This window comes from Rhodococcoides corynebacterioides NBRC 14404 (assembly GCF_001894765.1).
In the GTDB taxonomy this organism is placed as follows: domain Bacteria; phylum Actinomycetota; class Actinomycetes; order Mycobacteriales; family Mycobacteriaceae; genus Rhodococcoides; species Rhodococcoides corynebacterioides.
In genome coordinates this window covers 115,344-173,014 of record NZ_BCWV01000004.1, presented here as the reverse complement: position 1 = coordinate 173,014, position 57,671 = coordinate 115,344, and the positions used below count along the sequence as shown (strand labels likewise).

54 protein-coding genes and 1 pseudogene (2 of these 55 cut by a window edge) are annotated in these 57,671 nt (G+C 70.4%); 48 read left to right on the top strand and 7 right to left on the bottom strand.

Annotated elements, in window-relative coordinates; translation table 11 throughout:
• Window positions 1-117 carry the beginning of an enoyl-CoA hydratase/isomerase family protein gene (locus RC2_RS10130; protein ID WP_082895765.1) on the bottom strand. Its footprint begins 711 nt before the window's first position, so only the first 117 of its 828 coding nucleotides appear in the window; it begins with the start codon at window positions 115-117; its stop codon lies beyond the left edge, outside the window.
• A gap of 113 nt (window positions 118-230) precedes the next feature.
• On the bottom strand, window positions 231-422 hold the full coding sequence (rpmB, locus tag RC2_RS10125) for a 50S ribosomal protein L28 (protein ID WP_068100597.1): 192 nt from the start codon (window positions 420-422) through the stop codon (window positions 231-233).
• Window positions 423-699: 277 nt separating this feature from the next.
• Here rpmB and recG point away from each other — a divergent pair, with 277 nt between their 5' ends.
• The 20 genes from recG to RC2_RS10025 all read left to right on the top strand — a co-directional run bounded on the left by recG (window position 700) and on the right by RC2_RS10025 (window position 27,464).
• Window positions 700-2,982 carry an ATP-dependent DNA helicase RecG gene (gene recG / locus RC2_RS10120; protein ID WP_068153080.1) on the top strand — a complete coding sequence of 761 codons (2,283 nt, stop codon included), beginning with the start codon at window positions 700-702 and terminating at the stop codon, window positions 2,980-2,982.
• Between the two features lie 36 nt (window positions 2,983-3,018).
• Window positions 3,019-6,426 carry a pyruvate carboxylase gene (locus RC2_RS10115; protein ID WP_072681368.1) on the top strand — a complete coding sequence of 1,136 codons (3,408 nt, stop codon included), beginning with the start codon at window positions 3,019-3,021 and terminating at the stop codon, window positions 6,424-6,426.
• 1 nt (window position 6,427) lies between these two features.
• Window positions 6,428-7,000, top strand: coding sequence for a 16S rRNA (guanine(966)-N(2))-methyltransferase RsmD (rsmD, locus tag RC2_RS10110; RefSeq protein ID WP_068153090.1), 573 nt, complete (start codon window positions 6,428-6,430; stop codon window positions 6,998-7,000).
• Between the two features lie 12 nt (window positions 7,001-7,012).
• Window positions 7,013-7,495, top strand: coding sequence for a pantetheine-phosphate adenylyltransferase (gene coaD, locus RC2_RS10105; RefSeq protein ID WP_068153093.1), 483 nt, complete (start codon window positions 7,013-7,015; stop codon window positions 7,493-7,495).
• A 136-nt stretch (window positions 7,496-7,631) separates the two neighbouring features.
• On the top strand, window positions 7,632-8,405 hold the full coding sequence (locus tag RC2_RS10100; RefSeq protein WP_068153096.1) for a DivIVA domain-containing protein: 774 nt from the start codon (window positions 7,632-7,634) through the stop codon (window positions 8,403-8,405).
• Between the two features lie 171 nt (window positions 8,406-8,576).
• Window positions 8,577-9,104: a YceD family protein gene (locus tag RC2_RS10095; RefSeq protein WP_068153099.1), complete on the top strand. Its 528-nt coding sequence runs from the start codon at window positions 8,577-8,579 to the stop codon at window positions 9,102-9,104.
• Between the two features lie 106 nt (window positions 9,105-9,210).
• Complete coding sequence (gene rpmF / locus RC2_RS10090) at window positions 9,211-9,393, top strand: 50S ribosomal protein L32 (RefSeq protein ID WP_068153101.1); 183 nt, start codon at window positions 9,211-9,213, stop codon at window positions 9,391-9,393.
• A 13-nt stretch (window positions 9,394-9,406) separates the two neighbouring features.
• Window positions 9,407-10,189 (top strand): ribonuclease III, encoded by a 783-nt coding sequence (gene rnc / locus RC2_RS10085; RefSeq protein ID WP_068153104.1) that lies wholly within the window; start codon window positions 9,407-9,409, stop codon window positions 10,187-10,189.
• Window positions 10,190-10,196: 7 nt separating this feature from the next.
• On the top strand, window positions 10,197-11,081 hold the full coding sequence (gene mutM / locus RC2_RS10080; RefSeq protein WP_068153107.1) for a bifunctional DNA-formamidopyrimidine glycosylase/DNA-(apurinic or apyrimidinic site) lyase: 885 nt from the start codon (window positions 10,197-10,199) through the stop codon (window positions 11,079-11,081).
• A gap of 52 nt (window positions 11,082-11,133) precedes the next feature.
• Window positions 11,134-11,859, top strand: a complete 726-nt coding sequence (locus tag RC2_RS10075; RefSeq protein WP_068153110.1) for a response regulator — start codon at window positions 11,134-11,136, stop codon at window positions 11,857-11,859.
• 49 nt (window positions 11,860-11,908) lie between these two features.
• Window positions 11,909-14,284 (top strand): lysylphosphatidylglycerol synthase transmembrane domain-containing protein, encoded by a 2,376-nt coding sequence (locus tag RC2_RS10070; protein ID WP_068153113.1) that lies wholly within the window; start codon window positions 11,909-11,911, stop codon window positions 14,282-14,284.
• Window positions 14,285-14,327: 43 nt separating this feature from the next.
• Window positions 14,328-14,738, top strand: coding sequence for an OsmC family protein (locus RC2_RS10065; RefSeq protein WP_068153115.1), 411 nt, complete (start codon window positions 14,328-14,330; stop codon window positions 14,736-14,738).
• Window positions 14,735-15,088, top strand: a complete 354-nt coding sequence (locus tag RC2_RS10060) for an acylphosphatase (RefSeq protein WP_082895767.1) — start codon at window positions 14,735-14,737, stop codon at window positions 15,086-15,088. Before RC2_RS10065 ends, RC2_RS10060 begins: the two co-directional genes overlap by 4 nt.
• Window positions 15,089-15,167: 79 nt before the next feature.
• Entirely contained in the window at window positions 15,168-18,773 is a 3,606-nt protein-coding gene (gene smc / locus RC2_RS10055) for a chromosome segregation protein SMC (protein WP_068153122.1), read from the top strand.
• A 38-nt stretch (window positions 18,774-18,811) separates the two neighbouring features.
• Entirely contained in the window at window positions 18,812-20,257 is a 1,446-nt protein-coding gene (ftsY, locus tag RC2_RS10050; protein ID WP_174552322.1) for a signal recognition particle-docking protein FtsY, read from the top strand.
• 243 nt (window positions 20,258-20,500) lie between these two features.
• Window positions 20,501-21,814 (top strand): ammonium transporter, encoded by a 1,314-nt coding sequence (locus RC2_RS10045; RefSeq protein ID WP_261767616.1) that lies wholly within the window; start codon window positions 20,501-20,503, stop codon window positions 21,812-21,814.
• 1 nt (window position 21,815) lies between these two features.
• Complete coding sequence (locus tag RC2_RS10040) at window positions 21,816-22,154, top strand: P-II family nitrogen regulator (RefSeq protein ID WP_068100623.1); 339 nt, start codon at window positions 21,816-21,818, stop codon at window positions 22,152-22,154.
• A 106-nt stretch (window positions 22,155-22,260) separates the two neighbouring features.
• Window positions 22,261-24,729, top strand: coding sequence for a [protein-PII] uridylyltransferase (locus RC2_RS10035; protein ID WP_068150348.1), 2,469 nt, complete (start codon window positions 22,261-22,263; stop codon window positions 24,727-24,729).
• Window positions 24,730-24,808: 79 nt separating this feature from the next.
• Window positions 24,809-26,362, top strand: a complete 1,554-nt coding sequence (gene ffh / locus RC2_RS10030) for a signal recognition particle protein (RefSeq protein WP_068150353.1) — start codon at window positions 24,809-24,811, stop codon at window positions 26,360-26,362.
• Window positions 26,363-26,387: 25 nt separating this feature from the next.
• Entirely contained in the window at window positions 26,388-27,464 is a 1,077-nt protein-coding gene (locus RC2_RS10025; protein ID WP_068150389.1) for an amidohydrolase family protein, read from the top strand.
• Window positions 27,465-27,495: 31 nt separating this feature from the next.
• Here the strand turns inward: RC2_RS10025 and RC2_RS10020 are convergent, their stop codons facing one another.
• Window positions 27,496-28,179 (bottom strand): response regulator, encoded by a 684-nt coding sequence (locus RC2_RS10020; RefSeq protein WP_139277338.1) that lies wholly within the window; start codon window positions 28,177-28,179, stop codon window positions 27,496-27,498.
• Between the two features lie 29 nt (window positions 28,180-28,208).
• A complete protein-coding gene (locus RC2_RS10015) occupies window positions 28,209-29,861 on the bottom strand; it encodes a sensor histidine kinase (protein WP_082895622.1) in 1,653 nt (550 codons plus the stop codon).
• A gap of 107 nt (window positions 29,862-29,968) precedes the next feature.
• On the opposite strand from RC2_RS10015, the gene RC2_RS10010 reads away from it, so the two are divergent.
• From RC2_RS10010 to trmD, 8 genes are all read left to right on the top strand, one after another.
• On the top strand, window positions 29,969-30,937 hold the full coding sequence (locus tag RC2_RS10010; protein ID WP_068150357.1) for a Bug family tripartite tricarboxylate transporter substrate binding protein: 969 nt from the start codon (window positions 29,969-29,971) through the stop codon (window positions 30,935-30,937).
• Window positions 30,934-31,470 carry a tripartite tricarboxylate transporter TctB family protein gene (locus tag RC2_RS10005; protein ID WP_245811062.1) on the top strand — a complete coding sequence of 179 codons (537 nt, stop codon included), beginning with the start codon at window positions 30,934-30,936 and terminating at the stop codon, window positions 31,468-31,470. Before RC2_RS10010 ends, RC2_RS10005 begins: the two co-directional genes overlap by 4 nt.
• Window positions 31,470-32,996 (top strand): tripartite tricarboxylate transporter permease, encoded by a 1,527-nt coding sequence (locus tag RC2_RS10000; RefSeq protein WP_068150359.1) that lies wholly within the window; start codon window positions 31,470-31,472, stop codon window positions 32,994-32,996. Before RC2_RS10005 ends, RC2_RS10000 begins: the two co-directional genes overlap by 1 nt.
• Window positions 32,993-33,382: a universal stress protein gene (locus RC2_RS09995; protein ID WP_068150361.1), complete on the top strand. Its 390-nt coding sequence runs from the start codon at window positions 32,993-32,995 to the stop codon at window positions 33,380-33,382. Before RC2_RS10000 ends, RC2_RS09995 begins: the two co-directional genes overlap by 4 nt.
• Before the next feature lie 206 nt (window positions 33,383-33,588).
• Window positions 33,589-34,047 carry a 30S ribosomal protein S16 gene (gene rpsP / locus RC2_RS09990; protein ID WP_068150364.1) on the top strand — a complete coding sequence of 153 codons (459 nt, stop codon included), beginning with the start codon at window positions 33,589-33,591 and terminating at the stop codon, window positions 34,045-34,047.
• On the top strand, window positions 34,044-34,286 hold the full coding sequence (locus RC2_RS09985) for an RNA-binding protein (protein ID WP_068100637.1): 243 nt from the start codon (window positions 34,044-34,046) through the stop codon (window positions 34,284-34,286). The genes rpsP and RC2_RS09985 overlap by 4 nt, the downstream gene beginning before the upstream one ends.
• Window positions 34,287-34,296: 10 nt before the next feature.
• Complete coding sequence (rimM, locus tag RC2_RS09980) at window positions 34,297-34,839, top strand: ribosome maturation factor RimM (RefSeq protein ID WP_068150367.1); 543 nt, start codon at window positions 34,297-34,299, stop codon at window positions 34,837-34,839.
• Between the two features lie 47 nt (window positions 34,840-34,886).
• Window positions 34,887-35,567, top strand: coding sequence for a tRNA (guanosine(37)-N1)-methyltransferase TrmD (gene trmD, locus RC2_RS09975; RefSeq protein ID WP_068150397.1), 681 nt, complete (start codon window positions 34,887-34,889; stop codon window positions 35,565-35,567).
• Here the strand turns inward: trmD and RC2_RS09970 are convergent.
• The gene (locus tag RC2_RS09970; RefSeq protein WP_245811061.1) at window positions 35,564-36,547 is read right to left on the bottom strand and encodes a serine hydrolase; all 984 of its coding nucleotides are present in this window, start codon (window positions 36,545-36,547) and stop codon (window positions 35,564-35,566) included. The two genes, trmD and RC2_RS09970, sit on opposite strands and share 4 nt — an antisense overlap.
• A gap of 82 nt (window positions 36,548-36,629) precedes the next feature.
• On the opposite strand from RC2_RS09970, the gene RC2_RS09965 reads away from it, so the two are divergent.
• The 9 genes from RC2_RS09965 to dprA all read left to right on the top strand — a co-directional run bounded on the left by RC2_RS09965 (window position 36,630) and on the right by dprA (window position 45,666).
• Entirely contained in the window at window positions 36,630-39,011 is a 2,382-nt protein-coding gene (locus tag RC2_RS09965) for a Tex family protein (RefSeq protein WP_174552311.1), read from the top strand.
• A gap of 83 nt (window positions 39,012-39,094) precedes the next feature.
• Entirely contained in the window at window positions 39,095-39,964 is an 870-nt protein-coding gene (locus RC2_RS09960; RefSeq protein ID WP_139277370.1) for a hypothetical protein, read from the top strand.
• A gap of 186 nt (window positions 39,965-40,150) precedes the next feature.
• Entirely contained in the window at window positions 40,151-40,492 is a 342-nt protein-coding gene (gene rplS, locus RC2_RS09955) for a 50S ribosomal protein L19 (RefSeq protein ID WP_068150377.1), read from the top strand.
• Between the two features lie 142 nt (window positions 40,493-40,634).
• Window positions 40,635-41,408 carry a signal peptidase I gene (gene lepB, locus RC2_RS09950; protein WP_068150380.1) on the top strand — a complete coding sequence of 258 codons (774 nt, stop codon included), beginning with the start codon at window positions 40,635-40,637 and terminating at the stop codon, window positions 41,406-41,408.
• Window positions 41,405-42,127 carry a ribonuclease HII gene (locus tag RC2_RS09945; RefSeq protein WP_072681366.1) on the top strand — a complete coding sequence of 241 codons (723 nt, stop codon included), beginning with the start codon at window positions 41,405-41,407 and terminating at the stop codon, window positions 42,125-42,127. The genes lepB and RC2_RS09945 overlap by 4 nt, the downstream gene beginning before the upstream one ends.
• A gap of 7 nt (window positions 42,128-42,134) precedes the next feature.
• Window positions 42,135-42,440, top strand: a complete 306-nt coding sequence (locus RC2_RS09940; RefSeq protein WP_027505026.1) for a DUF2469 domain-containing protein — start codon at window positions 42,135-42,137, stop codon at window positions 42,438-42,440.
• A gap of 198 nt (window positions 42,441-42,638) precedes the next feature.
• Entirely contained in the window at window positions 42,639-43,001 is a 363-nt protein-coding gene (locus RC2_RS09935; RefSeq protein WP_068150383.1) for a YraN family protein, read from the top strand.
• Window positions 43,001-44,530 (top strand): YifB family Mg chelatase-like AAA ATPase, encoded by a 1,530-nt coding sequence (locus RC2_RS09930; protein WP_072681364.1) that lies wholly within the window; start codon window positions 43,001-43,003, stop codon window positions 44,528-44,530. Before RC2_RS09935 ends, RC2_RS09930 begins: the two co-directional genes overlap by 1 nt.
• A gap of 38 nt (window positions 44,531-44,568) precedes the next feature.
• Complete coding sequence (gene dprA / locus RC2_RS09925; protein WP_072681437.1) at window positions 44,569-45,666, top strand: DNA-processing protein DprA; 1,098 nt, start codon at window positions 44,569-44,571, stop codon at window positions 45,664-45,666.
• Here the strand turns inward: dprA and RC2_RS09920 are convergent.
• Window positions 45,592-46,914 carry a DNA cytosine methyltransferase gene (locus RC2_RS09920; RefSeq protein ID WP_072681363.1) on the bottom strand — a complete coding sequence of 441 codons (1,323 nt, stop codon included), beginning with the start codon at window positions 46,912-46,914 and terminating at the stop codon, window positions 45,592-45,594. The genes dprA and RC2_RS09920 overlap by 75 nt on opposite strands.
• 251 nt (window positions 46,915-47,165) lie before the next feature.
• On the opposite strand from RC2_RS09920, the gene RC2_RS09915 reads away from it, so the two are divergent.
• The 4 genes from RC2_RS09915 to RC2_RS18435 all read left to right on the top strand — a co-directional run bounded on the left by RC2_RS09915 (window position 47,166) and on the right by RC2_RS18435 (window position 50,751).
• A complete protein-coding gene (locus RC2_RS09915) occupies window positions 47,166-47,510 on the top strand; it encodes a histone-like nucleoid-structuring protein Lsr2 (RefSeq protein ID WP_068151332.1) in 345 nt (114 codons plus the stop codon).
• Window positions 47,511-47,623: 113 nt separating this feature from the next.
• Complete coding sequence (locus RC2_RS09910) at window positions 47,624-48,394, top strand: siderophore-interacting protein (protein ID WP_068151329.1); 771 nt, start codon at window positions 47,624-47,626, stop codon at window positions 48,392-48,394.
• A gap of 7 nt (window positions 48,395-48,401) precedes the next feature.
• Window positions 48,402-49,292: a tyrosine recombinase XerC gene (locus RC2_RS09905; RefSeq protein ID WP_068151361.1), complete on the top strand. Its 891-nt coding sequence runs from the start codon at window positions 48,402-48,404 to the stop codon at window positions 49,290-49,292.
• A 451-nt stretch (window positions 49,293-49,743) separates the two neighbouring features.
• Window positions 49,744-50,751 carry a MinD/ParA family ATP-binding protein gene (locus RC2_RS18435; RefSeq protein WP_371828704.1) on the top strand — a complete coding sequence of 336 codons (1,008 nt, stop codon included), beginning with the start codon at window positions 49,744-49,746 and terminating at the stop codon, window positions 50,749-50,751.
• Window positions 50,752-50,872: 121 nt separating this feature from the next.
• On the opposite strand, the pseudogene RC2_RS09895 reads toward RC2_RS18435, so the two are convergent.
• A pseudogene (locus RC2_RS09895) lies at window positions 50,873-51,283 on the bottom strand (peptidoglycan DD-metalloendopeptidase family protein); the annotation flags it as partial.
• Window positions 51,284-51,601: 318 nt separating this feature from the next.
• On the opposite strand from RC2_RS09895, the gene rpsB reads away from it, so the two are divergent.
• The 7 genes from rpsB to RC2_RS09860 form a co-directional block, all read left to right on the top strand.
• Window positions 51,602-52,498 (top strand): 30S ribosomal protein S2, encoded by an 897-nt coding sequence (gene rpsB, locus RC2_RS09890; protein WP_068151358.1) that lies wholly within the window; start codon window positions 51,602-51,604, stop codon window positions 52,496-52,498.
• A 137-nt stretch (window positions 52,499-52,635) separates the two neighbouring features.
• Entirely contained in the window at window positions 52,636-53,460 is an 825-nt protein-coding gene (gene tsf / locus RC2_RS09885) for a translation elongation factor Ts (RefSeq protein WP_068151326.1), read from the top strand.
• Between the two features lie 168 nt (window positions 53,461-53,628).
• Complete coding sequence (pyrH, locus tag RC2_RS09880) at window positions 53,629-54,351, top strand: UMP kinase (RefSeq protein ID WP_068151321.1); 723 nt, start codon at window positions 53,629-53,631, stop codon at window positions 54,349-54,351.
• A gap of 51 nt (window positions 54,352-54,402) precedes the next feature.
• Entirely contained in the window at window positions 54,403-54,960 is a 558-nt protein-coding gene (frr, locus tag RC2_RS09875; RefSeq protein WP_068151319.1) for a ribosome recycling factor, read from the top strand.
• Window positions 54,957-55,841: a phosphatidate cytidylyltransferase gene (locus RC2_RS09870; RefSeq protein ID WP_082895679.1), complete on the top strand. Its 885-nt coding sequence runs from the start codon at window positions 54,957-54,959 to the stop codon at window positions 55,839-55,841. The genes frr and RC2_RS09870 overlap by 4 nt, the downstream gene beginning before the upstream one ends.
• Window positions 55,825-56,565 carry a class I SAM-dependent methyltransferase gene (locus RC2_RS09865; RefSeq protein WP_068151317.1) on the top strand — a complete coding sequence of 247 codons (741 nt, stop codon included), beginning with the start codon at window positions 55,825-55,827 and terminating at the stop codon, window positions 56,563-56,565. Before RC2_RS09870 ends, RC2_RS09865 begins: the two co-directional genes overlap by 17 nt.
• Window positions 56,566-56,596: 31 nt before the next feature.
• On the top strand, window positions 56,597-57,671 hold the 5' portion of the coding sequence (locus tag RC2_RS09860; protein WP_068151314.1) for an ATP-binding cassette domain-containing protein. Its footprint extends 1,304 nt past the window's final position; 1,075 of the gene's 2,379 nt are visible here — the first part of the coding sequence; its start codon is at window positions 56,597-56,599; its stop codon lies beyond the right edge, outside the window.

The window sequence follows — 57,671 nt, the reverse complement described above, 5'->3', positions numbered from 1 at the left end:
GGGTGCCGCGACTCGCACGTGCAACACCCCGTCCCGTACGACGACGGGCGGCTCGGCCGCTGCTGTGTCTCCGGTGTTCGCGGTGTTCGCGGTGTCGTCGGTGTCCTCGATGCGCATCGTTCGACCCTAACCGGACCGGTCACGCCCGAGACCGGTCGGGAACGAGAAAACGGCGCTGCCCGACACCGAGGGTGTCGGGCAGCGCCGATGATGCGGAACGTGCGGGAACGTCAGCCCCGGACCACCTTGCCGGCCTTGAGGCACGAGGTGCACACGTTGAGGCGGCGGGTGTTGCCCGGCGCGACCTGCGCACGGACGGTCTGGATGTTGGGGTTCCAGCGACGGTTGGTACGGCGGTGCGAGTGCGAAACCGACTTACCGAAGCCGGGTCCCTTGGCGCAAACGTCGCAGACGGCAGCCATAGTCGCGAACTCCTTGGTCTTCGTGGTGAGACCGACGCGGCTCGCCGCGATCGGTACTGCAGGACATCATGTGGGGGTGAAGCTTCGCGTCCGCACCAAATCCGGACATGCCGAACCGGCGAACGCAACCCTGCAAGACTAGCGTCAGCGACCCGTCAGGCCAAACCGGGACCACGGGGCGCGTGGCGAACGTCCGTGACGGTACCGGGTGAGAGGATGCCGAACACGCGATCGACGGACGGCCGTCGAGTACGAGGGTCGGTAGGGCAGGGGTGCGGTGACACATTTCGACGACAGGCTCGACACCGTGCTCGAGACGGGTGTGGCCCGCGCCCTGGAGGAGTCGTTCGAGCTGATCACCGTCGGGGACCTGCTGCGCTACGTCCCGTCGCGCTACGTCTCGCAGGGCAGCGGCCTGGGGTCCACCGACCCGTACGAGGGCGACCACGTCACCGTGGTCGGCAGGGTGAACAAGTGTGAGCTCTTCCCCCACCGGGGCAAGCGCGGCATCAGCGTGCTCGAGGTCACCCTCGACTGCGACGGGCAGCACGTCAAGGCGACCTTCTTCAACGGGAGCCGCGTGAAGCACGCCATCAAGAAGGACCAGCGGGTGATGTTCTCGGGCACGGTGAAGTACTGGCGTTCGAACTGGAGTCTCAACCACCCCCGATATCTCGTGCTCGACGACGACGAGTCCGATCTGGTCTCGCGTGGCGACGCGTCGGCGGGGCCGCGTCGGGGAGTGGGTCAGGCCATGGACGCGGCGATCCGTGCACTGCCCTTTCTCCCCGTCTATCCGGCGGCGGCGGGCATCGAGTCCTGGGACATCCTGTGGTGCACCCGCACGGTCCTCGAGGACCTCGACGCCGTCGAGGACCCGTTGCCCGACGTGGTTCGGGCGCAGGAGGGGCTGGCTCCCCTGGACCATGCGCTGCGCGCCGTCCACTTTCCGGCGTCGAGGAACGACGCGGAGGCCGCGCGTCATCGGCTCCGTTTCGACGAGGCCGCCGCCGTGCAGTTGGTCCTGGCGACTCGTCGGCAATCGGCGGCCGCGCGTCCGGCACCGGCCTGTCCGCCCCGCCGCGACGGTCTCGCGGCGGCGTTCGACGACGTTCTGCCGTTCGATCTCACCGACGGTCAGAGGATCGTCGCGGAGGAGATCGGGACCGATCTGTCGATCCCGCACCCGATGAACCGGCTGCTCCAGGGCGAAGTGGGTTCCGGCAAGACCATCGTGGCGTTGCGCGCCATGCTGCAGGTCGTCGACGCCGGGTATCAGTGTGCGCTGCTCGCACCCACCGAAGTGCTCGCGACGCAACATCATCGGTCGATCACCGCGCAGCTCGGTGCGTTGGCGACGGCGGGAGAACTCGGTGCGCCCGAGCACGCGACCCGAGTGGTGTTGCTGACCGGGTCGATGTCGACGGCCGCGCGGCGTGCGGCACTGCTCGCGGTGGTCAGCGGGGACGCGGGCATCGTGATCGGCACACACGCCCTCATCCAGGAGTCCGTGAGCTTCTTCGACCTCGGCATGGTGGTGGTCGACGAGCAACACCGGTTCGGAGTGGAGCAACGAGACATGTTGCGCGCGAAGGCTCGTGGTGACAGCAGCCCGCACCTGCTGGTGATGACGGCGACGCCGATTCCGCGGACCATCGCCATGACCACGCTGGGCGACCTGGACACCTCGACCCTGCGCGAACTTCCGCGTGGTCGATCACCGATCGCGACGTCGGTGGTCCCGGCCCGGGCTCATCCGGGGTGGGTGGCGCGAGCGTGGGCGCGCATCACCGAGGAGGTCGCCGCCGGCCGGCAGGCGTACGTGGTGTGCTCGCGTATCGGCGAGGACGAGGACACGCCGCCGTCGCGCCGCGCGAAGAAGACCTCCCGTCGGTCCGGCTCGGACAGGGGCAAGGACGAGGCCGAGGCCGAGGACGGGAACGCACCGACCACGGCCGCCGCCCTGGACGTGTTCGAGGCGCTGCGGTCGGGGCCGCTGTCGGGTGTCCGGGTGGGGCTGCTCCACGGACGACTACCCGCCGACGAGAAGGACGCCGTGATGACGGCATTCGACCGCGGCGAGATCGACGTTCTGGTGTGCACCACCGTCGTCGAGGTCGGCGTGGACGTGCCCAACGCCACGACCATGGTGGTGATGGACGCCGATCGCTTCGGGGTCAGTCAATTGCACCAGCTGCGCGGCCGCGTCGGCCGTGGAGGTCATCCCGGATTGTGCATCCTGGTCACCGACGTGAGCCCGAGTTCCCCGTCCCTGGATCGGCTGGAGGCGGTGGCCGCGACGACGGACGGGTTCGAGCTCGCGCTGCTCGACCTCCGTCAGCGCCGGGAAGGCAACGTGCTCGGCGCCGACCAATCGGGCACGCGCAGCAATCTCCGCTTGCTCTCGGTACTCGATCACCTCGACATCATCGTGGCGGCACGGGTCTTCGCTCAGCGCGTCGTGGCCGAGGATCCCGGACTCGCCCGCCATCCCGGTCTGGCGGGCATGATGCGCTCGGCGTGGGATGCGACCCGCGCCGACTATCTCGACAAGGCTTGACCCCTCGACGGCAGTACGGAAAGTAGGTTGACGCACATGTTCTCGAAGGTGTTGGTGGCCAATCGCGGGGAGATCGCGATCAGGGCGTTCCGTGCGGCGGTGGAGTTGGGTGCGGAGACGGTGGCGGTGTTCCCGTTCGAGGACCGCAACTCGGTGCATCGGACGAAGGCGGACGAGGCGTACGAGATCGGGGAGCCGGGTCACCCGGTGCGCAACTACCTGTCGGTGGAGGCGATCGTCGACGCGGCGGTGCGGGCGGGCGCCGACGCGATCTATCCGGGGTACGGGTTCTTGTCCGAGAATCCGGAACTGGCGGCGGCGTGCGATCGGGCGGGGATCACGTTCGTCGGTCCGTCGGCGGACGTGCTGGAGTTGACGGGGAACAAGGCGCGGGCGATCGCGGCGGCGAAGGCGGCGGGGTTGCCGGTGCTGGCGTCGTCGGAGCCGTCGGCTGACGTCGAGGCGTTGATGGCGGCGTCGGAGGGGATGGAGTTCCCGGTGTTCGTCAAGGCCGTCGCCGGCGGTGGCGGTCGGGGGATGCGGCGGGTGGCGGAGCGCTCGGGGTTGCGGGAGGCGATCGAGGCGGCGTCGCGGGAGGCGGAGTCGGCGTTCGGGGACGGGACGGTGTTCCTCGAGCAGGCGGTGGTCGATCCGCGGCACATCGAGGTGCAGATCCTGGCGGACACGCACGGCAACGTGATGCATCTGTTCGAGCGGGACTGCAGTGTGCAGCGGCGTCACCAGAAGGTGGTGGAGTTGGCGCCGGCGCCGAACCTCGATCCCGCGATACGGGAACGGATCTGCGCCGACGCGGTGGCTTTCGCGCGGCAGATCGGCTACTCGTGCGCGGGCACGGTGGAATTCCTGCTCGACACGCGCGGCAACCACGTCTTCATCGAGATGAATCCGCGGATCCAGGTCGAGCACACGGTGACCGAGGAGATCACCGATGTCGATCTGGTGGCGTCGCAGCTGCGGATCGCCTCGGGGGCGTCGCTCGAGGATCTGGGGTTGCGGCAGGAGGACATGCGGATTCGGGGTGCGGCGATGCAGTGCCGCATCACCACCGAGGATCCGGCGAACGAGTTCCGCCCCGACACCGGGCGCATCACCGCCTACCGAACCCCGGGTGGAGCGGGCATTCGGCTCGACGGCGGAACGACGTTGGGTGCGGAGGTGTCGGCGTACTTCGACTCGATGTTGGTGAAGCTGACCTGCCGGGGCCGGACGTTCGAGGTGGCGGCGGCGCGGGCGCGGCGGGCGTTGGCGGAGTTCCGCATCCGCGGGGTCTCGACCAACATCCCGTTCCTGCAGGGACTGCTCGACGATCCCGACTTCAAGGCCGGCAACGTCACCACCTCGTTCATCGAGCAGCGGCCGGAGTTGACGTCGGCGCGGCGCTCGGGCGACCGCGGCACCAAGATCCTGCGCTACCTGGCGGACGTGACGGTGAACAAGCCGCACGGTGAGCGGCCCACCACGGTCTACCCGCAGGACAAGTTGCCCGAGGTGGACCTGAGTGTGCCGCCGCCGGACGGGTCGCGGCAGCGTCTGCTGGCGTTGGGGCCGGAGGGGTTCGCGAAGGACCTGCGGGAGCGCACCTCGTTGGGCGTCACCGACACCACGTTCCGCGATGCGCATCAGTCGCTGCTCGCGACGCGGGTGCGCACCTCGGGGCTGGCGATGGTGGCCCCGTACGTCGCGCGGACCACCCCGGAGTTGTTGTCGGTGGAGTGCTGGGGCGGGGCGACCTTCGACGTGGCGCTGCGGTTCCTGCACGAGGACCCGTGGGAGCGGTTGGCGGCGCTGCGGGAGGCGATGCCGAACATCGCGCTGCAGATGCTGCTGCGCGGACGCAACACCGTCGGCTACACCCCGTATCCGGAGCGGGTGACGACGGCGTTCGTCGAGGAGGCGGCGGCGACGGGGGTCGACATCTTCCGCATCTTCGACGCGCTCAACAACGTCGATCAGATGCGGCCGGCGATCGACGCCGTCCGCGCCACCGGCACGACCGTCGCCGAGGTGGCGATGTCCTACACCGGGGACCTGTCGAATCCGAACGAGGACCTCTACACCCTCGACTACTACCTGCGCCTGGCGGAGAAGATCGTCGACGCCGGCGCGCACGTGCTGGCGATCAAGGACATGGCCGGGCTGCTGCGCGCCCCCGCGGCGACGACGTTGGTGACGGCGTTGCGGTCGAACTTCGATCTGCCGGTGCACGTGCACACCCACGACACCCCGGGTGGTCAGTTGGCGACCTACCTCGCGGCCTGGCAGGCGGGCGCCGACGCCGTCGACGGGGCGTCGGCGGCGATGGCCGGCACCACCAGTCAGCCCGCTCTGTCGGCGATCGTGGCGGCTGCCGCGCACACCGAGCGGGACACCGGGTTGGATCTGCAGGCGGTGTGCGACCTCGAGCCGTTCTGGGAGGCACTGCGGAAGGTGTACGCGCCGTTCGAGTCCGGCTTGCCGTCCCCGACGGGGCGCGTCTACACCCACGAGATCCCCGGTGGGCAGCTGTCGAACCTGCGTCAGCAGGCCATCGCCCTCGGATTGGGGGACCGGTTCGAGGCGGTCGAGCAGGCGTACGCCGATGCGGATCGGCTGCTGGGTCGGTTGATCAAGGTCACCCCCAGCTCGAAGGTCGTCGGAGATCTGGCGTTGCACCTGGTGGGGGCGGGCGTGTCGATGGAGGACTTCGCCGCCGACCCCGGCCGATTCGACATCCCCGACAGTGTGATCGGGTTCCTGCGCGGCGACCTCGGCACTCCCGCCGGGGGGTGGCCGGAGCCGTTCCGGTCCACCGCCTTGGCCGGGCGAGGCCCGGGGCGCGGGGAAGCGACGCTGACCACGCAGGACGAGGTGTTGCTCTCGGGCACCTCCGCGGAGCGTCGGGATCGGCTCAACCATCTGCTCTTCCCCGGTCCGGCCAAGGAGTTGGCCGAGCATCGCGAGAAGTTCGGCGACACCACCAGTCTGTCGGCGAACCAGTTCTTCTACGGACTCCGCCAGGGCGACGAGCATCGGGTGCAGCTCGAGAAGGGTGTGGAGTTGCTGATCGGGCTCGAGGCGATCAGTGAGCCGGACGAGGCGGGGATGCGGACGGTGATGTGCATCCTCAACGGGCAGTTGCGGCCGGTGTCGGTGCGGGACCGCTCCATCTCCGCGGACGCCCCGACCACGGAGAAGGCCGACCCCGGCGATCCGTCGCACCTGGCGGCGCCGTTCGCCGGCGTGGTCACCCTCGTCGCCGGCGAGGGCGACACCGTCTCCGCGGGGGACACCGTGGCGACGATCGAGGCGATGAAGATGGAAGCGGCCGTCACCGCACCCCGGTCGGGGACCATCACCCGCATCGCCCTGTCCGGGGTCGCCCGCGTCGAGGGCGGCGACCTCATCGCCGTCATCGCCGTCGGCGACACCACCGACCCCAGCTGAGGTGACCCGCATCGTCGCCGGCCACGCCCGCGGGCGCACGCTGGCGGTGCCGCCGCGCGGCACCCGGCCCACGGCGGACCGGGTGCGCGAGGCGCTCTTCAGTGCGCTCGAGGCGCGGATGGATCTCGACGGTGCCGCCGTGCTCGACCTCTACGCGGGGTCGGGTGCGGTGGGCCTCGAATCGCTCTCGCGCGGCGCCTCCCACGTGCTCCTGGTGGAGAACGACGCCCGCGCTGCCCGCGTGATCGCGCGCAACGTGACCACCGTCGGTCTGGCGGGCGCCGTCGTGCGGACGGCGACGGTGGCCGGGGCGTTGTCGGCGCCGCCCGACCGCGAGTACGACCTGGTCTTCGCCGACCCGCCCTACGCCGTCTCCGACGCGGAGGTGGGCACGGCTCTGCGACGTCTGGTGGACGGCGGTTGGCTGGCCGACGACGCCCTCGTGGTCGTCGAGCGCTCGAGCAGGTCCCCGGAGACCGCCTGGCCGACCGGGCTGTCCGCGGTGAAGTCCTGGACCTACGGCGAAGCACGTGTGGACCTGGCGTGCCGAGACGTGGAGCAGCGCACCGACTGATACCTTCCCGCTGTGACCCGCGTCGTGTGCCCCGGTTCGTTCGATCCCGTCCATCTCGGTCATCTCGACGTGATCGCCCGCGCGGCAACGCAATTCGACGAGGTCGTGGTGACCGTGGTGGTCAATCCGAACAAGAGCGGACTGTTCTCGATCGACGAGCGCGTCGAGATGATCGGCGCCTGCACCACCCACCTCGCGGGCGTGCGCGTGGACACCTGGGAGGGGCTGTTGGTCGACTACACCGCCCGGAACGGTGCCACCGCGATGATCAAGGGTCTGCGCACCGCCGCGGACTTCGACTACGAGGTGCAGATGGCGCAGATGAATCGTCGACTCACCGGGGTGGACACCGTGTTCCTGGGCACCGACCCGGCGCACAGCTGTCTGTCCAGCTCCCTCATCAAGGAGATCGCGCGCCTCGGCGGCGACGTCACGTCGATGGTCCCCTCCGTCGTGCACGAGCGACTGCTCGCCCGCCTGGCCGAACGGGCCTGACCCCCGACACACCGCCGCAGATGGCGCGTCCGCCGACGACCATCGAGCACACTGGACGAGCAGGCCGGTCGACGGTCCCGACAGGGACCGCGGCGACGACGACCGGCCACCGACGACGAAGTGAGGTCCAGGAACCGTGTACCGGGTATTCGAGGCGCTCGACGAGCTCGTGGCGATCGTCGAGGAGGCGCGGGGCGTTCCGATGACCGCCGGCTGTGTCGTGCCGCGCGGCGACGTCCTCGAACTGCTCGACGACGTGCGGGACGCGATTCCGGGGGAGCTCGACGACGCCCAGGACGTGTTGGACCACCGCGACAAACTGGTGTCGGACGCTCGGACCGGCGCGGAGAAGACGATCTCGTCGGCCAACGCCGAGGCGACGTCGACGGTCGAGAACGCACGCGAGGAGGCCGATCGGCTGCTCGCCGACGCCAAGGCGCACGCCGATCGCATGGTGGCCGAGGCCACCGCGCACGCCGAGTCCCTCGTCGCCGACGCGACCGCGCGTGCCGATGCCACCGTCGCCGACGGCGAGCGGGAGTACGAGGGTCTGGTCGAACGCGCGCGGGCCGAGGCCCAGCGGCTCACCGACAGCGGCAACGCCGCGTACGAACGGTCCGTCGCCGACGGTGTCGCGGAACAGGAACGCCTGGTGTCGCAGACCGAGGTGGTGACGGCGGCCCACGCCGAATCCGCCCGCGTCATCGACGCCGCGCACGCCGAGTCCGACCGCCTGCGCAGCGAGTGCGACCTCTACGTCGACAGCAAGCTCGCCGAGTTCGAGGAACTGCTGTCCGGCACGCTCCGCTCGGTGGGACGCGGTCGTCAGCAGCTGCGCACGGGATCGGGAGTTCCGAACTACGACGCCGACTTCTCCGCCCCGCGCGGCGAGTCCCGGTCGCGCTACTGACCGGAGCGTCGACACGACCGAAGTTGAACGGTGCGGTCCGCTCCCGTACCGTGGAGTGGTTGCCCGCACCGCCCGTGTCGGTCGCAGCCCAGGATGTCCGTCACCGAAGTAAGAGGTCGTTCGTTGTCTCCCGCCGCTCGTTCCCGCTCCACCGGCCCCGCCTCGGCGCTGGTGGTGGACACCCGCCGTCTCGGGCGGCGTGGTGGATCGATGATGCCGGTGGAGCGCACCGTGCCGGCGCCGTCGCGCATCGGCCTCGATCTGATCGCGGTGCCGGAAGGTGCGGACCTCCACCTCGACCTGCGGCTGGAGTCCGTCACCGAAGGTGTGCTGGTCAGCGGCACCGTCGACGCCGACACCGTGGGCGAGTGCTCGCGCTGCCTGGAGCCCTTCACCTCGCACGTCCAGCTGCACCTCACGGAGCTGTTCGCGTATCCGGACAGCGTGACCGACGAGACGACGGACGCCGACGACGTCTACCGCGTCGAGGACGACGCGGTCGATCTGGAGCCGTTGATCGTCGACGTGGCGGGTCTCACGTTGCCGTTGCGGCCACTGTGCAGCGAGGACTGCGAAGGACTGTGCCCGGAGTGCGGCATCCGCCTGTCGATTGCGGAACCCGGGCATGCGCATGAGACACTGGATCCTCGCTGGGCCGGTCTGGCAGCAAAGCTGCAGGATCAGAGCTCCGATACCTGAGTCCGCGGGCGTCTCGCGCGCCCGTGCGACCAGCACCGACAAGCAGTGCTCCCGACAGGGCAGCATTACCGACAAGCAGTAGCACCGAGTACGAGGAGAAGTAGAAGTGGCTGTCCCGAAGCGCAAGATGTCGCGGTCCAACACCCGTTCGCGACGCAGCCAGTGGAAGACCACTGCACCCACGCTGATCTCGTGCCCCAACCGCGGATGCGGCGAGAAGACCCTGCCCCACACGGTGTGCCCGAACTGCGGCACCTACAAGGGTCGCCAGGTCACTGCGGCTGTCTGATCGAGCATCCATCGTGACCGACCAGATCACGACGCCGTCGCCCGAGAGCGGTGAGAGCGAGCACGCATCGCTTCTCGCCGCTCTCGGCGTTTCGGTACATCCCGAGCTCCTCGAGCTGGCGTTGACCCACCGCTCGTACGCGTACGAGCACGGTGGCCTCCCCACCAACGAGCGCCTCGAGTTCCTCGGCGACTCGGTGCTGGGTCTGTCCATCACCGAGAAGCTGTACACCACCCACCCGGACAAGTCCGAGGGTGAACTCGCGAAGATCCGCGCCAGCGTGGTCAACATGCACGCCCTCGCCGAGGTCGCTCGTGGTCTCGGCGGCGGCGGACTCGGCGCGCACCTGCGGCTGGGCAAGGGCGAGGAGATGACGGGCGGTCGCGACAAGCCGTCCATCCTCGCCGACGGCATGGAGTCGCTGCTCGGTGCGATCCACGTGCAGTACGGCATCGACACCGCCCGAGAGGTGGTCCTGCGCCTGTTCGCGGATCTGCTCGAGCGGGGCCCCCGGCTGGGTGCCGGGCTCGACTGGAAGACCAGCCTGCAGGAACTCACCGCGGAGAAGGGTCTGGGCGTGCCGGTCTACGAGATCTCGGCCACCGGACCGGACCACGACAAGGAGTTCACCGCCACGGTTCTCGTCGGCGGCACTCCGTTCGGTACCGGCGTCGGTCGGACCAAGAAGGAAGCCGAACAGCGCGCGGCCGGTACCGCGTGGACCGAGTTGTCCGGCGGCGCCGGAGCCGTTCCGGCCGCCGGCGTCGGCTCGGCGCCGACCGCCCCGGGGGTCTGACCCGCCGGTGCCCGAGCTCCCCGAGGTCGAGGTCGTGCGGCGTGGTCTGAACGATCACGTCGTCGGATCCGTCCTGCACCGCGTCGAGGTGCTGCACCCGCGCGCGGCGCGCCGGCACGAGCCCGGCAGCCTGGATCTCGAGGCCCGGCTCGCCGGAACCGAGGTGCGCGCGGTCGACCGGCGTGGCAAGTACCTCTGGCTGGTGGTCGCACCTCCCGGCGGCGATCTCGCGCGCGCCGAAGCCATCGTGGTTCACCTCGGCATGAGTGGGCAGATGCTGGTGCAGCCCACCACGGCTCCGGCCGAGAAGCACCTCCGCATCCGCGTCGACCTCGGCGACGACCGCGAACTCCGTTTCGTCGACCAGCGCACGTTCGGTGGCTGGGCCGTGGCGGACCTGGTCGACTCCGGCGGCACCCTCGTGCCCGCTCCGGTCGCGCACATCGCCCGCGACCCGCTCGACCCGGTGTTCGACGTCGAGCGCGTGGTGGCGACGATGCGCGGCAAGCACACCGAGATCAAGCGAGCCCTGCTCGACCAGACCGTCGTGTCGGGCGTCGGCAACATCTACGCCGACGAGTCGTTGTGGCGCAGCAAGATTCACGGTGCCCGCCTCACCGATTCGCTCACCCGGCCGGCCCTGCGGCGGGTGCTGCACCACGCCCACGCCGTGATGGGGGAGGCCCTCGCCCAGGGCGGAACGTCGTTCGACGCGCTCTACGTCAACGTCAACGGACAGTCCGGCTACTTCGATCGGTCCCTGGCCGCCTACGGGCAGGAGGGCCTGCCGTGCCCGCGCTGCGGCGCACCGATCCGGCGGGAGAAGTTCATGAACCGGTCGTCGTTCAGCTGTCCCCGGTGTCAACCACGACCGCGGGTGCGGCGCGCGTAAGGAACGCGCAAACGAGACGGGTTCAGGCCTTCGGTTCGGCCATGATGGACTCGTGACCTCGGGACAACCCTCCGCGGCCGGTGACACGGCGCCGCGTACGCGCGTGCTCGTGGTCGACGACGAGCCGGGGCTCGTGCGGGCGTTGCGCATCAACCTCGGGGTCCGCGGATACGACGTCACGACGGCGACCACGGGGGCCGGAGCGTTGCGGGCGGCCGCGGACACCAAGCCCGACGTGGTGGTACTCGATCTCGGACTGCCGGATCTGGACGGGCTCGAGGTGCTCGCCGGCCTGCGGGGATGGACGACGGTGCCCGTCGTGGTGCTCTCGGCGCGGACCGATTCGGCGGACAAGGTCGACGCCCTCGACGCGGGCGCGGACGACTATGTGACCAAGCCGTTCGGCATGGACGAGTTCCTCGCGCGCCTGCGCGCGGCGGTCCGTCGCGGGGCCGCCGCGACGGCGTCGGATGCGGAGCCGGTGGTCGAGACCGACTCGTTCACCGTCGACCTCACGGCGAAGACGGTCACCAGGGACGGCGTGGCCGTGCACCTCACGCCGACGGAGTGGGGGATGCTCGAGATGCTCGTGCGGCACCGCGGACGCCTGGTGAGCCAGAAGGAGGTGCTGCGGCAGGTGTGGGGGCCGGCCTACGAGTCCGAAACGCACTACCTCCGCGTCTACCTCGGCCAACTCCGCCGCAAGCTCGAAGCGGACCCCTCGCATCCCCGGCACCTGCTCACCGAGGCCGGCATGGGCTATCGATTCCAGGTCTGACGCGCCTGCCTGCGGGTTCGACGCGCTCACCCGGGTTAGGTTGACCAGCGTGCAGGTCGACGGACGCCAGATCCCGGTTCGCGGGAACGTGTTGCAACCGTTGACCCGTCGTACCAGCGACATCCTGCGGGTCGTCGCGTCCGCCGTCTTCCTGGGCCTCGTGATCGTGGGGTCGGTGATCACCCGCAGTCAGTGGATGGCACTCGAGCGGTCGATCTCCGACATCGTCGGCGTCCTCACCCCGAGCCAGTCCAACGCCGTCTACCTCGTCTACAGCATCGCCATTCTCGCGCTGCCGTTCACCGTGCTCGCGGGCCTGGTCGCGGCCCGGCGGTGGCGGCTGCTCGGCGGGTACCTCGCCGCGGCGGCGATCGCGGCGCTCTCGCTCTCCATCAGCCCCAGTGGCATCTCCGCACCCGGCTGGCACATCGACGAGTCCACCCGGCTGGACACCCTGGCCTCGCAGGTTCTCGACGACCCGAGGTGGATCGCCATCGTGGCCGCCGTGCTCACCGTGTCGGGCCCCGGCCTGCCCGCCCGGTGGCGACGGACCTGGTGGTTCCTGCTTCTCGCATTCGTCCCGATCCACCTCGTGGTCAGCACCGTCGTGCCCGCCCGGTCGCTGATCGGCCTCTCGGTCGGCTGGCTCGCCGGATCGCTGGTGGTCCTGGTGGTGGGGACCCCGGCCCTCGAAGTGCCGCTCGACCGCGCGATCCGCGAACTGGACCGCCGCGGGCTGTCGGTGTCGGCTCTGACGGTGCTGCGTCCCGCCGGCCTCGGACCGCTGCTGCTGTCGGCGGACACCGGCTCCGCCGGCCCGGGTGCGGTGGTCGAACTCTTCGGCCCCAACCAACGCAGCCGGGGCGCGCTCCGGTACGCCCGACGCATCGTGACCCTGCGGCCCAACGAGAACGCTCCGTTGCACGCCTCCCAGCGCCGCGCGGTGGAACACCGGGCGCTCATGGGCATCGCCGTCGACGCGCTCGGCGTCTCCGCGATCACCCCCACCGCGGTGGCGGACCTGGGCCGCGGCTGGGTCCTCTACGCCCACAGCGTGGCCCGCGGTCGTCCGCTCGAGCCGGGCCGCGACCAGGACGTCGTCGCGTCGTGGCGGACCCTCGGCGTCCTTCGTGCCCGGCAGATCGCCCACGGCTCGCTGCGCGCGTCCGACGTCCGGATCGACGTCGACGGCACCGCGCTGCTGGACGGATTCGGGACCGCGGAGCTGGGCGCGTCCCCGGCGCGACTGCGCTCCGATGCCGCGCAGTTGCTTCTGACCTCGGCGGCCCTGGTCGGCCCGGACGCCGCCGTCGACGCCGCTCTGGACCGGTTGGGCCCGACGGACGTGGTGGCGGCGTCGCGCCGCCTGACACCGTCGGCGATACCCCGCCTCGTCCGGGACGAGGTCCCGAACGCCAAGGCCCTCATGACCGCCACCCGCGACACGGTGGCGGCGCGGACCGGCATCGGCACCATCACCGCCGAGCAGGTCACCCGGTTCTCCCGTAACCAGATCATCCAGCTGGTCCTGCTCATCGCGCTGGTCTACGTGGCGTATCCGTTCGTGGGGCAGCTGCCGACCTTCGCGACGGAACTGCGGTCGATCGACTGGGGTTGGGCCGCACTGGGACTCGTGATCTCCGGCGCGACCTACTTCGGAGCCGCGGCCGCCCTGTGGGCGTGTGCGAGCGGGCTCGTGAGCTACTGGCACACGACGGTCATGCAGGTGGCCAACACGTTCGCCGCGACCACGACTCCGGCCGGGGTCGGCGGACTCGCCCTCTCGGTGCGGTTCCTGCAGAAGGGCGGAGTGTCGGTGGCGCGGTCCACCGCGGCGGTCGCGCTGCAACAGCTGGTGCAGGTCATCGCCCACGTCACGCTGCTCGTGGCGTTCTCGGTGGCGGCGGGCCAGACAGCGGACATCGCGCGCTTCGTTCCCGGCGCGACCATCCTCTATCTCATCGCCGGCGTCGCCTTCGGCGTGCTCGGTGCCTTCCTCTTCGTCCCCACGCTGCGACGGTTCCTCCGGACGGCGGTCCGGCCGCAACTGGCCGAGGTGTGGGCGGACCTGCGGGAGCTGGCGCGCAGCCCCGGTCGATTCGCCCTCATCGTCGCCGGTTGCGCGGCCACGACCCTCGGTGCCGCCGCGGCGCTCTGGGTGAGCGTGCAGGCCTTCGGCGGCGGCACCACCTTCGTCACCGTCACGGTGGTCACGATGATCGGCGGCACCCTGGCCTCGGCCGCACCCACGCCGGGCGGTGTCGGCGCGGTGGAGGCGGCGCTGATCGGCGGCCTCGCCGCCTTCGGACTTCCCGCCGCCGTGGCGGTGCCCTCCGTGTTGCTCTACCGGGTGCTGACGTGCTGGATCCCGGTGTTTCTCGGCTGGCCCATCATGCGGTGGATGACCCGTCGCGAACTGATCTGATCGCCGTCGCGTCCCTGTCGGGACCACCCCCTACGATCGGGCCATGGCTGAACTCTGGGTCGAGCGCACCGGCACCCGTCGCTACACGGGCAAGAGCGACCGCGGGGCGGAGGTGCTGATCGGGTCGGAGGACGTCCCCGGTGTCTTCACCCCCGGCGAGTTGCTCAAGATCGCGCTTGCCGCGTGCACCGGCATGAGTTCGGATCGGCCGCTCGCGCGCCGCCTGGGGGAGAACTACGACGCGACGGTGCGTGTGTCGGGTACCGCGGACCGCGACAACGAGGTGTATCCGCGACTCGACGAGGTCCTCCAGGTCGATCTCAGCGAACTCGACGCCGAGGCGCAGGAGCGGTTGCTCACCGTGGTGACCAAGGCCGTCGACAAGGTGTGCACCGTGGGGCGCACCCTGAAGGCCGGTACCGAGGTGAACCTCGCGGTCGAGGTCGAGGGATGACCGACGCTGCGCCGACGGGCGACGAGCGACTCGACGCTGCGCCGACGGGCGACGAGCGACTCGACGCTGCGCCGACGGGCGACGAGCGACTCGACGCCTGGGTCCACGGCACGGTCCAGGGCGTCGGCTTCCGGTGGTGGACCCGTTCGCGCGCGCTCGAACTCGGCCTGGTGGGCTCGGCCACGAACACCGCCGACGGCCGGGTGCACGTGGTGGCGGAGGGGCCGAGCGATCGGCTCGACGCGTTGCTCGCCGCTCTGCGCTCCGACGCGACACCGGGCTCGGTGACCACCGTGGTGGACAGTCGCGGTCCGGCGCGCGGCGGCCTGTCGGGCTTCGTCGAACGGTAGGCTGCTCAGCCGTGCATCCGACCACCTCGACGCCGACGTGCCGTCGGCGCGTCGTGTCCGCCGCGGGTCGGGCCGTGCCGTGCACCTGAAGAGTCTGACGCTCAAGGGCTTCAAGTCCTTCGCGTCCGCGACCACCCTGCGTTTCGAGCCGGGCATCACCTGCGTCGTCGGGCCCAACGGGTCCGGCAAGTCCAACGTGGTCGATGCGCTCACCTGGGTGATGGGCGAGCAGGGTGCCAAGGCCCTGCGCGGCGGGAAGATGGAGGACGTCATCTTCGCCGGCACGTCCGGCCGAGCAGCCCTCGGCCGTGCCGAGGTGACGCTGACCATCGACAACGCCGACGGCGCGTTGCCCATCGACTACTCCGAGGTCTCCATCACGCGGCGAATGTTCCGCGACGGGGCCGGGGAGTACGAGATCAACGGATCGTCCTGCCGACTGATGGACGTCCAGGAGCTGCTCAGCGACTCCGGTATCGGCCGCGAGATGCACGTCATCGTCGGGCAGGGGCGTCTCGCCGCCATCCTCGAATCGCGGCCGGAGGACCGCCGCGCCTTCATCGAGGAGGCGGCCGGGGTGCTCAAACACCGCAAGCGCAAGGAGAAGGCCCTCCGCAAGCTGGATGCGATGCAGGCCAACCTCGCCCGGTTGACCGACCTCACCACCGAACTGCGTCGCCAGCTCAAGCCCCTCGGGCGGCAGGCGGAGGTCGCACGCCGCGCGCAGACGGTGCAGGCGGACCTGCGTGACGCACGCCTCCGTCTCGCTGCGGACGATCTGGTGACCCGGCGCCGAGAACTCGCGGAACAGACCCGCGACGAGGACCGCATCCGGACCGAGCAGGCCGCTGTCGCCGATGCGCTCGCCGAGGGCGAGGCGGTCCTGGCGCGGGCGGAATCCGACCTGGCCCAGCTCACTCCCAGCGCCGAGGCGGCGGCGGCCGGGTGGTTCGAGCTCTCCGCCCTGGCGGAACGGGTGAGCGCCACGGTGCGCATCGCCACCGAGCGGGCGCGGCATCTCGACGGCGCGGCGGACGAGCGCGGCGGACCCGATCCCGACGACCTCGACGAGCGCGCCGAGGAGATGGCGGAGGAAGAGGAGCGGCTCGCGGAGAGCGTCGAGATCGCACGCGAGGCGCTCGACGCCGCCCGCGATGCGTTGGCCGAGCGCGAGGCGGCGGCAGCCGATGCCGACCGTGCGCACGCCGCCGCGGTACGCGCCGTCGCCGATCGCCGAGAAGGGTTGGCGCGCTTGGCCGGTCGCCTGGACGGTCTGCGAGCGCGGGTCGAGTCCCACGACGCCGAGCTCACCCGACTCTCCACGGCCATCGAGGAGGCGACGACGCGTGGAGACGAGGCCCGTGCGGAGTTCGAGACGGTTCAGGACCGGGTCGGCGAACTCGACGCGGGTGAGGCCGGGCTGGACCTTCAGCACGAGCGCGCGGTGGACGCCGCGGCGCGAGCCGACGCGCGCGTCGCCGAACTGCAGGCGCAGGAGCGAGAGGCCGCGCACCGGGTCGCGTCGTTGCGCGCCCGGATCGAGGCCCTCGCGACGACGCTGGACCGCGGCGACGGGGGCGCCTGGCTGGCGGACCGAGGGTTGGCGGACGGCGGCCGGCTCGGTGACCATCTCACCGTCGCCGCCGGGTACGAGGTGGCGGTGGCCGCGGCTCTCGGCGCCGGCGCCGATGCCGTCGTCGTCTCGTCCGGAGACCGCGCGTACGAGGCGCTCCGGGTCCTGCGGGACGACGACGGCGGCCGTGCGGCCATCGTCCACCGCACCGAGTCGGTCACCGCGCGGGACGTGACGGAAAGCGAGCGGCAGGACGACGCGGCCGCACCGGGGGTGTCGGCACTGTCCGTCGTGACGGCCGGCGACGCGGTCCGCGGGGCCGTCGACTCGTTGCTGGCGGATGTGCGCATCGTCGAGACGGAGGCCGAGGCGGCCGCCGTCGTCGACACCGACCCTCGCGCTCGTGCCGTCACGCGGCGCGGCGACCTGCTCGGCCACGGATGGGTCACCGGCGGCTCCGATCGGCGACCGAGTTCCCTCGAGGTCCAGGCGACCATCGACGAGTCCACGGCCGAGCTGGCCGAGTGCGAGCGTCGGGTCGGGGAGGCGCTGGCCGCACTCTCCGGTGCACTGGCCGAACAGGCGGACCGCAGGGAGGCCGCGGAGCAGGCTCTCGCCGCACTCACCGAGTCCGACGCCGCCATGTCCGCGATCTACGAGCAGCTCGGTCGGCTCGGCCAGGTCGCGCGAGTGGCGCAGCAGGAGGCCGACCGCCTGCGCGAGCAGCGCCGCCGGGTGGAGGAGCAGCGCGACGAGGCCGCGGCCGCTCTGGCCGAGCACGAGGAGCGGGTGCGGCTCGCCGAGGACGACGCCGCCGGCGACGGGGACGACGGGGACGCCGGGGAGGAATGGGCTCTCGCCCGCGAGGAGGCCGCCGCCGCCGTCGCCGAGGTGCGAGCCGTGGAGGTCGAGGCACGACTGGCGCTGCGGACGGCCGAGGAACGGGCCGCCTCCGTGCGGGGCCGAGCAGAGGGACTGCGTCGTCAGGCGCGCATCGAGCGTGAGGCGCGCGCCCGCGCCGAGGTGGCGCGCGCCCACCGGGCCCGCTCGGCCGCCGTCGCCGCCGCGGTGGCCGAGTCCGGCGCCGCCCTGACCGAGCGGCTCGACCTCGTCGTCGCGGACGCGGCCGCCACTCGCGACGAGCTGACGCGGCGCCGCACCGACCGCGCAGCCGAGGTCGAACGGACCCGTGAGCAGGTCCGCGCGCTGGCGGCCCGGGTCGCGCAGCTGACCGATGCGGCGCATCGGGACGAGGTGGCCAAGGCGCAGGCCGTCCTGCGGATCGAACAGCTCGAACAGGGTGTCGTCGAGCAGTTCGCCATCGCGCCGGACGATCTGATCGCCGAGTACGGGCCCGACGTCGCGCTCCCGCCCACCGAGCTCGAGATGGCGGAGTACGAGCAGGCGAAGGAACGGGGAGAGCAGGTGACCCGGCCCGCGCCCCTGCCGTTCGACCGAGCCGAGCAGGAACGGCGCGTCAAGCGGGCCGAACGGGATCTGGCCACCCTCGGCAAGGTCAACCCGCTGGCGCTCGAGGAGTTCGCCGCGCTCGAGGAGCGCTACAACTTCCTCTCCACCCAGCTCGAGGACGTCAAGAGTGCGCGGAAGGACCTGCTGGGTGTGGTCGCCGACGTGGACGCGCGGATCCTGCAGGTGTTCACCGAGGCCTACGCCGACGTCGAGCGGGAGTTCGTCGGAGTGTTCGCCACGCTGTTTCCCGGCGGGGAGGGGCGGCTGGTGCTGACCGACCCGTCGGACATGCTCACCACCGGCATCGAGGTCGAGGCCCGGCCGCCCGGCAAGAAGGTCAAGCGGCTCTCCCTGCTGTCCGGTGGGGAGAAGTCGCTCACGGCGGTGGCGATGCTCGTGGCGATCTTCCGCGCCCGTCCGTCCCCGTTCTACGTCATGGACGAGGTCGAAGCGGCGCTCGACGACACCAACCTCCGGCGCCTGATCTCGCTCTTCGAGCAGCTGCGGGAGAAGTCGCAGCTCATCGTCATCACGCACCAGAAGCCGACCATGGAGGTCGCGGACGCGCTGTACGGCGTGAGTATGCGCGGTGACGGCATCACCACCGTCATCTCGCAACGCCTGCCCCGCGCCGCCGGCTGACACCCTGAGACACCTCCGGGCCCGGCCGTCCTGAGACACTGGTGGACGTGACCACCGAACTCTGGATCGTCGTAGCCGCTGTCCTGGCACTTCTCGTCGTCGTGCTCGTCGTCGGATCGGTGTTGGCTCGCCGTCGTCGGATCTCGCTCCGCGGTGACACCGAGGAGAAGCCGCGGGAAGTCGATCGGTCCGGTGGATACAAGGCAAGCACCGGCTTCGACTTCTCGCAGGGCACGGCGGCACCGCCCGAGCCGGTGCGCCGGGAACCCACCCGGCCCGATCCGGTGGGGGAGCGCACCGACACCGACGACCAGCCGCGAGTCGGCGACGACGCATCGGTTCCGCGGGACGCGCCGAAGCGCGGGATCACCGACGTCACCCTGCCGGAGCCCGCGACCGCCCCCGAGCCGGTCGCCGAGCCCGAACCCACGGTCACCCCCGAGCCCACGGTCACCCCCGAGCCCACGGTCACCCCCGAGCCCACGCTCACCCCCGAGCCCACGGTCACCCCCGAGCCCACGGTCACCCCGGAACCCGCTGCCGCGCCCGCGATCGACGACATCGATCCCACCGAGGGTCGTCTGCACCGGCTGCGCGGCCGACTCTCGCGCTCGCAGAACGCCGTCGGCCGCTCGTTGCTGGGCCTGCTCGGTGGCGGCGACCTCGACGAGGATTCCTGGGAGGAGGTCGAGGACACGCTCCTCGTGGCGGACCTCGGCAGCGCGGCGACCAGCGAGATCGTCGCCACCCTGCGGGAGCAGATGGCCGCGCGCAACGTCCGGACCGAGAGCGAGGCCCGAGCCCTGCTGCGCGAGGTGCTGATCGACCAGCTCACGCCGTCGTTCGATCGCTCGATCCGCGCGCTTCCGCACGGTGATCGCCCGTCGGTGCTCCTGGTCGTCGGTGTCAACGGAACGGGCAAGACGACCACGACGGGCAAACTCGCTCGCGTCCTGGTGGCCGACGGCCGACGTGTGATTCTCGGTGCGGCCGACACCTTCCGCGCCGCGGCCGCCGATCAGTTGCAGACGTGGGCGGAGCGCGTGGGCGCCGACGTGGTCCGGGGCAAGGAGGGGGCGGACCCCGCCGCCGTGGCGTTCGACGCGGTGAGCCGCGGGATCGCCGACGGGGTCGACTGCGTCCTCGTCGACACCGCGGGTCGCCTGCACACCAAGACCGGCCTGATGGACGAACTCGGCAAGGTCAAGCGCGTCATCGAGAAGAAGGCCCCGGTGGACGACGTGCTGCTGGTGCTCGACGCGACCATCGGGCAGAACGGCCTGGCGCAGGCCCGCGTGTTCGCGCAGGTGGTCGACATCACCGGTGTGGTCCTGACCAAGCTCGACGGAACCGCGAAGGGCGGCATCGTCTTCCAGGTGCAGCGCGAGCTGGGCGTGCCCGTGAAACTGGTCGGGCTGGGCGAGGGCGCGGACGATCTCGCGCCCTTCGATCCGGCCGCGTTCGTGGACGCGCTGCTGGGCTGATCGGGCTCGGGTCCGGCTCGGATCCGGCTCGGATCCGACCCGGGCGCCCCGCGCAACACGTTCGCAACATGATGGGTCGCGGCGTTCACACGGCCGAAACTCCGTGGTGTCGCCACGGAAACAGCCACTGAGCACTCTTCTCCTCAGGTATTCAGCCACCGTCGGCTGGGCCGAGGTACAAGGAGGAGGCTCGAGGTGGATTTCCCCGTAATCGGTGCACCCGACACCGGTGACACAGCATGGATGCTGACCAGCGCGGCGTTCGTGTTGCTCATGGTCCCCGGACTGGCGTTCTTCTACGGCGGCATGGTCCGTGCGAAGAGCGTGCTGAACATGATCATGATGAGCGTGTCCGCGATGGGTGTCGTGGGCGTGCTGTGGGTGCTGTACGGCTACTCGATGGTCTTCGGCGAGGACAAGGCCGGCATCGTCGGTGATCCCCTGCAGTTCTTCGGCCTGAAGGGTCTGATCGGCGGCACCTACCTGGCCGGCGAGGACGAGGCCGGGGCCGTCGTGGACGCGGCGATCCCGCTGGTGGGCACCATTCCCGCCACGGTGTTCGTCTCCTTCCAGGCCATGTTCGCCATCCTGACGGTGGCTCTGATCTCCGGTGCGGTGGCGGACCGTCTGCGCTTCGGACCGTGGATGCTCTTCGCCGCACTCTGGGCGACGTTCGTCTACTTCCCCGTCGCGCACTGGGTGTTCTCCTTCGACGAGGTCACCACGCAAACCGGTGGCTGGATCGCCAACAAGGTCGAGGCGATCGACTTCGCCGGTGGTACCGCCGTCCACATCAACGCCGGCGCGGCCGGTCTGGTTCTCGCGCTGATCCTCGGCAAGCGCAAGGGATGGCCGAAGACGCCGTTCCGCCCGCACAACCTCCCGTTCGTCATGCTCGGTGCCGGCCTCCTGTGGTTCGGGTGGTTCGGCTTCAACGCCGGCTCCGCCGTGGGTTCCAACGGCATCGCCGGTGCCACCTTCGTCACCACCATCGCCGCCACCGCGGCCGCGATGCTCGCCTGGCTGCTCACCGAGCGCATCCGCGACGGACACGCCACCTCCCTGGGCGGCGCGTCGGGCATCGTCGCCGGTCTGGTGGCCATCACCCCGGCCTGCAGCTCGGTCAACATCCTCGGCGCCCTGGTCATCGGCGTGGTCTCCGGTGTGCTCTGCGCCCTCGCGGTCGGCCTGAAGTTCCGCTTCGGCTACGACGACTCGCTCGACGTCGTGGGTGTCCACCTCGTCGGCGGTCTGGTGGGCACCATCCTGGTCGGCTTCGTCGCCACCGAGGAGGCCCCGGCCGGTGTCTCCGGACTGTTCTACGGCGGCGGCGCGTCGCAGCTGTGGGCGCAGCTCGTCGGTGCGGGCGCGGTCCTGCTCTACTCTCTGGTGGGAACAGCCATCGTGGCGCTCATCGTCAAGTACACCGTGGGCCTGCGCATCGACGACGAGGGCGAGTCCCTCGGCGCCGATGAATCCGAACACGCCGAGACGGGCTACGACTTCGCAGCTCTCGGCGGATCTTCCATGGGCCGCGTGCCCGCCAAGGAGGCGTGAGATGAAGTTGATCACCGCAATCGTCAAGCCGTTCACCCTCGAGGACGTCAAGACGGGTCTCGAGCAGGCCGGGATCCTCGGCATGACCGTGAGCGAGGTCCAAGGGTACGGCCGGCAGAAGGGCCACACCGAGGTCTACCGCGGTGCGGAGTACTCGGTGGACTTCGTACCGAAGGTGCGGGTGGAGGTCGTCGTCGACGACGCGGCCGTGGACAAGGTGGTCGAGGTGATCGTCGAGGCGGCACGCACCGGCAAGATCGGCGACGGCAAGGTCTGGGTCTCGCCGGTCGAGGCCGTGGTCCGGGTGCGGACGGGGGAGCGCGGCACCGACGCGCTCTGACCCCTGTTCCGCTGGACCGGCCGTGATTCCACCCGACGACGAGGTGGGGTCGCGGCCGGTCCCGTGAGAGCGTCACCGATTTCCGGCGGACCCGAGAGGACACGAGATGGCTGCGGAACGAGCGAGCGGCACCACCGCCGGTGCCACGGATCTGGTGCGGGCGCGGACCAAGCTCCTGGAGGGCCGCGGGCGCACGCGCCTGTCTGCTCCGGCACTCCGCGAAGCGCTGACCGACCTCTTCGAATTGTGGCTCACCACCACTGCTTCCGAGGTGGGGATCACCCCGGACAGCGGGTTCGCGGTTCTCGCGGTGGGCGGGCTCGCCCGGCGCGAGATGTTGCCGTTCTCCGACCTCGATCTGGTGCTCCTGCACGACGACATGGAGCCTGCTCTGGTCTCGGATGTCGCGGACAAGCTCTGGTATCCCCTGTGGGACGCCCACATCGGGCTCGATCACAGCGTGCGGACCCCCGGTCAGGCGCTGGACGTGGCGGCATCCGATCTCACCGCCGCGCTCGGTCTGCTGGACGCGCGCCACATCGTCGGTGACAAGGAGCTGTCCACCGCCGTCGTCTCGGGCATCGTGCGCCAGTGGCGCAGCGGGATACGTGATCGGTTCCCCGACCTCGAGGAGGCGACCCGAGCCCGATGGAACCGCAGCGGCGACATCGCCCATCGCGCCGAGCCCGACCTCAAGAGCGGTCGCGGTGGTCTTCGTGACGTCCAACTGCTCGATGCCCTGTCGCTCGCCCAGGTGACCGACGCGATGCCCGGTCTGGGACCCGACTCTCCGAGTGGCGGTGTGCAGGAAGCACATCGGCGGATTCTCGACGTGCGCACCGAGCTCCACCGGGTCGCCGGGCGGGGTCGCGATCATCTGCGGGCCCAGGACGCCGACGAGATCGCGGCCGCCCTGCGGCTCGGCGATCGCTTCGATCTGGCTCGGGTGCTCACCGATGCGGCACGCACCATCGGGTACTCCGTCGACGTGGGACTGCGGACCGCGGCCAATGCGCTTCCGCGGCGCGGGCTTTCGCGGCTGCGCCTGGTTCCGGTGCGGCGCCCGCTCGACGAGGGTGTCGTGGAGCACGCGGGCGAGGTGGTGCTCGCTCGCGATGCGCGACCGACCAAGGACCCGGGTCTGATCATGCGGGTCGCGGCGGCGGCGGCGGTGACGGGGCTGCCGATGTCCGCCTCGACCTTGCGTCGACTGTCCGACAGCGCACCGGAACTGCGGGAACCGTGGCCGAAGGAAGCGGTGGACGATCTGCTGGTCGTCCTGGGGTCCGGCAGTCGCGCCGTCGCCGTGATCGAGGCCCTCGACCGCACCGGACTGTGGGGCCGTCTGATGCCGGAATGGGGCGCGGTGCGCGATCTTCCGCCTCGCGACGCCGTGCACACCTGGACCGTCGACCGGCATCTGGTGGAGACCGCCGCCGTCGCCTCCGGCCTGACCACCCGCGTCGCACGACCGGATCTCCTGGTGCTCGGGGCCTTGCTGCACGACATCGGCAAGGGGCGCGGCGGCGACCACAGCGTGGTGGGTGCGGACATCGCGGCGCAGATCGGTCGGCGTCTCGGGCTGTGGCCGTCGGACCTCGCGGTGGTGGTGGCGATGGTGCGCCACCATTTGCTGCTGCCGGACACCGCGACGCGGCGCGATCTCGACGATCCCGCCACCGTGGAGCGCGTCGTCGACACGCTCGGCGGTGATGCCCGGCTGCTGGAATTGCTCCACGCTCTCGCCGAGGCCGACTCGATCGCCACCGGCCCCGGCGTCTGGGGCGAGTGGAAGGCGTCGCTCATCGGTGATCTCGTGCACCGATGCCGACTGGTCGTGGCGGGGGAGGCCCTGCCCGAGCCCGATCCGGTGGACCCGGCGTTGCTGGCGCGCGCCGACGAGGGCGTCGTGGTCGATCTGACGCCGACCGACGCACCGCACACGTTCGACGTGACCGTCGTCGCGCCGGACCGTCGCGGACTGCTCTCCAATGCGGCCGGGGTGCTCGCCCTGGCGTCGCTGCGGGTGCTGTCCGCCTCGGTGACCAGCGCGCGGGGTCATGCGGTGAATCGCTTCGTCGTCAGCCCGGCCTTCGGCAGCCCGCCGGAACCGGGGCTGCTCCGTCAGGAGCTGATCCGATCGCTCGACGGCGACCTGCCTCTCCTCGAACGGCTGGACGCCAAGGAGGCGGAGGCCCGATCGGCGTCGACACCGGGGTTGCTCCCCGACCCCGCGACCGTGCCTCGAGCAGTCGGGGGTCTGCCCCTGCATGCCCAGGCGCCGCCGCGCATTCTCTGGTTCGACGGGGAGGATCCCGCGCAGGCCGTCGTCGAGGTGCGGGCGGAGGATCGTCCGGGCCTGCTGTGTCGTCTGGCCGCGGTGTTCGAGACGCACGGGACCGATGTCCTGTGGGCCAAGGTCGCCACCCGCGGCACGTCGGTGATCGACGCCTTCGGGGTGGATCTGTCCGGGGGAGGCGAGCCCGCCTCGGTCGTGCGCGGCGAGATCGAACGGAGCCTGCTCGCGGTGGTACCCGCTCCTGCTCCGCCCGCCGAGGACGACGACCGGCCCTAGCACCTGGTCGCCACGGCCGTCGGCCACGACCGTTAGGCTGGGTGAGCACGTCGTCCGCGGAAATTCAGGAGCGTCATCGGTGTTCGAATCACTGTCCGACAGATTGACCGGAAGCCTCAAGGATCTGCGAGGCAAGGGTCGGCTGTCGGCGTCCGACATCGACGCGGTGTGCCGTGAGATCCGGTTGGCGCTCCTCGACGCCGACGTCGCCCTGCCGGTGGTCCGCGCGTTCATCGCTCGGATCAAGGAGCGCGCGAAGGGCGCGGAGGTCTCCGCCGCACTCAACCCTGCTCAGCAGGTGGTCAAGATCGTCAACGACGAGCTGGTCGGCATCCTGGGCGGCGAGACCCGGCGGTTGACGTTCGCGAAGAACCCGCCGACGGTCATCATGCTGGCCGGCCTGCAGGGTTCCGGTAAGACCACCCTGGCGGGCAAGCTCGCGCGCTGGTTGAAGACGCAGAACCACACCCCGCTCCTGGTGGCGTGCGATCTCCAGCGTCCCGGCGCCGTGTCGCAACTGCAGATCGTCGGCGAGCGGGCCGGTGCGTCGGTGTTCGCTCCGCACCCCGGAACCTCGATCGGCGGCGGCGAGAACGCACTCGGCGTGTCCGCGGCGGATCCGGTGGAGGTCGCCCGGGCCGGTGTCGCCGAGGCCCGCGCCAAGCAGCACGACGTGGTCATCATCGACACCGCCGGCCGCCTGGGTATCGACTCGGAGTTGATGGGCCAGGCGGCGGGGATCCGCGACGCGACCGAGCCGGACGAGGTGCTGTTCGTCCTCGACGCGATGATCGGTCAGGACGCCGTCAGCACCGCCGAGGCGTTCCAGGACGGAGTCGGATTCACCGGCGTCGTGCTGACCAAGCTCGACGGCGACGCCCGCGGCGGCGCGGCCCTGTCCGTCCGCGAGGTCACGGGCCGACCGATCATGTTCGCCTCCACCGGCGAGAAGCTCGAGGACTTCGACGTCTTCCATCCGGACCGGATGGCCGGCCGGATCCTCGGAATGGGCGACCTGCTCAGCCTCATCGAGCAGGCCGAGACGGTCTTCGACGCGAAGCAGGCCGAGGACACCGCGGCCAAGATCGGCTCGGGTCAGCTCACCCTCGAGGACTTCCTCGAGCAGATGATGGCGATCCGCAAGATGGGCCCCATCGGCAACCTGCTCGGCATGCTCCCCGGCGCGGGCCAGATGAAGGACGCACTGGCGTCCGTCGACGACAAGCAGCTCGACCGCGTGCAGGCCATCATCCGCGGCATGACGCCGGCCGAGCGCGCGGATCCCAAGATCATCAACGCGTCCCGTCGCCTGCGCATCGCGAACGGTTCGGGCGTCAAGGTGTCCGACGTCAACCAGCTCGTCGATCGCTTCTTCGAGGCCCGCAAGATGATGGCGTCGATGGCGGGCCGCATGGGTATGCCCGGGGCGCGCAAGCAGGTGCAGCGGTCCAAGAAGGGCAAGAAGGGCAAGAAGGGTGGTCGCGGACCCACGCCGCCGAAGGCACGGGGCGGTTTTCCCGGTGGCCTGCCCGCCGGGATGCCCGACCTGTCGTCCATGCCCAAGGGACTGGACCAGTTGCCGCCGGGACTCGAGGGTTTCGACCTCTCCCAGCTGAAGCTGCCGAAGAAGTAGGCGGCTCGTGCGGATCGGCCCGAACCTGCACCTGCGCGGCGCGCTGCTGGGCGGGGACGGCGAGTCGACCGAGCCCGTCGACGTCTGGGTGCGGGACGGCCTGATCTCCCTCGATCCGGTTCCGGGTGCCGTCACGGTCGCCGACGGTGGCTGGATCCTGCCCGGACTGGTGGACGCGCACTGTCACGTCGGGATCCGGTACGGCGGCGGCCACGAGGACGAGGCGGGCACCCTCGCCCAGGCCACCCGCGAGCGCGAGGTGGGCGCGCTGCTGCTGCGCGACGCCGGCTCGCCCGTCGACACCCGCGCACTCGACGATCACGACGACCTGCCTCGCATCATCCGGGCGGGTCGGCACATCGCGATGCCCAAGCGCTACATCCCGGGACTGGCCGTCGACCTCGAGGACGAGTCGCAGCTACCGGAGGCGGTGGCGCAGCAGGCGCGGCTCGGGGACGGGTGGGTCAAGCTGGTCGGCGACTGGATCGACCGCGAGGTCGGCGACCTCGCCCCGCTCTGGACCGACGACATCCTGCGCCAGGCCATCGACGCGGCGCACCGGGAAGGGGCCCGGGTGACCGCCCACGTGTTCGGTGAGGACGCTCTGCCCGGCATGATCGCCGCAGGGATCGACTGCATCGAGCACGGCACCGGACTGACCGACGAGACCGTCGCGATGATGGCCGAGCACGGAACGGCCCTGGTGCCCACGCTCATCAACATCGAGACCTTCCCGTCCATCGCCGACAGTGCCGGCAAGTATCCGGTCTACGCGCGTCACATGCGGGACCTGCACGCCCGGGTGGCCGACACCGTGGGGCGCGCGCACGACGCAGGCGTGCCGATCTACGCCGGAACCGACGCCGGGGGCGGAATCGAACACGGCCGCGTGGCGGACGAAGTGGCGGCTCTCGTCGGAGTCGGAATGACCCCGACGGAGGCACTCGGCGCGGCGAGTTGGGCGGCGCGGCGGTGGCTGGGACACGCCGGCATCGACCACGGCGCCCCCGCGGACCTGGTGTTCCACACCGAGGACCCGCGGCTCGGCCCCGAGGTCCTGTCGGCGCCCGACGTGGTGGTTCTTCGCGGTCGCGTGTGGTGACCCGAACGGCCGTCGGCGCCGCGCGCCGGGGTCACCGGCCGGAGCGATAGCGGCGTTCGGGCCGCCCGGCCCGGCCGTACTGCAGGCGCACCGAGACGGCGCCCGTGGCCAGATAGTGCTCGAGGTACCGCCGCGCGCTCACGCGTGAGATGCCCACGGCCTCGGCGCATTCGGAGGCCGACAGTTCGGCGCCGGTGGCGACGGCGTCGAGGACCAACCGCCCCGTCTCCGCCGACAGCCCCTTCGGCAGCGGGAGCAGCCTACCCTCGGGGCGAGCGTCGGTCGACGCGCCGCTGCCGAACAGCGAATCGACCAGATTCTGGTCCGCGGCACCGGATTCGAGCGCCTCGGTGCGCATGCGGAAGGACTCCAACTTGTCGCGGAGCTGGGGGTACTCGAACGGCTTGATGAGGTAGTCCGCGGCCCCGCCGCTGAGGGCGTCGGCCACGGTGTCGAGTTCGCGTGCGGCCGTGATCATGATGACGCCCACCGGGTTCTTCTCGGCCCGCAGACGTCGGAGGACGTCCAGACCGGACGTGTCGGGCAGATGCACGTCGAGCAGGATCAGGTCCGGGTCGAGTTCCGCCACGGCGGTCAGGGCCGCGGCGGCGGTGTGGGCGACCCCGACGGCAGTGAATCCGTCGGTGTGGTCGACGAAACGACGGTGGATGTCGGCGACCATGAAGTCGTCGTCGACCACGAGAACGGTCGGCACGGTGGTCCTCTCTTCTCGGGGAACGGGGATCAGCCGAGCGGGATGCGGACGCGGAAGCGGGCGCCCCCGGTGTCTGCGTCGTCGACGACGGCGGTGCCGCCGTGTTGCACGCTGACCAGTCGGACCAGAGCGAGACCGATACCGCGTCCCCCGGGGGTGTTCGGCTTGGACGTCACCCCGCGCGAGAACACCCGGTCCCGCATGTCCGGCGGCACACCGGGTCCGGAGTCGGTGACCTCCACCAGCAGGTCGGGCTCGTCCTGCAGGCGCACCACGATGCGCTCCGCGCCGGAGTCGCGCGAGACGTCCAGGGCGTTGTCGACCAGGTTTCCGACGACGGTGATGACGTCGGTGGACAACGCGGGATCCAGCGCGCGCAGGTGCGAGGCGGGATCGAGATCGAGTCGCACCCCGACCTCGGCCGCCAGCGACGTCTTGGCGATCAGCAGCGCGGCCACGGCCGGGTCGAGGACGTGAGCGGTGATGGACTCGCTGATCTCCGCCCGGCGGCGGGTGAGCGTGCCCACCAGCGCCGTCACCTCGTCGTAGCTGCCGAGTTGGGCCAGTCCGGAGATGGTGTGCAGCTGGTTCGCGAACTCGTGGGTCTGGGCCCGCAGAGTGTCGGTGACCGACTTGTGGGAGGTCAACTGGCTCTGCATCGAGGCGAGCTCGGTGCTGTCGCGCATGGTGGTGACCGTACCGATGCTCCGGCCGTGTCGATCGGAGCCGGTCGCGGTGTCGCCGCGAATGGTCGCGCTGCGACGGTTCACCGCGAGAACGCGGGTGGCCGTGGTGATCACGAGGTCCTCGACCTCGCCCTGCGCCAGCAGCACCTCGGTGAGGCCGGGGTCGATGCCGACCTCGTCCACCGGTCGGCCGACGACGCCCGGTTCGACCCCGAGCAGGGCCACGGCGCTGTCGTTGATCATGGTGATCCGACCGTCGGTGCCGACGGCGATCACGCCTTCGCGGATACTGTGCAACAACGCTTCTCGGTGATCGGCGAGCGTCGCGATCTCGGCCGTCTCGAGGCCCAGGGTGTGGCGGCGGACGCGTCGGGAGAGCAGGACGGAGCCGACGGCGCCGAGCCCGGCCCCGATGCCGAGGTAGATCAGGAGCCGAGCGCCCGAGCCGGACAACAACATCCACGTCGACGGGTAGTTCTCGGACACCGTGACCACGGCGAGAACACGCCCGTCGGTGTCGAGAACCGGGACGTGACCGGCGATCGATCGGCGGCCGTCGACGGTGACGTCGCCGTACCACCCGCGACCGCGCACCGCGTCGCTGTCACCGAGATCGGCCGTGCCGCGCACGCGCGTCGGGTCGGTGGAGGCGAGCACCCGGCCGTCGGGGGCGACGATCTCGGCGACCGTCGCCCCCGACAGCGCGGCGGCACGGTCGACGTCGGGTGCGAGAACCTGCTCGGCCAGGGGCGCGTCGAGTTGTTCGCGGACGATCGGCGTCGAGGCGAGGGACTCGGCCACGGACAGCATCCGGCCGCCCTGCAGGTCCCGGAACTCCCGCGTCGACTGATGCACCGACACGGCGGCGACGGCCCCGAGCACGACCGCGACGACGGCCAGCTGCAGGACCAGCACCTGGCCGGCGAGGGAGCGGCGGCGGCGGCCACGAAGGCGGGCCGTGCGAGGCCGGACGACGCGGCGGGATGGCGACCACAAAGAACACTACTTTCGTTGCTACCGAATGGGTGACGTGTGTCACGCGGCATCTCATGATTGCTCTCGATCACAGTCTGACATGCAGTAACGAGACGAATCGAGGATCGATGCCGAGAAGGCTGATCGCCGCCCTGGCGCTGCTGCTCCTGGTGGCGTCGTGCGGGGTGACCCGCGGCGACGAGGGAGAGGGGTTGCACCGTCTGCGCATGATGGTGCCCAACAGCCCCGGTGGCGGGTACGACCTGACCGCGCGCACCGCGGTGAAGATCATGGAGGACGAGGACATCACCGGCCGCGTCGAGGTGTTCAACGTCATCGGCGCCGGCGGCACCGTCGCCATGGCGCGCCTGATGAACGAGGCCGGCAACGAGGACCTCATGATGATGATGGGCCTCGGTGTCGTCGGCGCCGTCTACACCAACGGGTCCGCGGCTCGGGTCTCCGATGCGACGCCGCTGGCGAAGATGATCGAGGAGCAGGAAGGCATCCTGGTCCCGGCCGACTCGCCGTTCCGAACCGTCGGCGATCTGGTCGCCGCGTGGACCGCGAATCCCGGATCGGTCACCGTCGGCGGCGGCTCGTCGCCCGGTGGGCCCGATCACCTCTTCCCCATGGAGGTCGCGCAGACGGTGGGGATCGATCCCACGACCGTCAACTACATCTCCTACGACGGCGGCGGCGACCTGCTGACGGCGTTGCTGGGCAACAAGATCGCCGCCGGGACCTCCGGTCTGGGGGAGTACGTCGACCAGATCGAGTCCGGCCAGGTGCGCGTGCTCGCCGTGTCCGGCTCCGAGCGGGTTCCGGGGATCGACGCGCCGACGCTGCGCGAGGCCGGCATCGACCTCGAATTCACCAACTGGCGCGGCATTCTCGCGCCTCCCGGACTGTCGGACGAGGTGCGCGCCGAGATGGTCGAGGCCCTCACCACGCTCCACGGGACGGACGCATGGAAGGAGGCTCTCGTGAGCAACGGATGGACCGACGCCTTCGAGACCGGACCGGAGTTCGAGACGTTCCTGCAGGAGCAGGACGCGCGGGTCGAGTCGACCCTGACCGAGCTGGGGCTCGTGTGACCGCCACGGTGAACCGGCCACCCGAGTCCGGTGACACGTCCGCTCGTCGGCCTCGCGACCTCGCCCAATTCGGCGTCTGCGCCGTCCTCGTGGTGGTCGGAGTGTTCCTCCTCGTGGACGCGATGAACCTGACGGCGGAGTTCGCGAAGGTCGACCCCGTCGGGCCCAAGCTGTTCCCCATCGTGATCGGTGCGGGCATGCTGATCTGCGCGGTCGCCCTCGCGATCGCCACCCTGCGCGGCTCGCGGGCGGAGCCGGAGAGCGGCGAGGACGTCGACGTCTCCGCACCGGCCGACTGGAAGACCGTCGGACTGCTCGTCGGTCTCTTCGTGGCCACCATCGCGCTGGTCGACGTGCTCGGCTGGGTGATCATGGGTGCGCTGCTGTTCGGCGGTGCCGCAACGATTCTCGGCAACAAGCACTGGATCCGGAACCTCGCGATCGGCCTGGTGCTCTCGCTGGTGAGCTTCTACGCGTTCTACGTCGGACTCGGAATCCCGCTGTCCGCAGGCATTCTGGACGGAATTCTCTGATGGACAATCTCAGTTGGCTCCTCGAGGGCCTGTCCCAGGCGGCGACGCCGATGAACCTGCTGTACGCCTGCATCGGTGTGCTGCTCGGCACCGCCGTGGGCGTGCTGCCCGGCATCGGGCCGGCGATGACCGTCGCCCTGCTGCTGCCCATCACCTACAACGTCAGTCCCAGTGCGGCGTTCATCATGTTCGCCGGCATCTACTACGGCGGCATGTACGGCGGATCGACGACGTCGATCCTGTTGAACACCCCCGGTGAATCGTCGTCGGTCATCACCGCCCTCGAGGGCAACAAGATGGCCAAGGCCGGGCGAGCGGCGCAGGCCCTCGCGACCGCGGCCATCGGATCCTTCGTCGCCGGCACCATCGGCACGCTGCTCCTGGTGCTGTTCGCTCCGATCGTCTCGCGGTTCGCGGTGTCCCTCGGGGCGCCGTCGTACCTGGCGATCATGCTGCTGGCGCTGGTGGCGGTCACGGCCGTCCTCGGTTCGTCCAAGCTGCGTGGCTGCATCTCGCTGCTGCTCGGTCTGGCCATCGGCCTCGTCGGGATCGACTTCCTCACCGGCCAGCCGCGTGCGACGTTCGGTATCCCGCTGCTCTCCGACGGCATCGACATCGTCGTCATCGCGGTCGCGGTCTTCGCGCTCGGCGAAGCCCTCTGGGTCGCCGCGCATCTGCGGCGCAAGCCCGCCGAGGTCATCCCGGTCGGCCGCCCGTGGATGGGCAAGGCCGACTGGAAGCGGTCCTGGAAGCCGTGGCTGCGTGGCACGGCCTTCGGCTTCCCGTTCGGTGCCCTCCCCGCCGGCGGCGCCGAGCTGCCCACGTTCCTGTCGTACATCACCGAGAAGAAGCTGACGAAGCACCCCGAGCAGTTCGGCAAGGGCGCGATCGAGGGCGTCGCCGGTCCGGAGGCCGCCAACAACGCGTCCGCCGCGGGCACCCTGGTGCCGATGCTGTCGCTGGGTCTGCCCACCAACGCCACCGCGGCCGTCATGCTGACCGCGTTCGTGTCCTACGGCATCCAGCCCGGACCGACGCTGTTCGACAAGGAACCGCTGCTGGTCTGGACCCTGATCGCCAGCTTGTTCATCGGCAACTTCCTGCTGCTGGCGCTGAACCTGCCGCTCGCCCCGCTGTGGGCGAAGCTGCTGCGCACCCCGCGGCCCTACCTCTACGCCGGCATCCTGTTCTTCGCCGTGCTCGGGGCCTACGCGGTCAACCTCCAGTGGCTCGACCTGGCGCTGCTGCTGGTCTTCGGCCTCCTGGGCCTGATGATGCGACGCTTCGGACTGCCCGTCCTGCCGCTCATCATCGGCGTCATCCTCGGCCCGCGCATCGAGCGTCAGCTCCGTCAGACGCTGCAGCTCAACGAGGGCAACTGGAGCGGTGTGTTCACCGAGCCCATCGCGGTGGCCGTGTACGTCGTCATCGCCGTCCTGCTCGTCGCGCCGTTTCTCGGCCGCCTCGTCCGCGGTCGCGTCGGCACCCCCGCCACGGAGCTCACCCGAGAGAAGGAGAACGCATGATCGTCGTCGGCTACACGCCGGATCGCTACGGGGCCGCCGCGCTCGACCACGGCATCGCCGAGGCTCGCGTCCGAGGGACCGGGGTGCGCGTGGTCAACGCGACGCGGGGCGACGCCCTGGTGGACACCAAGTTCGCCGGGGACAGCGACGTCGATGCGCTCGAATCGACCCTGTCGGCGTCGGGAGTCGAGCACGAGATCGAGAGCGACGTCTCCGTCGATCCCGTCGAGGCCCTGCTCGGCGCGATGGACCGCGAGGATGCCGAGCTGCTCGTGATCGGCATCCGGCACCGTTCTCCGGTGGGGAAGCTGCTCATGGGCAGCACGGCCCAGCGATTGTTGCTGCAGTGCGACAAGCCGGTGCTGGCGGTGAAGCCGGCGGAGTAACCGACCGGAGGCCGGTCGGATTGGTACGGGCGGGCAGTGGTCTGGCAGAATGGACCGCTGTCCGCCCGTCTCCGGTTACGTACCGCGCGGCGGTCACGACACCCCTTCATCGCAAAACCGGGTGCACGCGCCGTGTGCATCGCTGAATTGCGCCGTGACCAACTCCGGTCGCCCCGGCGACCACCACGAAAGAGGCTCTGTTCTCCATGGCAGTCAAGATCAAGCTCACCCGTCTCGGCAAGATCCGCAACCCGCAGTACCGCATCGTCGTCGCCGATGCGCGTACCCGTCGTGGTGGCCGCGCGATCGAGACGATCGGCAAGTACCACCCGAAGGAAGAGCCCTCCCTGATCGAGGTCGACACCGAGCGCGCGCAGTACTGGCTGGGCGTCGGTGCGCAGCCGACCGAGCCCGTCGAGGCCATCCTCAAGATCACCGGTGACTGGCAGAAGTTCAAGGGCCTCCCGGGCGCCGAGGGCACCCTCAAGGTGAAGGAGCAGGGCCCGTCCAAGCTGGACCTGTTCAACGCTGCTCTCGCCGCGGCCGACAACGAGCCGGTCGCCGAGGCCACCACGCCGAAGAAGAAGAAGGCCGCCAAGGCCGACGACGCCGAGGCCACCTCGGCCGAGACCGCCGACGCGACCGACGAGTCCGCCGACAAGTGAGCGCGATGGTCGCCGACGCCGTCGAGCATCTCGTTCGCGGCATCGTCTCCAATCCCGACGACGTCCGCGTCGAGATGATCACCGGTCGTCGCGGACGAACCGTCGAGGTGCACGTCCACCCGGACGATCTCGGCAAGGTCATCGGCCGGGGCGGTCGGACCGCCACGGCCATCCGCACCCTGGTCACCGGCATCGGTGGGCGCGGCATTCGGGTCGACGTCATCGACACCGATCGCTGAGTCGGCGTCCGTGGAGCTCGTGATCGGCCGAGTGGCCAAGTCGCACGGAGTGCGCGGCGAGGTGGTCGTGGAGGTGCGGACGGACGAGCCCGACGAGCGGTTCGCGCCGGGCACCGTCCTGCGTGGCCGCTCTCGCGGTGCCTCGTCGACATCCGAGTACGTGGTGGAAGCCGCCCGGGACCATTCCGGGCGGCTTCTGCTGCGTCTGGCGGAGGTGTCCGACCGGGCGTCCGCGGATGCGCTGCGCGGCACGCTCTTCGTCGTCGACACCGCGGAGCTCCCGGAGTCGTCGGACCCCGACGAGTTCTACGACCACGAACTCGAGGGCATGACCGTGCGCTACGCGGAGGGCCACGCGCGTGCGGGCGAGGAGATCGGCACGGTCCGTGAGGTACTGCACTCGGCTGCAGGCGAACTGCTATCCGTGCGTCCCCGCGACGCGGACCGTGGCGAGCTGCTGATCCCGTTCGTGGCGGTGATGGTGCCGCGCGTCTCGCGCGACGAGCGCGTGGTCGAGGTGGATCCGCCGGACGGCTTGTTGAGCGAGCCGTGACCGACCGGAACGACGCCGAGCAACAGCTCGACGCGGTCACAGCCGCGTTGCGGCTCGACGTGGTCACCATCTTCCCCGAGTATCTCGAGCCCCTGCGGACGGCGTTGCTGGGCAAGGCGATCGAGCGCGGTCTGGTGTCGGTGGGCGTGCACGACCTGCGGGACTGGACGCACGACGTCCACAAGGCCGTCGACGACTCGCCGTACGGCGGTGGTCCCGGCATGGTCATGACGCCGACGGTGTGGGGCGACGCGCTGGACGACGTCACGGCGGATGCGGACGACCCGATCCTCGTGGTGCCCACCCCGGCCGGGGTTCCGTTCACCCAGCGCACCGCCGAACGGTGGTCGCGCGAGCGGCACCTGGTCTTCGCCTGCGGACGGTACGAGGGCATCGATCAGCGGGTGTTCGACGACGCGGCCCGGCGGATGCGGGTCGAAGAGGTCAGCATCGGCGACTACGTCCTCATCGGCGGTGAGGCCGCGGTACTGGTGATGACAGAGGCGGTCACACGACTGATCCCCGGTGTTCTGGGCAATCAACGGTCGCATCAACAGGATTCGTTCTCCGACGGTCTTCTCGAAGGACCCGGGTACACGCGACCCGCGGTGTGGCGCGATCTCGAGGTTCCGTCGGTGCTGTTGTCGGGCAACCACGCTCGCATCGAGGAGTGGCGGCGAGAGCAATCGCTCGCGCGCACCCGGGAGCGTCGACCCGACCTGCTCTAGTCGATCACCCCGTCGGGAAACAGAATCCTCAGGGCTCCGGTCACGGTGATGCGGGCGTGCTTCGCCCCGTCGTCGTCGACGACGTCCGTGTCGGTGGTGTCGTCCCGACCGCCGGACGCGCCGTACCAGGGTTCCTCGCGGGACAGCACGGCCAGGACGAACCTCTCGTCCGTGCCGACGAATCCGGTGCTCAGGTGGATCCACCGGCCGTCCACGCAACACATCCACCCCTGCTTGACCCCGCGAACGGACTCCCCGGGCAGCGCTCGGGGGATGCCGAACGTCTGCGGGTAGCCGTCGGTACCGAGCGGGGTGTAGCGCTCGAGGTCCGTGCGGATCGTGTCGCGGTCGGCGGGGGAGAGGCCGCCGCGTCCGTCGAGCAGGGCGTCGTAGTACGTGACCAGGTCGCGGGCGGTGGTGCGGGTGTTCCACCAGATGCCGTCGTCCGACGCGGTGGTCGATCCCAGCCCGTACCGCTCCGCGACGCGGGCGACCAGGTCGCTGCCCCCGGCGAAGTCCCAGAGTACCTGTGCCGCATCGTCGTCCGAGGAGGACAGCATCGGCGCGATCCGTTCGCGGACCTCGGCCGGCAGGTCGATCTCGCCTCGGGAGGACCGCACCAGCAGGTCGTCGGCGACGAACAGTTTGACCACCGAGGCGGTCTCGACGGGATCGTCGTCACCGATGCCGCGATAGGTGTCGGTTCGCCGATCGAGGTACCCGATGGACACGACGGCGCCGCGCTCCGCCGCGCCGTCCACCGCCTGTTGCAGGCGGCTCTGTGGATCCGGCGCCGGTGTCATGTCCGGCGCGGGGAAGGGCTCGGCCGCCGGCGCGTCGGTCACGACCACGGCGCCGGAGGGCGTACCGCACGCGACGGCCAGGGCCGCGATCGGAAGGAAGGCCCACCGCGCGACGGGGTGAGGGAGGAACTGCCGCATTCGCGACCGGCCGAAGCCGTACGTCGACGCCGTTGTCACCGAATTCTCGAACTCTCGAACTTTCCGCACCGCACGTGCGGTGCTGTGGACGACGATACCGGGCGCTGTAGGGTCGACCGCCGTGACGACCGCTCCGACATCAGTGAACCGCAGGATCGCCGACGAGCTGGAGGTGGCCGAGGAGCGTGTCCGCGCTGCCGTCGACCTGCTCGACGGGGGCGCCACCGTCCCCTTCATCGCGCGGTACCGCAAGGAAGCCACCGGCACTCTGGACGACACCCAGCTCCGCACCATCGAGGAGCGGCTGCGGTACCTCCGCGAGCTCGACGAGCGTCGTGCGACGGTCCTGGAGTCGATCCGCAGCCAGGGCAAGCTCACCGACGACCTCGCGGCGTCCATCGCGGAGGCGGACACCAAGACGCGACTCGAGGACATCTACCTCCCGTACAAGCAGAAGCGACGGACCAAGGCGCAGATCGCGCGCGAAGCCGGACACCAGCCCGTCGCCGACGCCCTGCTCGGCGATCCCACCACCGATCCGGCGTCCTTCGACGACGAGCAGTTGGCCGGCGCTCGCGCGATCCTGGTCGAGCAGTTCGCCGAGGACGCCGATCTGGTCGGTGAACTGCGCGAGACGATGTGGACACGCGGACGGCTGACCGCGACCGTGCGCGACGGCAAGGAAGCCGAGGGCGCCAAGTTCTCCGACTACTTCGCCTTCTCCGAGCCGTTCACCACCGTCCCCTCCCACCGCGTGCTCGCCGTCCTGCGCGGCGAGAAGGAGGAGGTGCTGGCCCCGACCATGCATCCCGAGCCGGACGACGAGGAGATCCCGCGCGGGACCCCGACGGTCTACGAGACGCGCATCGCCGCCCGGTTCGGCATCGCCGACCGAGGCCGTCCCGCCGATCGCTGGCTGCTCGACACGGTGCGGTGGGCGTGGCGCACCAAGATTCTCGTCGGACTCGGGCTCGACATCCGCCAGCGGCTCCGACAGGCGGCGGAGGAGCGGGCCGTCGAGGTGTTCGCCTCGAACCTCGAGGATCTGCTGCTCGCCGCCCCGGCCGGTGCGCGGACCACGATGGGTCTCGACCCCGGGTATCGCACCGGCACCAAGGTTGCGGTCGTCGACGCCACCGGCAAGGTGGTGGCCCACGAGACGATCTATCCGCACAAGCCGCAGGGCAAGTGGGCGGAGTCGCTGGCCACGCTGGCCGGGCTGGTGGCACGCCACGGCGTCGACCTGATCGCGATCGGCAACGGCACCGCGTCCCGCGAGACGGACGCGCTCGCGGCGGAACTGGTGGCGGCGCTGCCGAACACGACGCTCACCAAGGCCGTGGTGTCCGAGGCCGGCGCCTCCGTCTACTCGGCCTCGGCCTACGGCTCGCGGGAACTGCCGGACCTGGACGTCTCGATCCGCGGGGCGGTGTCCATCGCCCGTCGCCTGCAGGACCCGCTCGCCGAACTCGTGAAGATCGACCCCAAGTCGATCGGTGTCGGCCAGTACCAGCACGACGTGTCCGAGACGATGCTCGCGCGCTCCCTGGGCGCCGTCGTCGAGGACGCGGTGAACGCCGTCGGCGTCGACGTCAACACCGCCTCGGTGCCGCTGCTGGCGCGGGTGTCCGGCGTCGCGACCGGGCTCGCGGAATCCATCGTCGCGCACCGCGACGCGCACGGACCGTTCCGGACGCGCGCGGCGCTGAAGGACGTCCCCCGGCTGGGGCCGAAGGCATTCGAACAGTGCGCGGGCTTCCTCCGCATCACCGACGGGGACGACCCCCTCGACCGGTCCAGCGTCCACCCCGAGGCCTATCCGGTGGTTCGGCGCATCGTCGACGCCGCCGGGGTGGGGGTCCGCGAGATCGTGGGCAACACCGCCGTGCTCCGGACGCTGCGACCGCAGCAGTTCGTCGACGATCGGTTCGGCCTGCCCACCGTCACCGACATCCTCACCGAACTCGAGAAGCCCGGCCGTGACCCCCGTCCGGAGTTCACCACCGCGACCTTCGCGGCCGGGGTCGAGAAGGTCGCCGATCTGACCCCCGGCATGGTGCTCGAGGGCGTCGTCACCAACGTCGCCGCCTTCGGTGCGTTCGTGGACGTCGGTGTCCACCAGGACGGACTCGTGCACGTCTCCGCCATGTCCCGGTCGTTCGTCTCCGATCCCCGTGACGTCGTCAAGTCGGGGCAGGTGGTCAAGGTCAAGGTGATGGAGGTCGACGTGCCCCGCCAGCGCATCGGGCTGTCCCTGCGCCTCGACGACGAGCCGGGGAGCACGTCGACGCCGGATCGGAGCCGACCCCGCGACGGCGGTGACGGCCGCTCCCGAGGTGGCGACCGGGGCCGGCCGCGCACGGGGGAGCAGAACGCGCGGTCGTCGCGGTCCGGCCGGGCCGGCGCCGATCGCGCCGACCGGGGTGACCGTGGCGGCCGTCGGGAGGCGCCGGCGGCGACCGGGTCGATGGCCGACGCGCTGCGCCGCGCGGGTCTGGGCTGACCGTTCGGTCCCTCACCTGCGCCGGCGTGCGGCGGTATGCTTCCCGCACCCGTCGGCGGTGACGGGTGAGAGGTGAGACGGCCATGATCACGCGGTGGATCGACCACATGTCGGACGAGGGTCGAATTCCGCTGCTGTTCTTCCTCGTCGGGTTCCTCGCCGGATTCGCGTTCATTCGGTTCAGCGTCCGCATGATTCGCGCTCGGGTGCGGTGGTGGCCGGGCAACGTGACCCCGGGCGGGCACCACGTGCACCACGTGGTGTTCGGCACCGTCTGCATGCTGGTCTCCGGGGTCGCGCTCGTCGCGGTGTACGTCGACGGCACGCAGACCACCGGCGCGGTCCTCGCGACGTTCTTCGGCATCGGGGCCGCGCTGGTCCTCGACGAGTTCGCGCTCATCTTCTATCTGGAGGACGTGTACTGGGCGGAGCAGGGACGCACCTCCGTCGACGCCGTCTTCGTCGCCGTCGCGGTCACGGTGATGCTGCTGTTCGGTCTGCGACCGCTCGAATTCTTCGACGTCGCAGGATTCCGGGACGATCCGGATCCGGTGGTGCGTGCGCTGATCGTGGCTCTGGCGGCTCTGAACCTGCTGCTCGCCGCGATCGTGTTGGCCAAGGGCAAGATCTGGACCGGGCTGGTGGGGCTGTTCTTCCTGCCGCTGCTGCTCGTCGGTGCCCTGCGCCTCGGGCGGCCGGGGTCGCCGTGGGCGCGGTGGCGGTACACCCGTCGGCCCAAGCGGATGGCGCGTGCGGTGCGGCGCGAGCGCAACGTGCGCCGACCCGTCGTGCGGGCCAAGATCTGGACGCAGGATCTCATCGCCGGGCAGCCCGACGCGGCACACGTCCGCGCCGCCGCCGAGGACGTGCTCGACCGCATCGTCGTTCCGGCACCCCCGCCGCACGCCGAGCGACCCGCCGACACCGACCGCGAGAGTGTCGCCGCACGCTGATTTCCGTCGTCGACGGTCCGTCTGGCACAATCGTGGGGTTGCCCGGGGCCGGGCGCGCTGCGGCGTGCACGAACGGCGGGTGACACCCATTCGGAGCACGAACCAGTCGAGCGCCGTCGGTCCTTGTCGATCGAACGGTCGCCGCTCGGGTCCTCTGCTCGGCAGACGTCACAGCAAGGATGAGACATGAACACCCTGGACTTCCTGGACAAGCAGTCGCTGCGGAGCGACGTCCCCGAGTTCCGCCCCGGCGACACTCTGAACGTGCACGTGAAGGTCATCGAGGGCTCGAAGGAGCGCGTGCAGATCTTCAAGGGCGTCGTGATTCGACGTCAGGGTGGCGGCATCCGCGAGACCTTCACGGTCCGCAAGGTGTCCTTCGGTGTCGGCGTGGAGCGGACGTTCCCGGTCCACACCCCGAACATCGCCCAGATCGAGGTGCTGACTCGCGGTGACGTGCGTCGCGCCAAGCTGTACTACCTCCGCGAACTGCGTGGCAAGGCCGCGAAGATCAAGGAGAAGCGCTGACATCGTCGCGCTGCGTGACCCGGCCGGGTTCGCGGGAGTTCGCTCCCGCGGGCCGGCCGTCGTCGTGTCGGGGGTCGGGCGGCCCGGCCGCATCCTGCCCCGTCGTTGGTGACCCCGTCCGACGCGCGGTTAGTGTGTACGCGTGACGGACTCGCAGACCCCGGTACCCGGACACGACGAGGACGACCGGCGGTCCCGACGTTCGGAGAAGAAGCAGCGCTCGTTCTGGCGTGAACTGCCCATCCTCGTTCTGGTCGCGTTGGTTCTGAGTTTCCTGCTGCAGACGTTCGTCGCGCGGGTCTACCTGATTCCCTCGGAATCGATGGAACCGACGCTGCACGGGTGCAACGGGTGCACGGGCGACCGCATCGTGGTGGAGAAAGTGTCCTACCGATTCGGCGATCCGCAGCCCGGCGACGTCGTCGTCTTCCGTGGTCCGCCGTCGTGGGACGGCGACTTCGTCTCGACGCGGTCGTCGAACGTCGTGGTCCGCGGCGCCCAGGAACTGGGGTCGCTGGTCGGACTGGTCGCTCCGGACGAGAACGATCTGGTGAAGCGCGTCATCGCGACGGGAGGCCAGACCGTCGAGTGCTGCGACGAGCAGGGGCGCGTTCTGGTGGACGGTCGGCCGCTCGACGAGCCCTACATCACCATGGACTTCGACTTCGTCCCGAACTCTCTGACATGTGACACTCCCATTCGCTCGGGCCGCTGCTTCGGGCCGGTCACCGTGCCGGAGGGCAACGTCTGGGTGATGGGGGACAACCGCAGCAACTCCGCGGACTCCCGTTTCCACGTCGCGGACGAGCTGCAGGGCACGGTGCCGGTGGACAACGTCATCGGCAAGGCGCAGGCCATCGTCCTTCCGCCGGGACGGTGGGGCCTCATCGACGATCCGGACATTCAGCAGCGGTGACGACGCTCGTCCGGCTCTCCCGTACCTCGTGGCCGCCCCGCACGGTGATCCGGCGTGCCGGCGGCCTGCGCACCATGGAGTCGGCCCTGGTCCGCAGCGGGCTCGGGCCGGTCGCGGGCGTGGACGAGGCAGGACGAGGCGCGTGTGCGGGTCCGCTGGTCGTCGCGGCCTGCATTCTCGGTGATCGTGCGCGTGCGGCCCTGGACACGATCGACGACTCCAAGAAGCTCAGCGAACCGACCCGGGAAGCGTTGTTCCCGAAGGTCATTCGGTGGGCCACGGCGTACGCGATCGTCACCGTCCCGGCGGCGGAGATCGACCGCATCGGCATCCACGTGGCCAACATCGAGGGCATGCGGCGCGCGGTCGCCGGCCTGTCGGTCGAGCCGGGGTACGTCCTCACCGACGGGTTCCGGGTGCCCGGTCTGCCCGTGCCGTCGTTGCCGGTGATCGGGGGCGACGCCACCGCGGCGTGCATCGCCGCCGCCAGTGTGCTGGCCAAGGTTCATCGCGACCGCATCATGCGCCGCCTCGACGCCGAGCTGCCCGGGTACGGGTTCGCGGTGCACAAGGGGTACAACACCGCCGCCCACACCGACGCGCTCGCACGCCTCGGGCCGTGCGACGACCACCGCCGCTCGTGGGCCAACGTCGCCGGCGTGACGGAGCGAGCGACAAGCGCGGGTCGGTGGCGCTCGCAGGTGGTGGATGCGGGATGATGAAGCCATGAGTGCCGAGGATCTCGAGAAGTACGAAACCGAGATGGAGTTGTCGCTGTATCGCGAATACCGCGACATCGTCGGCCAGTTCACCTACGTGGTGGAGACCGAGCGACGCTTCTACCTCGCCAACTCCGTCGAGATGATTCCGCGGAACGCCGACGGCGAGATCTACTTCGAGGTGCGGATGTCCGACGCCTGGGTGTGGGACATGTACCGGCCCGCGCGCTTCGTCAAACACGTCCGGGTGATCACGTTCAAGGACGTGAACATCGAGGAGCTCGACAAGCCGGATCTGCGTCTGCCGGAGTAATCGGTTCTCCACAGGCCCGGGTTCGTCCCCGGGTCGAGTGTTCGCCCAGGTGACGCGACGGTCCGCGTCGCCGCCGTCGGCCACTGTGTCGCTCGCGTACCGAGAGTCGGTGCGGACGAGGGGCGGACACGCGTGGGTAGGAATGCGAACACGGCCGGAAACGGCCGGCAGGTCGAACACCGGCAGGTCGAGGACAGGGTGGCCCGACCGGCCACGCGGGACCTGGGGCGGCTCGGGGAGGACGCCGCGGCGTCCTTCCTGACGGCGATCGGGTTGGACGTGCTGGCCCGCAACTGGCGCTGCCGACACGGCGAGATCGACCTCGTCGCCGCCGACGGCACCACCGTGATCTTCGTCGAGGTCAAGACCCGCTCCGGAACCGCGTTCGGCACCCCGGCCGAGGCGGTGACGCCGGCGAAGGCGGCGCGGCTCCATCGCTTGGCCGGACTCTGGCTCGCCGAGCGGTCCGGCCCGTGGGTGCCGGTGCGCTTCGACATCGTCGAGGTGCTGGTCTCCGACGGCATGGAACCGCGCATCACGCATCTGCCGGGCGCGTTCTGATGGCGCTCGGTCGCGCGTTCTCGGTCGCCGTCACCGGGATCGACGGCGTGCTCGTCGAGATCGAGGCCGACGTGGGGCGCGGGCTGCCGGGTGTGCACGTGGTCGGTCTGCCCGACACCGCGCTGCAGGAATCGCGGGATCGCGTGCGCGCCGCGGTCAGCAACTCCGGACAGGACTGGCCGGTGTCGAAGGTGGTGCTGGCGCTGTCGCCGGCGACGCTGCCGAAGATGGGGTCCGTCTACGACCTGGCGATGGCCTGCGCGGTGCTCGGCGCCGCGCGGGTGGTACCGGCCGAGCCTCTGCTCTCGACCGTGTTGCTGGGGGAGTTGGCCCTCGACGGACGCGTGCGCTCCGTCCGGGGGATCCTGCCGGCGGTGTTGGCGGCGCGACGGGCGGACCGACACCGTGTGATCGTGCCGACCGACAGCCTGGCCGAGGCGGGATTGGTGAGCGGCATCGAGGTACGCGGCGCGGCGCACCTGCGCGAGGTGGTCGAGTGGCTGCGTGGGCGCGGTGACCTCGCCACCCCGGAGTGCGTGGCCGACCCGGGTGGGGACGACCACGCGGACCTGGCCGACGTGGTGGGTCAGGCCGAGGCGCGGTGGGCCGTCGAGGTGGCCGCGGCCGGCGCCCACCACCTCATGCTCACCGGGCCGCCCGGGGTCGGGAAGACGATGCTCGCCGGGCGTCTTCCGGGTCTGCTGCCGCCGCTCACCGAAGAGCAGTCGCTCGAGGTGACCGCCGTCCACTCGGTGGCGGGGACGCTCACGCCCGAGCGGCCGCTGGTCACCTCGGCGCCGTTCGTCGCGCCGCACCACACCAGCTCGGTGGCGTCTCTGGTCGGCGGCGGCAGCGGACTGGCGAGACCGGGCGCGGTCAGTCGCGCGCATCACGGGGTCCTGTTCCTCGACGAATGCGCCGAGATGTCCGTGCGGGTTCTCGAAGCCCTCCGGACGCCGCTCGAGGACGGCGAGGTCCGCATCGCGCGTCGGGACGGCGTCGCACGCTATCCCGCCCGGTTCCAACTGGTGCTCGCCGCGAATCCGTGTCCGTGCGCGGCGCCGCGCGCGGTCGCGTGTGTCTGCCCTCCGGCGGCTCGGCGTCGCTATCTGGGGAAGCTGTCGGGGCCCTTGCTCGATCGCGTGGACCTGCGCCTCGGGTTGCAGGCCGATGCGGGCGGGTTGCTCGCCGATGGGCCGGGGGAGAGCTCGGCCGCGGTGCGCACGCGGGTCGCCGACGCCCGGTCCGCGGCCCGTGACCGCTGGCGCGATCACGGGTGGAACACCAACGCCGAGGTGCCGGGTTCCGCGCTGCGACAACGATTTCGACTCTCGCGCGAGGCGTTGGCGCCGGTGGAGCGTGCCTTGCGGCGCGGGGCGATCACCGCACGCGGGGCGGATCGCATCCTTCGGGTGGCGTGGACGTTGGCGGATCTGCAGGGCGCCGTGGTTCCGGAGGTCGACTGCGTGGTGTCGGCGATGTCGTTTCGTGAGCAGGTCTCGCTCGGCTCGGCGGGGGTGGGGGCGTGACGACGGATCGGGAACGGACCGCATGGGCGTATCTGTCGATGGTGGCGTTGGGTCCGTCGCCGGAGCTGGAGAAGCTCGTCACCGAGCGGGGGGTGCTGGGCGCCGCGGATGCGGTGCGGGTGGGGGACGTGCCGGCGAGAATCCGCGAGCGGATGGCGGCGCGGGCCGGGGTGGACCCGATCGAGGCGACGGCGACGCTGGCGCGGCTGGGCGGCCGATTGGTGGTGCGGACCGATGCGGAGTGGCCGTCGTGGCGGCTCACGGCGTTGGATCGGCTCGATCCGGTGGCACGACGGGACGCGGCGGCGCCGTTGGCGTTGTGGGTGCGGGGGTCGGCGAACCTCGCGTCGTCCACCGAGCAGGCGGTGGCGGTGGTCGGCACGCGGGCGGCGACGTCCTACGGCGATCACGTGACGGCGGAGATCGCAGGCGACCTGGCGGTGGACGGGTGGACGGTGGTCTCGGGCGCCGCGTACGGCATCGACGGGGCAGCGCACCGGGCGGCGCTCGGCGTGGGTGGCACCACGATCGCGGTTCTGGCCTGTGGGGTGGACCGGGCGTACCCGGCCGGGCACACGCGCCTGCTCGAGCGCATCGCGGAGCAGGGTGCGGTCGTGAGCGAGTACCCACCCGGGACCACGCCGGCGCGATACCGGTTCCTGGCCCGGAACCGACTGGTCGCCGCGCTGGCGGACGGTGTCGTGGTGGTGGAGGCGGGGTGGCGCAGTGGTGCGCGCAACACCGCGTCGTGGGCGCGCGCCGTGGGGCGGCCGGTGGTGGCGGTGCCGGGGCCGGTGACGTCGGCGTCGTCCGCGGGGTGTCATCGGATGATCCGAGAGGGCGAGGCGGTGTTGGTGACCGGAGCGCAGGACGTCGTCGCCGAGATCGGCCCGGTCGGGTCGGAGATGGGTGCGTCGGACGAGCGGGACTCGCTCTTCGGTCGGCGGCTCGATGCGTTGCCGGAGACGGCGGCGCGGACCCTCGACGCGTTGCCGACCGCGGGGGCGGTGCAGCCGGAGGAGGTGTCGGTGACGTCCGGGATTCCGGTGGCCGCGGTGCGGTCAGCGCTGGTGGTCCTCGAGGTCGAGGGGTACGCGCGCCGGGGGCGGTCCGGCTGGGTCCGGGTGTCCGGATGAGAGCGACTCGGCCTCGATGTCCTCCACCCGCAGCGAGGTGCCGGCGAGCACGGCGTCGTGCGGGGTCGGCATGTGCGTGTGGTCGTCGCCGAGGATCCACGCGGCGATCGTGGCCAGTTGGGCGGAGATCAGCGGTGGAACGGCGTCCCCGATGTGGCGGTACATGTTGGACAGGGAGCGGGCGCGGAACCGGTAGTCCGCGGGAAAGCCGTTGAGCAGAGCCAGCTCTCGTACGGTGCAGAGTCGGTCCTGTTCGGGGTGGGTGTATCGCCCGTTGCCGAAGTGGCCGCACTCGCGTTTGACGGTGGGCGCCGGCCGATCCCACCACAGGCGCCCGTAGACGTCGGGATGCGACCCGAGGCGGCCCGCGGCGATCGAGCGGCGCATCGCAGGCGTCAGGTGCTCCTCGCCGCCCGGCGTCGACCGGAGATCGAGCCAGGATCCGCCGTCGTGCGGAATGGCGCGCAGGCGCCGACGGGTGGATTCCCGACCGATGCTGGGCGAGACGTGCAGGGAATCGTCGGGGTGGGCGACACCCGCCTCGACGGGGGGCAGTGCGGCGATCGCGCGCCGCACGGTCACCGCGTCCGGTCGAACACGCCAGCCGGTCCACAGATCCGACAGCGTCATCAGCGGACGGTCGCCGCGCACCGCGACGACGACCGATCGCTCCCGCTTCTGGGGCAACCCGAGATCGGAGAGCATGTGCACGGAGGCGTCGACGGTGTACCCGTCGTCCTCGAGGCGGCGCCGCAGGGCGTCGAGATGACCCCGGAAATTCCCCCCGACCAATTCGCGCGCGTTCTCCATCACGACGACCGCGGGACGGAACTCACGGGCGACGTCCGCGACGCGGGCGACCAGTGAATTGCGGGGATCGTCGCGAGCATGGTTGGTGGGATTCGCGCGCGAGAACCCGGTGCAGGGTGGACAGGCGCTGAGGACGTCCAGGGGTCGGCCGGCGAGCGCGGGTGCGATCAGGTCCGACAACTCCCGGGCGGAAATGGTGCCGAGGTCCACCGCATGCGGGGCTCGTCCGATATTCGCGGCGTAGGACGAATTGCATTCGAGCGACCCGCGGGTGCTGGACGGTTTTCCAAGTTGCGCGTCCACGGCACCGACCACCTCGAAGCCGCCCTGGCGGTGAAAACCGCAACTCATCCCGCCCGATCCGCTGAACAGGTCCAGAAAAGTGTGTCGTCGGCCCGGAACGTAACGACCGGTCGGCGCAAATACGTTCTGCGCCATGCCCTCGGTCCCTTCGCCCGCCCGCCGTCGTCGACGCGGACGGTGGTGCGTGAGGTGCAGTTTACCGGGGCCCGTCGATCGCCTTCGCGATCGGTTCCCCGATCGGCGGTCGTCGGCGCTCGGACAATGCAACGGCTGTTGCACGCGAATTTCGTGAAACCGTCTCGAATCGGCGTGACCGGATCCGCTGATCGGTGCGTTCGTCTGTTATCTTCGAATGAATTCACGGGGTCACGGACGAGGAGCGAAAAATGGCGCGACGGACGACGGTGCAAATGATCGACGATGTCGACGGCTCGTTGATCAAGGACGGTCAGGGTGAAACGGTCGAGTTCTCCGTCGGCGGGGTCTCCTACTCGATCGACCTGAATCACAAGCACGCGAACGAGTTGTACGACCAATTCGCTTTCTGGATCGAGCACGCCGAAAAGGTCGGTGGACGGAAGACGCGTCGCGCGTCGGGATCGGGCGGGTCGAGCAAGAGTCGGCAGAACCTGAGCGAGGTGCGCGCCTGGGCGAAGGAGAACGGGTTCGAGGTCTCGACCCGCGGCCGCATCAGTCAGGAGATCCAGGACGCGTACGACGCCGCGCACTGACGCGTACGCTGCTGCGCGCCGATGCCGCGGCCGCGCCGCGTGCGCTAGGGTCGAGTGAGACTTAGGTAAGGCTTACTCGGCTGTGCACATGGCGCGGCCCGATCGGAGAACACGTGGCACGTCGCATCACCACCCTGACCGTTCGGCGCACCGAGAAGGTGGCCGACCACCTCGTTCGTGTGGTGCTCGGTGATCCCGGATTCGACGAGTTCGAACCCAGCGAGTTCACGGACGGCTACGTGAAGCTGCACTTCGACGTCGCGGGGGAGACGGTGCTGCGCACCTACACGGTGAGCGAGGTCGACCGCGCCGCGCGCGAGATCGCCATCGACTTCGTCGTCCACGGCGAGTCGGGCGTCGCCGGCCCCTGGGCGTCGAGCGCACAACCGGGGCAGCGTCTCTCGTTCTACGGCCCCGCCGGCGCCTACGCCCCGCGCGAGGACGCCGCGTGGCATCTGCTCGCCGCCGACGAGACCGGACTCCCCGCGCTCGCCGCCGCGCTCCGCGCGATGCCCGAGGACGCCCGCGGGGTGGCCGTCGTGGAGGTGGCCGGGCCGGGGGACCGCCTGCCGATCACCGCCCCCGCCGGTGTCGAGGTGCAGTGGGTGTACCGGGGCGCGTCCGCGGACGTGGCGCCGGAGAACGTCGTCGGCGGCCACGCCCCGTTGGTGGCCGCCGTGCGCGCCGTCGAGTGGCGACCGGGCCCGGTGCAGGTCTTCGTGCACGGTGAGGCCGACGCGGTCATGCACCACATCCGTCCCTACGTGCGCCGTGAGCGTGGCGTTCCCGCCGAGTGGGCCTCCGTGTCGGGATACTGGCGGCGTGGTCGCACCGAAGAGGGATTCCGCACGTGGAAGAAGGACCTCGCGGCAGCCGAGGCCTGAGTCCCGCCTGCTGGCGCGGTTCGCCGATCACCTGACCTACCGGCGAGGTCGATCGGCGCACACCGTCCGCGCGTACCTCTCCGACGTCGAGTCGCTCTTCGCGTTCCTCGAGGTGGATCCCGACGGCGAACTCGACGAGGTGGTGACCCGGCGCGCGCTGCGCGCCTGGCTCGCCGACGTCTCGCGTCGGTCGGCCCGCACCACCGTGGCCCGACGGGTGAGTTCGGTGCGCACCTTCACGGCATGGCTCGCCGAGTCCGAGATCATCGCGACCGATCCGGGCGCGTCCCTCGCGGCACCGGCCGCGCATCGCACGCTGCCGGGGGTGCTGCGGGCCGGAGAGGCCGCGGAGGCCCTGTCCGCGGCGGCGCTCGGAGCCGAGCAGCATGACCCGCTCGCTCTGCGTGATCATCTGATCGTGGAGTTGCTGTACGCCACCGGCATTCGGGTGGGGGAACTCTGCGGTCTGGACGTCGACGACGTCGACCGGGACCGACGGGTGGTCCGGGTGCTGGGCAAGGGCGACCGGGAACGTGTCGTGCCGTTCGGGGTGCCGGCCGAGCGTGCGCTGTCAGTGTGGCTCGACAGTGGTCGCCCGTCGCTCGCGACTCCGCGATCGGGGAGCGCTCTGCTCCTCGGCGCGCGCGGGGGGCGCCTCGATCAGCGTCAGGCGAGAACCGTCGTGCATCGAGTTCTCGACGCCGTTCCCGGGGCGCCCGACCTCGGACCGCACGGATTGCGCCATTCCGCGGCGACGCATCTGCTCGAGGGTGGAGCGGACCTCCGAGTGGTTCAGGAGTTGCTCGGTCACGCCTCCCTCGCGACGACGCAGCTCTACACCCACGTGTCGGTCGATCGGTTGCGCGCCGTGCACGACCGGGCGCATCCCCGCGCCTGACCGTTCCCGAATGGCACGAATCGCCGGTCGAGGTGCGCCGACGTGCCTTTTGGTAGCGTTCCGTCTCGACGGGGGCGCGCACCGGGGGGCAGCGCCGAGACCCACGAGGGGAGGCGTGATGACCCGATTCGACCCGACCCGATTCGACGCGGCGGACGGGACGTGGCTGCCACCCGAACCGGCCGACCCGCCGGCGTCGAATTCCCGCGACGGCGATCGCTCCGGGGCCGATCGTGCCGCGCACGGCTCCGATTCTCCCTACGGCTCCGATCCGCTCGGCTCCGGCCCGTACGGGTACGACCCGCTCGGATCGACGTCGTCCGCCAACGGCGGGCCCGCCACGACCGATGCCGACCCCTACGGCGCGAACCGTGCGGGCGAGGGACGTCCCCCGGCCGATCGCCCGTTCGATCGTCCTGCTCCGGATCCCGCGTCTCGACCGTCCGCGCCGCTGGGCAGCTCCTCACCGGGTGCAGGTCCGGGCCTGCAGGCCGCGGGTCCGCGCCGCGCCGCGCCGGCCCTCGACCGCACCGCGCCGACCACGGCAGGGTCGACGTCGTCCGGTGTGTGGCGGCGGGCCGTCGACACGATGCTCGGCCGACGAGCGTCGGCAGCCGAGGTCCGTCGCCAGAACCTCCACGATCGCATCACCCAGCCGGTGACCGGCGACTACCGCATCGCGTTGCTCTCCCTCAAGGGTGGCGTCGGCAAGACCACCGTCACGGTCGGACTGGGATCGGTGCTCGCATCGCTCCGCGGCGACAACGTGGTCGCAGTGGACGCGAACCCGGACTTCGGCACGCTGGGCGAGCGGGTTCCGCGGCAGACCACCTCGACCGTGCGCGATCTCCTGGCCGCACGCCCCTACATCCGCAGCTACGCCGACGTTCGCCTGCACACGTCGCAGTCGTCGTCCCGCCTCGAGGTGGTGGCGGGCGAACGGGATCCGGCCGCGTCGGAGGCGTTCACGGACCGGGACTACCGCGCAGTGGTGGAGACTCTCTGCACCCACTACGGCATCGTTCTCACGGACTGCGGCACCGGCATCATGCATTCCGCCATGGACGGGGTGCTCTCGCTCGCGCACGCGTTGGTCCTGGTCAGCTCACCCGCGGTCGACGGAGCCCGCAGCGCCGCCGCCACGCTCGACTGGTTGGGCCTGCACGGCTACGCGCACCTGGTCGAGCGCACGGTGGTGGTCGTGAGCGCGAACCGGCCGGGTGCCGCGAGCATCGACATGGAGGAACTCACCCGGCACTTCCTGGCGCGATGCCGCGCCGTCGTGGTGATCCCGTTCGACGAGCACCTCGCGGAAGGGTCCGTCGTCGAACTCGACCGGCTCCGGCCGCGCACCCGCGACGCCTTCGTCGAGCTCGCGGCGATGATGGCCGACGACTTCCCGGCCGCCGGTGGTCGTCACGCGGTTCCCGCTGCCCCCGACGGTCTGCGTACCTGGTGATCGCCCGCCGCGACGTCGCAGGCGGCTTCAACCGGATCGTGGTTCCGCGCAGGAGCGACGCCGGGTCGACGTAGGTGTCACCGCGTCGGGCGCCCCAGTGCAGGCAGCGCGCCACGGGACAGGACGCGTGGCCGTCCTCGAGCACGGCGATCGGGTGTCCCCCGCGAACGCGGGTGCCGCGGGCGACGAGGGGCCGAACGGGTTCGTACGTGGTGCGGATGTCGCCGTGGTCGAGCGTGACCACGCCACGACCGGCCACGAGGCCGGCGAACACGACCACTCCGTCGCCCGCGGCGAGCACCGTCGGTCCCGCGGTGGAACCGCCGTCGAGGTCGAGTCCGCGGTGACCGGCCAGCCACCGCTCCGGCGGCGGCGTGAACGGGGTGACGACGGCGGGTCGCGGATCCAACGGCCAGCGGAACGGGTGCGGGTCCGCCTCGGCAGGACCGACCGCGAGTGCGAGCAGAACGAGTGGGAGAACCGTCCCGAATCGTGCGGCGGACCGGGCGGCGGCGTGCGCGAGAATCGGCATGGCCGTCACGGTGCCCGTCGACGACGGGTCGGCGGCGCCGCGCGAGCCGGCCCGGGGACGGGCGGGTCCGGTGTGGAGAGCCCGGGGATGCCCGGTTATGACCTGCGGCGAACCCGTCGTACACTGATCGATGCGACCTGTCCGTACAGGTCGACTTCGCGCGCTCGTCGCACCCGGCCATCGCTCGGGTACGTGTTCGTCGGCTGGTCCCGTCTCTCACGGGTTCCGGCGAACGGCGAGCGCCAGGGCACGGATCACCTCGACCCTCGCGGGTCGAACGCCGTGCATCAACCGGCAGAGAAAGAGAGACGCACAGCCATGGCTGTTGTGACCATGAAGCAGCTGCTCGACAGCGGCGCGCACTTCGGGCATCAGACCCGCCGTTGGAACCCGAAGATGAAGCGATTCATCTTCACCGACCGCAACGGCATCTACATCATCGACCTGCAGCAGACGCTGACGTACATCGACAAGGCGTACGAGTTCGTCAAGGAGACCGTGGCCCACGGCGGCACCGTCCTCTTCGTCGGCACCAAGAAGCAGGCTCAGGAATCGATCGCGGCCGAGGCCACCCGCGTGGGCATGCCCTACGTGAACCAGCGCTGGCTCGGCGGCATGCTCACCAACTTCTCCACCGTGCACAAGCGCCTGCAGCGCCTCAAGGAGCTCGAGGCGATGGAGCAGACCGGTGGATTCGAGGGTCGTACCAAGAAGGAAATCCTCATGCTCACGCGTGAGATGACCAAGCTGGATCGCACCCTCGGTGGTATCCGGGACATGGCCAAGGTGCCCTCGGCCGTGTGGGTCGTCGACACCAACAAGGAGCACATCGCCGTCGGCGAGGCTCGCAAGCTGAACATCCCGGTCATCGCGATCCTGGACACCAACTGCGACCCCGACGTGGTCGACTACCCGATTCCGGGTAACGACGACGCGATTCGCTCCGCTGCGCTGCTCACCAAGGTCGTGGCGTCCGCCGTGGCCGAGGGCGTGCAGGCCCGTGCCGGCCGCAACTCCGGCGCGGACGACAAGCCCGAGGTCGGCGCCGGCGAGCCCCTCGCCGAGTGGGAGCTCGAGCAGCTCGCTCAGGCCTCCCCGGCCGCCGAGGCCACGCAGCAGGCCGCTGCGGACACCCCGGCCGCGACGGACGCTCCGGTCACGGACGCTCCCGCCGCCGACGCCCCCGCTGCGGACGCGTCGAACGCACAGAGCTGATGCCCGACGAGACCCGGCGCGCCCCTCGGGGGACGCCGGGTCTCGTTGTGTGTCACCCCGCGTTCACCCCGGTGTGAGACACCGGGACCGGTTCTTCTCGATCTTTCACTCGAACTTCTACTGGGAGGCTGGACCAGATGGCGAACTACACCGCCGCCGACGTCAAGCGGCTCCGTGAGCTGACCGGCTCCGGGATGCTGGACTGCAAGAACGCACTCGCCGACAACGACGGCGACTTCGACAAGGCCGTCGAGCAGCTGCGTATCAAGGGTGCGAAGGACGTCGGCAAGCGTGCCGAGCGCTCCACCGCCGAGGGACTGGTCGTGGCCAAGGACGGCGTCCTGGTCGAGATCAACTCCGAGACCGACTTCGTCGCCAAGAACGAGGAGTTCCAGGCGTTCGCGCAGTCCGTGGCGGACGTCGCGGCGCAGGGCAAGCCGGCCGACGTCGATGCGCTGAAGGCGCTCGACCTGAACGGCAAGACCGTCGACACCGCGCTGCAGGAGCTCTCGGCCAAGATCGGCGAGAAGCTCGAGATCCGTCGCGTCGTCTCCTTCGACGGCCCGGTCGCGACCTACCTGCACAAGCGCAGTGCGGACCTGCCGCCCGCCGTCGGCGTGCTCGTCGAGTACACCGGTGAGGGCGACGCCGCAGCGGAGGCCGCTCGCGGTGCCGCGATGCAGGTGGCCGCGCTCAAGGCCAAGTACGTCACGCGCGACGAGGTCCCCGAGGACATCGTCGAGGGCGAGCGTCGCATCGCCGAGCAGACCGCTCGCGAGGAGGGCAAGCCCGAGGCGGCGCTGCCCAAGATCGTCGAGGGGCGCGTCAACGGCTACTACAAGGACGTGGTGCTCACCGAGCAGTCGTCCGTGCAGGACAGCAAGAAGTCGGTCAAGGCGATGCTGGCGGACGCCGGCGTCACCATCACTCGCTTCGTGCGCTTCGAGGTCGGCTCCAACTGACCCGACGGTCGTAGCGGAACCGACACGGACAGCGTCGACGGTGCCGTCCACTCACTGCGAGTGGGCGGCACCGTCCGCTGTGGAGGCCGGGCGGCGCCGCCGACCCACCGGCCCATGGGGCAAGATGCCCTGGAGGCACCCGAATCCACGACGGACAGGAGAGGCATCGTGACCGACGAGACGGCGCGACCCGGTTTCCGACGAGTGTTGCTCAAGCTCGGCGGCGAGATGTTCGGTGGCGGACAGGTCGGTCTCGACCCCGACGTCGTGCAGAAGGTGGCCGAGGAGATCGCCGAGGTCGTCCGGTCCGGCGCCCAGGTCGCCGTGGTCATCGGCGGTGGCAACTTCTTCCGCGGCGCCGAGCTCCAGGTCCGCGGGATGGACCGCTCCCGGTCGGACTACATGGGCATGCTCGGCACCGTCATGAACTGCCTGGCGCTGCAAGACTTCCTGGAGAAGCAGGGCATCACCACGCGCGTGCAGACCGCCATCACCATGGGTCAGGTCGCCGAGCCGTACATCCCGCTGCGCGCGGAACGCCACCTCGAGAAGGGGCGCGTCGTGATCTTCGGCGCCGGCATGGGCATGCCCTACTTCTCCACCGACACCACCGCCGCGCAACGCGCCCTCGAGATCGGCGCCGAGGTGGTCCTCATGGCCAAGGCGGTCGACGGGGTGTACTCGGCCGACCCGAAGGTGGACCCCGACGCCACGATGTTCACCGAGATCACCCACCGCGAGGTGATCGAGAAGGGTCTGAAGGTCGCGGACGCCACGGCGTTCAGCCTCTGCATGGACAATGGAATGCCGATCATGGTGTTCAATCTGCTCACCGAGGGGAACATCGCACGTGCGGTGGCCGGTGAGAAGATCGGCACGTTGGTCAAGTAGTCATCCGGCCCCGCAGGTGACCGGGCGAGCGAACTATCGGAAGGAACGGTCGTGATCGACGAAGCACTCTTCGATGCCGAGGAGCGAATGGAGAAGGCCGTCTCGGTCGCGCAGGGCGACCTGGCCTCGATCCGGACCGGCCGCGCCAACCCCGGCATGTTCGCGAAGGTCATGGTGGAGTACTACGGCGCCCTGACTCCCATCACGCAGCTCGCGGGAATCAACGTGCCGGAAGCGCGCATGGTGATCGTCAAGCCGTACGAGCAGAGTCAGCTCGGTCCCATCGAGACGGCGATCCGCAATTCGGATCTCGGGGTGAACCCCACGAACGACGGACACATCATCCGTATCTCGGTTCCGCAGCTCACCGAGGAGCGCCGCCGGGAATTCGTCAAGCAGGCCAAGGGCAAGGGCGAGGACGCCAAGGTGTCCATCCGCAACGTCCGCCGCAAGGCGATGGACGAGCTCAAGCGCATCCAGAAGGACGGCGAGGCCGGCGAGGACGACGTGACGCGCGCGGAAGCGGAGCTCGACAAGACGACGTCGAAGTACGTCGCGCAGGTCGAGGAGATCGTGAAGAACAAGGAAGCGGAACTGATGGAGGTATGACCTCCGTGAGCGAACCCGAGCAGGGCGATCCGGCGGCCCGGACGACCACGACTAAGAAGTCCACATCGCGGGCCGGTCGCGATCTGCCGGCTGCCATCGCGGTCGGCGGCGCCCTCGGGGTGATGTTGATCCTCGTCCTGGTGTTCGTCCCCATCGCCTTCGTCGGGGTGGCGGCCATCGCCATCGCCGTCGCGTCGTGGGAGGTCACCAAGCGTCTGCGCGAGGCCGACATCGCCGTCCCGCGCATCCCGCTCATCGTGGGTGGCCAGGTGGTCATCTGGCTGACCCTCCCGTTGGGGGCCACGGGCGCCTTCTCCGCGTTCGGCGCGGCGGTGCTGGTCATCATGGTGTGGCGGTTGCTCTCCGGCGGGCTTCACGAGGCGCCGAGGAACTACCTGCGCGACTGCGCCGTGTCGATCTTCGTGCTGTCCTGGCTCCCGCTCTTCGGGGCGTTCGCGGCGCTGCTGTGTCAGGGCGACGACGGTGGTGCCCGAGTCCTGGTGCTCATGATTGCGGTGGTCTGTTCCGACGTCGGCGGCTACGCGGCCGGCGTCCTCTTCGGTCGCCATCCCATGGCCCCCGCGATCAGCCCGAAGAAGTCCTGGGAGGGCCTCGCCGGGTCCCTCCTGCTCTGCGTCGTCGGGTCGGCATCGACGGTGGCGTTCCTGCTCGACGCGAACCCGCTGATCGGCGTCCTCCTCGGTGTGTTGGTCGTCTTCTCCGCGACGTTGGGCGATCTGGTCGAGTCCCAGGTCAAGCGCGACCTCGGCATCAAGGACATGGGCACCATGCTCCCCGGGCACGGCGGACTCATGGACCGACTGGATTCGGTGCTGCCGTCGGTCCTGGTCACCTGGCTGGTCCTTGCCGCGTTCGTCTGAGGACCGGTCGGCGGTCGTACCGAGCCCGAACATCTGGCGATGGCCGGACGTCTACGAGGCCGAGAATCGCGCGCAGGATCCCGACGGCGCCGTCGAGAGCGTGCTCCGCGACGTGGCGTCGTGGACGGGACGCGACGTCGTGGACGTCGGATGCGGAGCCGGATTCCATCTGCCGATGTTCGCGGCCGACGCTCGACGCGTCGTCGGGGTCGAGCCGCATCCGCCGCTGGTCGCGCGCGCCCGCCGCCGCACCGCCCACCTGAGTCACGTGCGTGTGACCGAGGGGCGAGCGGACGCACTGCCCCTCGAGGACGCGTCGGTGGACGTGGTCCACGCGCGCACGGCGTACTTCTTCGGCCCCGGGTGCGGGCCGGGTATCGCCGAGGCCATGCGTGTGCTGCGTCCGGGTGGGGCCCTGGTGATCGTCGATCTGGACGCCACCGTGCCTCCGTACGGCGACTGGATGCGGCGCGACCTGCCCCGCTACGACCCGGCCGCTGTCGAGCGGTTCTTCGCCGCCCAGGGTTTCGAGGACCGTCGAGTTCGGACTCGGTGGGTCTTCGACGACCGCCGGACGCTCGACGCGGTAATCGGCATCGAGTTCTCGCGTGCCGTGGCCGACCGCGCCCGGCGCGAGATCGCCGGCACCACCGTGGAGGTCGGCTACCGCATCCACGTCCGCCGAAGAACGACGCTCGACCGCGCCCGAGGTACTACGGTCTGATGCTGGTCGATCACTGCAGCGAGGGGATCCGATGAGCCGAACCGACACCACGGGCGCCGCCCATCCGGCGGACGTGCACGACGTCATCACCGTCCAGGGTGCCCGGGTGAACAACCTGCGGGACGTCAGCGTCCGTATCCCCAAACGCCGGCTGACGGTGTTCACCGGGGTGTCCGGGTCGGGGAAGAGTTCGTTGGTGTTCGGCACCGTCGCCGCGGAATCCCAGCGCATGATCAACGAGACCTACAGCGCGTTCGTGCAGGGATTCATGCCGACGCTGGCACGGCCCGACGTGGACGTGCTCGACGGACTCACCACGGCGATCGTCGTCGACCAGTCGCGCCTCGGATCGGACCCGCGATCCACGGTCGGGACCGCCACCGACGCCAACGCGCTCCTGCGCATCCTGTTCAGCCGCCTGGGCGACCCGCACATCGGGTCACCGCAGGCGTTCTCGTTCAACGTGGCCTCGATCTCCGGGGCCGGTGCGGTGACCGTCTCGAAGGGCGGGCGCGAGACCCGGGAGCGTCGCAGCTTCGAGATCACGGGCGGAATGTGCCCGCGGTGCGAGGGGCGCGGCTCGGTGTCCGATATCGACCTCACCGCGTTGTACGACGCGTCGAAGTCGTTGAACGAGGGCGCCATCACCATTCCCGGCTACAGCATGGAGGGGTGGTACGGCCGCATCTTCCGGGGCTGCGGCTACTTCGATCCCGACAAGCCGATCGCGAAGTTCACGAAGAAGCAGCTCGACGACCTGCTGTATCGCGAGCCGACCAAGATCAAGGTCGACGGCATCAACCTCACGTACTCGGGCCTGATCCCGCAGATCAAGAAGTCGTTCCTGACCAAGGACGTCGAGGCGATGCAGCCCCACATCCGGGCCTTCGTCGAGCGGGCGGTGACCTTCGCGACGTGCCCGGAGTGCGACGGCACCCGCCTGACCGAGGCTGCCCGGTCCTCACGGATCGACGGGGTGTCCATCGCGGACGCCTGCGCCATGCAGATCACCGACCTCGCGCGCTGGGTGGCGGGTCTGGACCAGCCTTCGGTCGCGCCCCTGCTCACCACGTTGAGTCGAACGCTCGACTCGTTCGTCGACATCG

Coding starts and splice junctions, on each gene's coding strand:
- rpmB (WP_068100597.1), bottom strand. CDS start 422: ATGGCTGCCGTCTGCGACGTTTGCGCCAAGGGACCCGGCTTCGGTAAG.
- RC2_RS09915 (WP_068151332.1), top strand. CDS start 47,166: ATGGCGCGACGGACGACGGTGCAAATGATCGACGATGTCGACGGCTCG.
- tsf (WP_068151326.1), top strand. CDS start 52,636: ATGGCGAACTACACCGCCGCCGACGTCAAGCGGCTCCGTGAGCTGACC.
- rplS (WP_068150377.1), top strand. CDS start 40,151: ATGAACACCCTGGACTTCCTGGACAAGCAGTCGCTGCGGAGCGACGTC.
- RC2_RS09870 (WP_082895679.1), top strand. CDS start 54,957: ATGACCTCCGTGAGCGAACCCGAGCAGGGCGATCCGGCGGCCCGGACG.
- rpsB (WP_068151358.1), top strand. CDS start 51,602: ATGGCTGTTGTGACCATGAAGCAGCTGCTCGACAGCGGCGCGCACTTC.
- RC2_RS09930 (WP_072681364.1), top strand. CDS start 43,001: ATGGCGCTCGGTCGCGCGTTCTCGGTCGCCGTCACCGGGATCGACGGC.
- RC2_RS10040 (WP_068100623.1), top strand. CDS start 21,816: ATGAAGTTGATCACCGCAATCGTCAAGCCGTTCACCCTCGAGGACGTC.
- RC2_RS10045 (WP_261767616.1), top strand. CDS start 20,501: ATGCTGACCAGCGCGGCGTTCGTGTTGCTCATGGTCCCCGGACTGGCG.
- RC2_RS10115 (WP_072681368.1), top strand. CDS start 3,019: ATGTTCTCGAAGGTGTTGGTGGCCAATCGCGGGGAGATCGCGATCAGG.
- dprA (WP_072681437.1), top strand. CDS start 44,569: ATGGTGGCGTTGGGTCCGTCGCCGGAGCTGGAGAAGCTCGTCACCGAG.
- RC2_RS10010 (WP_068150357.1), top strand. CDS start 29,969: ATGCCGAGAAGGCTGATCGCCGCCCTGGCGCTGCTGCTCCTGGTGGCG.
- RC2_RS10060 (WP_082895767.1), top strand. CDS start 14,735: ATGACCGACGCTGCGCCGACGGGCGACGAGCGACTCGACGCTGCGCCG.
- RC2_RS09940 (WP_027505026.1), top strand. CDS start 42,135: ATGAGTGCCGAGGATCTCGAGAAGTACGAAACCGAGATGGAGTTGTCG.
- rpsP (WP_068150364.1), top strand. CDS start 33,589: ATGGCAGTCAAGATCAAGCTCACCCGTCTCGGCAAGATCCGCAACCCG.
- RC2_RS10065 (WP_068153115.1), top strand. CDS start 14,328: ATGGCTGAACTCTGGGTCGAGCGCACCGGCACCCGTCGCTACACGGGC.
- RC2_RS10000 (WP_068150359.1), top strand. CDS start 31,470: ATGGACAATCTCAGTTGGCTCCTCGAGGGCCTGTCCCAGGCGGCGACG.
- RC2_RS09960 (WP_139277370.1), top strand. CDS start 39,095: ATGATCACGCGGTGGATCGACCACATGTCGGACGAGGGTCGAATTCCG.
- RC2_RS10035 (WP_068150348.1), top strand. CDS start 22,261: ATGGCTGCGGAACGAGCGAGCGGCACCACCGCCGGTGCCACGGATCTG.
- RC2_RS09995 (WP_068150361.1), top strand. CDS start 32,993: ATGATCGTCGTCGGCTACACGCCGGATCGCTACGGGGCCGCCGCGCTC.
- RC2_RS09920 (WP_072681363.1), bottom strand. CDS start 46,914: ATGGCGCAGAACGTATTTGCGCCGACCGGTCGTTACGTTCCGGGCCGA.